The organism is Pseudomonas sp. BSw22131, from assembly GCF_026810445.1.
GTDB classification, from domain to species: Bacteria; Pseudomonadota; Gammaproteobacteria; order Pseudomonadales; family Pseudomonadaceae; genus Aquipseudomonas; species Aquipseudomonas huanghezhanensis.
The window spans coordinates 2639922-2696875 of the sequence record NZ_CP113949.1 but is presented as its reverse complement, the minus strand read 5'-3'; the positions used below and the strand labels follow the sequence as shown (position 1 = coordinate 2696875).

General features: G+C 59.3%; 52 protein-coding genes, 1 tRNA gene and 2 pseudogenes (1 of these 55 only partly in view). 18 read left to right on the top strand and 37 right to left on the bottom strand.

Annotated elements, in window-relative coordinates:
• Positions 1-49 precede the first annotated feature (49 nt).
• The 3 genes from OYW20_RS12035 to OYW20_RS12025 form a co-directional block, all read right to left on the bottom strand.
• Complete coding sequence (locus OYW20_RS12035; protein WP_268800896.1) at positions 50-1675, bottom strand: NADP-dependent glyceraldehyde-3-phosphate dehydrogenase; 1626 nt, start codon at positions 1673-1675, stop codon at positions 50-52.
• A 238-nt stretch (positions 1676-1913) separates the two neighbouring features.
• Complete coding sequence (gene mqo / locus OYW20_RS12030; protein WP_268800895.1) at positions 1914-3563, bottom strand: malate dehydrogenase (quinone); 1650 nt, start codon at positions 3561-3563, stop codon at positions 1914-1916.
• Positions 3564-4018: 455 nt separating this feature from the next.
• A complete protein-coding gene (locus OYW20_RS12025) occupies positions 4019-4243 on the bottom strand; it encodes a hypothetical protein (RefSeq protein ID WP_268800894.1) in 225 nt (74 codons plus the stop codon).
• A gap of 296 nt (positions 4244-4539) precedes the next feature.
• On the opposite strand from OYW20_RS12025, the gene OYW20_RS12020 reads away from it, so the two are divergent.
• Together OYW20_RS12020 and OYW20_RS12015 are read left to right on the top strand one after the other, a co-directional pair.
• Positions 4540-5466, top strand: coding sequence for an aldo/keto reductase (locus OYW20_RS12020; RefSeq protein ID WP_268800893.1), 927 nt, complete (start codon positions 4540-4542; stop codon positions 5464-5466).
• A 20-nt stretch (positions 5467-5486) separates the two neighbouring features.
• Positions 5487-6803 carry an NTP/NDP exchange transporter gene (locus OYW20_RS12015; protein WP_268800892.1) on the top strand — a complete coding sequence of 439 codons (1317 nt, stop codon included), beginning with the start codon at positions 5487-5489 and terminating at the stop codon, positions 6801-6803.
• A 25-nt stretch (positions 6804-6828) separates the two neighbouring features.
• Here OYW20_RS12015 and OYW20_RS12010 read toward each other — a convergent pair whose 3' ends face one another.
• Complete coding sequence (locus tag OYW20_RS12010; RefSeq protein ID WP_268800891.1) at positions 6829-7746, bottom strand: LysR family transcriptional regulator; 918 nt, start codon at positions 7744-7746, stop codon at positions 6829-6831.
• 125 nt (positions 7747-7871) lie between these two features.
• Between OYW20_RS12010 and OYW20_RS12005 the strand changes: the two genes are divergently transcribed.
• The 6 genes from OYW20_RS12005 (at position 7872) to OYW20_RS11980 (ending at position 12984) form a co-directional block, all read left to right on the top strand.
• Positions 7872-8630 carry a 5-oxoprolinase subunit PxpA gene (locus OYW20_RS12005; RefSeq protein ID WP_268800890.1) on the top strand — a complete coding sequence of 253 codons (759 nt, stop codon included), beginning with the start codon at positions 7872-7874 and terminating at the stop codon, positions 8628-8630.
• A 91-nt stretch (positions 8631-8721) separates the two neighbouring features.
• Positions 8722-8967 (top strand): acetyl-CoA carboxylase, encoded by a 246-nt coding sequence (locus OYW20_RS12000; RefSeq protein WP_268800888.1) that lies wholly within the window; start codon positions 8722-8724, stop codon positions 8965-8967.
• Between the two features lie 10 nt (positions 8968-8977).
• On the top strand, positions 8978-10351 hold the full coding sequence (locus OYW20_RS11995; protein ID WP_268800887.1) for an acetyl-CoA carboxylase biotin carboxylase subunit: 1374 nt from the start codon (positions 8978-8980) through the stop codon (positions 10349-10351).
• Positions 10348-11220 carry a 5-oxoprolinase subunit B family protein gene (locus OYW20_RS11990; RefSeq protein ID WP_268800886.1) on the top strand — a complete coding sequence of 291 codons (873 nt, stop codon included), beginning with the start codon at positions 10348-10350 and terminating at the stop codon, positions 11218-11220. Before OYW20_RS11995 ends, OYW20_RS11990 begins: the two co-directional genes overlap by 4 nt.
• The gene (locus OYW20_RS11985; RefSeq protein WP_268800885.1) at positions 11217-12191 is read left to right on the top strand and encodes a 5-oxoprolinase subunit C family protein; all 975 of its coding nucleotides are present in this window, start codon (positions 11217-11219) and stop codon (positions 12189-12191) included. The genes OYW20_RS11990 and OYW20_RS11985 overlap by 4 nt, the downstream gene beginning before the upstream one ends.
• Positions 12192-12474: 283 nt before the next feature.
• Positions 12475-12984: a hypothetical protein gene (locus OYW20_RS11980; protein WP_268800884.1), complete on the top strand. Its 510-nt coding sequence runs from the start codon at positions 12475-12477 to the stop codon at positions 12982-12984.
• Between the two features lie 9 nt (positions 12985-12993).
• Here OYW20_RS11980 and OYW20_RS11975 read toward each other — a convergent pair.
• Together OYW20_RS11975 and OYW20_RS11970 are read right to left on the bottom strand one after the other, a co-directional pair.
• Positions 12994-13069: transfer RNA gene (locus OYW20_RS11975), tRNA-Asn, on the bottom strand.
• A gap of 65 nt (positions 13070-13134) precedes the next feature.
• Positions 13135-14316: a XylR family transcriptional regulator gene (locus OYW20_RS11970; protein WP_268800883.1), complete on the bottom strand. Its 1182-nt coding sequence runs from the start codon at positions 14314-14316 to the stop codon at positions 13135-13137.
• Positions 14317-14480: 164 nt separating this feature from the next.
• On the opposite strand from OYW20_RS11970, the gene xylA reads away from it, so the two are divergent.
• The 4 genes from xylA (at position 14481) to OYW20_RS11950 (ending at position 19928) form a co-directional block, all read left to right on the top strand.
• On the top strand, positions 14481-15797 hold the full coding sequence (xylA, locus tag OYW20_RS11965; RefSeq protein WP_268800882.1) for a xylose isomerase: 1317 nt from the start codon (positions 14481-14483) through the stop codon (positions 15795-15797).
• Positions 15798-16026: 229 nt separating this feature from the next.
• The gene (xylF, locus tag OYW20_RS11960) at positions 16027-17031 is read left to right on the top strand and encodes a D-xylose ABC transporter substrate-binding protein (protein WP_268800881.1); all 1005 of its coding nucleotides are present in this window, start codon (positions 16027-16029) and stop codon (positions 17029-17031) included.
• A 173-nt stretch (positions 17032-17204) separates the two neighbouring features.
• Entirely contained in the window at positions 17205-18791 is a 1587-nt protein-coding gene (gene xylG / locus OYW20_RS11955; protein ID WP_268800880.1) for a D-xylose ABC transporter ATP-binding protein, read from the top strand.
• Positions 18792-19928 carry a sugar ABC transporter permease gene (locus tag OYW20_RS11950; protein WP_268800879.1) on the top strand — a complete coding sequence of 379 codons (1137 nt, stop codon included), beginning with the start codon at positions 18792-18794 and terminating at the stop codon, positions 19926-19928. It begins immediately after the preceding gene.
• A gap of 13 nt (positions 19929-19941) precedes the next feature.
• On the opposite strand, the gene OYW20_RS11945 is transcribed toward OYW20_RS11950, so the two are convergent.
• The 13 genes and pseudogenes from OYW20_RS11945 to OYW20_RS11885 form a co-directional block, all read right to left on the bottom strand.
• Positions 19942-20664 carry a GNAT family N-acetyltransferase gene (locus OYW20_RS11945; RefSeq protein WP_268800878.1) on the bottom strand — a complete coding sequence of 241 codons (723 nt, stop codon included), beginning with the start codon at positions 20662-20664 and terminating at the stop codon, positions 19942-19944.
• Between the two features lie 111 nt (positions 20665-20775).
• Complete coding sequence (locus OYW20_RS11940) at positions 20776-21843, bottom strand: alpha/beta fold hydrolase (RefSeq protein ID WP_268800877.1); 1068 nt, start codon at positions 21841-21843, stop codon at positions 20776-20778.
• 26 nt (positions 21844-21869) lie between these two features.
• Complete coding sequence (locus tag OYW20_RS11935) at positions 21870-23006, bottom strand: hypothetical protein (RefSeq protein WP_268800875.1); 1137 nt, start codon at positions 23004-23006, stop codon at positions 21870-21872.
• Positions 23007-23015: 9 nt separating this feature from the next.
• Positions 23016-23270: a PAAR domain-containing protein gene (locus tag OYW20_RS11930; RefSeq protein WP_268800874.1), complete on the bottom strand. Its 255-nt coding sequence runs from the start codon at positions 23268-23270 to the stop codon at positions 23016-23018.
• Positions 23271-23502: 232 nt separating this feature from the next.
• Positions 23503-24237: a DUF7738 domain-containing protein gene (locus tag OYW20_RS11925; RefSeq protein WP_268800873.1), complete on the bottom strand. Its 735-nt coding sequence runs from the start codon at positions 24235-24237 to the stop codon at positions 23503-23505.
• 41 nt (positions 24238-24278) lie between these two features.
• A complete protein-coding gene (locus tag OYW20_RS11920) occupies positions 24279-25187 on the bottom strand; it encodes a DUF7738 domain-containing protein (protein ID WP_268800872.1) in 909 nt (302 codons plus the stop codon).
• Positions 25124-25321, bottom strand: a complete 198-nt coding sequence (locus tag OYW20_RS11915) for a hypothetical protein (RefSeq protein ID WP_268800871.1) — start codon at positions 25319-25321, stop codon at positions 25124-25126. Before OYW20_RS11915 ends, OYW20_RS11920 begins: the two co-directional genes overlap by 64 nt.
• Positions 25322-25408: 87 nt before the next feature.
• Complete coding sequence (locus OYW20_RS11910; protein WP_268800870.1) at positions 25409-25579, bottom strand: hypothetical protein; 171 nt, start codon at positions 25577-25579, stop codon at positions 25409-25411.
• A gap of 72 nt (positions 25580-25651) precedes the next feature.
• Positions 25652-26455 carry a DUF7738 domain-containing protein gene (locus OYW20_RS11905; protein ID WP_268800869.1) on the bottom strand — a complete coding sequence of 268 codons (804 nt, stop codon included), beginning with the start codon at positions 26453-26455 and terminating at the stop codon, positions 25652-25654.
• A 242-nt stretch (positions 26456-26697) separates the two neighbouring features.
• Positions 26698-27531, bottom strand: a complete 834-nt coding sequence (locus tag OYW20_RS11900; protein WP_268800868.1) for a DUF7738 domain-containing protein — start codon at positions 27529-27531, stop codon at positions 26698-26700.
• Positions 27471-28895 (bottom strand): annotated as a pseudogene (locus tag OYW20_RS26235) (HET-C-related protein); the annotation flags it as partial. The gene OYW20_RS11900 and the pseudogene OYW20_RS26235, both read right to left, overlap by 61 nt.
• A 729-nt stretch (positions 28896-29624) precedes the next feature.
• Positions 29625-32035: pseudogene (locus OYW20_RS26230) on the bottom strand (type VI secretion system Vgr family protein); the annotation flags it as partial.
• Between the two features lie 383 nt (positions 32036-32418).
• Positions 32419-33810, bottom strand: a complete 1392-nt coding sequence (locus tag OYW20_RS11885; protein ID WP_268800866.1) for an aldehyde dehydrogenase family protein — start codon at positions 33808-33810, stop codon at positions 32419-32421.
• A gap of 139 nt (positions 33811-33949) precedes the next feature.
• On the opposite strand from OYW20_RS11885, the gene ptrR reads away from it, so the two are divergent.
• Positions 33950-34825, top strand: a complete 876-nt coding sequence (gene ptrR / locus OYW20_RS11880) for a putrescine utilization regulator PtrR (RefSeq protein WP_268800865.1) — start codon at positions 33950-33952, stop codon at positions 34823-34825.
• Positions 34826-34886: 61 nt separating this feature from the next.
• Here ptrR and OYW20_RS11875 read toward each other — a convergent pair whose 3' ends face one another.
• From OYW20_RS11875 to hemB, 5 genes are all read right to left on the bottom strand, one after another.
• A complete protein-coding gene (locus OYW20_RS11875; protein WP_268800864.1) occupies positions 34887-35576 on the bottom strand; it encodes a RibD family protein in 690 nt (229 codons plus the stop codon).
• 94 nt (positions 35577-35670) lie between these two features.
• Positions 35671-36435, bottom strand: a complete 765-nt coding sequence (tam, locus tag OYW20_RS11870; protein ID WP_268800863.1) for a trans-aconitate 2-methyltransferase — start codon at positions 36433-36435, stop codon at positions 35671-35673.
• 86 nt (positions 36436-36521) lie between these two features.
• Complete coding sequence (locus OYW20_RS11865) at positions 36522-36929, bottom strand: SRPBCC family protein (RefSeq protein WP_268800862.1); 408 nt, start codon at positions 36927-36929, stop codon at positions 36522-36524.
• 114 nt (positions 36930-37043) lie between these two features.
• A complete protein-coding gene (locus OYW20_RS11860) occupies positions 37044-38057 on the bottom strand; it encodes an XdhC family protein (protein ID WP_268800861.1) in 1014 nt (337 codons plus the stop codon).
• A 178-nt stretch (positions 38058-38235) separates the two neighbouring features.
• Positions 38236-39210 (bottom strand): porphobilinogen synthase, encoded by a 975-nt coding sequence (gene hemB, locus OYW20_RS11855; protein ID WP_268800860.1) that lies wholly within the window; start codon positions 39208-39210, stop codon positions 38236-38238.
• Positions 39211-39455: 245 nt separating this feature from the next.
• On the opposite strand from hemB, the gene OYW20_RS11850 reads away from it, so the two are divergent.
• Entirely contained in the window at positions 39456-40709 is a 1254-nt protein-coding gene (locus tag OYW20_RS11850; protein ID WP_268800859.1) for an MFS transporter, read from the top strand.
• Positions 40710-40714: 5 nt separating this feature from the next.
• Here OYW20_RS11850 and OYW20_RS11845 read toward each other — a convergent pair whose 3' ends face one another.
• The gene (locus OYW20_RS11845) at positions 40715-41248 is read right to left on the bottom strand and encodes a GNAT family N-acetyltransferase (protein ID WP_268800858.1); all 534 of its coding nucleotides are present in this window, start codon (positions 41246-41248) and stop codon (positions 40715-40717) included.
• Positions 41249-41357: 109 nt separating this feature from the next.
• Between OYW20_RS11845 and OYW20_RS11840 the strand changes: the two genes are divergently transcribed.
• Entirely contained in the window at positions 41358-42296 is a 939-nt protein-coding gene (locus tag OYW20_RS11840; RefSeq protein ID WP_268800857.1) for a class I SAM-dependent methyltransferase, read from the top strand.
• Positions 42297-42317: 21 nt separating this feature from the next.
• Here OYW20_RS11840 and OYW20_RS11835 read toward each other — a convergent pair whose 3' ends face one another.
• Positions 42318-43937 carry a methyl-accepting chemotaxis protein gene (locus tag OYW20_RS11835; RefSeq protein WP_268800856.1) on the bottom strand — a complete coding sequence of 540 codons (1620 nt, stop codon included), beginning with the start codon at positions 43935-43937 and terminating at the stop codon, positions 42318-42320.
• A gap of 295 nt (positions 43938-44232) precedes the next feature.
• Between OYW20_RS11835 and OYW20_RS11830 the strand changes: the two genes are divergently transcribed.
• Complete coding sequence (locus OYW20_RS11830; RefSeq protein ID WP_268800855.1) at positions 44233-45579, top strand: cation:proton antiporter; 1347 nt, start codon at positions 44233-44235, stop codon at positions 45577-45579.
• A 25-nt stretch (positions 45580-45604) separates the two neighbouring features.
• Here OYW20_RS11830 and OYW20_RS11825 read toward each other — a convergent pair whose 3' ends face one another.
• A complete protein-coding gene (locus tag OYW20_RS11825; RefSeq protein ID WP_268800854.1) occupies positions 45605-47323 on the bottom strand; it encodes an ATP-binding protein in 1719 nt (572 codons plus the stop codon).
• Positions 47324-47695: 372 nt separating this feature from the next.
• Here OYW20_RS11825 and OYW20_RS11820 point away from each other — a divergent pair, with 372 nt between their 5' ends.
• Positions 47696-48523 (top strand): formate/nitrite transporter family protein, encoded by an 828-nt coding sequence (locus OYW20_RS11820; protein WP_268800853.1) that lies wholly within the window; start codon positions 47696-47698, stop codon positions 48521-48523.
• A 63-nt stretch (positions 48524-48586) separates the two neighbouring features.
• Positions 48587-49585: a GTP 3',8-cyclase MoaA gene (moaA, locus tag OYW20_RS11815; protein WP_268800852.1), complete on the top strand. Its 999-nt coding sequence runs from the start codon at positions 48587-48589 to the stop codon at positions 49583-49585.
• Positions 49586-49658: 73 nt separating this feature from the next.
• On the opposite strand, the gene OYW20_RS11810 is transcribed toward moaA, so the two are convergent.
• The 10 genes from OYW20_RS11810 to phnG form a co-directional block, all read right to left on the bottom strand.
• Positions 49659-49988 carry a thioredoxin family protein gene (locus OYW20_RS11810; protein ID WP_268800851.1) on the bottom strand — a complete coding sequence of 110 codons (330 nt, stop codon included), beginning with the start codon at positions 49986-49988 and terminating at the stop codon, positions 49659-49661.
• A 234-nt stretch (positions 49989-50222) separates the two neighbouring features.
• A complete protein-coding gene (gene phnP / locus OYW20_RS11805) occupies positions 50223-50972 on the bottom strand; it encodes a phosphonate metabolism protein PhnP (protein WP_268800850.1) in 750 nt (249 codons plus the stop codon).
• Positions 50963-51529, bottom strand: a complete 567-nt coding sequence (gene phnN / locus OYW20_RS11800) for a phosphonate metabolism protein/1,5-bisphosphokinase (PRPP-forming) PhnN (protein WP_268800849.1) — start codon at positions 51527-51529, stop codon at positions 50963-50965. The genes phnP and phnN overlap by 10 nt, the downstream gene beginning before the upstream one ends.
• A complete protein-coding gene (locus tag OYW20_RS11795; RefSeq protein WP_268800848.1) occupies positions 51529-52701 on the bottom strand; it encodes an alpha-D-ribose 1-methylphosphonate 5-triphosphate diphosphatase in 1173 nt (390 codons plus the stop codon). The genes phnN and OYW20_RS11795 overlap by 1 nt, the downstream gene beginning before the upstream one ends.
• A complete protein-coding gene (phnL, locus tag OYW20_RS11790; protein ID WP_268800847.1) occupies positions 52695-53411 on the bottom strand; it encodes a phosphonate C-P lyase system protein PhnL in 717 nt (238 codons plus the stop codon). Before phnL ends, OYW20_RS11795 begins: the two co-directional genes overlap by 7 nt.
• A 51-nt stretch (positions 53412-53462) precedes the next feature.
• Positions 53463-54305, bottom strand: coding sequence for a phosphonate C-P lyase system protein PhnK (phnK, locus tag OYW20_RS11785; protein WP_268800846.1), 843 nt, complete (start codon positions 54303-54305; stop codon positions 53463-53465).
• Positions 54302-55189: an alpha-D-ribose 1-methylphosphonate 5-phosphate C-P-lyase PhnJ gene (locus OYW20_RS11780; RefSeq protein WP_268800845.1), complete on the bottom strand. Its 888-nt coding sequence runs from the start codon at positions 55187-55189 to the stop codon at positions 54302-54304. Before OYW20_RS11780 ends, phnK begins: the two co-directional genes overlap by 4 nt.
• Positions 55186-56259, bottom strand: coding sequence for a carbon-phosphorus lyase complex subunit PhnI (locus OYW20_RS11775; protein WP_268800844.1), 1074 nt, complete (start codon positions 56257-56259; stop codon positions 55186-55188). The genes OYW20_RS11780 and OYW20_RS11775 overlap by 4 nt, the downstream gene beginning before the upstream one ends.
• Positions 56259-56861, bottom strand: a complete 603-nt coding sequence (gene phnH, locus OYW20_RS11770) for a phosphonate C-P lyase system protein PhnH (RefSeq protein WP_268800843.1) — start codon at positions 56859-56861, stop codon at positions 56259-56261. Before phnH ends, OYW20_RS11775 begins: the two co-directional genes overlap by 1 nt.
• Positions 56861-56954, bottom strand: the final stretch of a protein-coding gene (phnG, locus tag OYW20_RS11765; RefSeq protein WP_268800842.1) for a phosphonate C-P lyase system protein PhnG. It continues 386 nt past the right edge of the window; 94 of the gene's 480 nt are visible here — the last part of the coding sequence; its start codon lies beyond the right edge, outside the window — the gene reads right to left on this strand; the stop codon is at positions 56861-56863. Before phnG ends, phnH begins: the two co-directional genes overlap by 1 nt.

Sequence of the window (56954 nt, the reverse complement as noted above, 5' to 3'; positions counted from 1 at the left end):
CCCCGTCGGGTAGTCATGGTCGCCTGCTCAGGCTCGAAACAATCGCACGTCAGAAGATGTAATCGGTGGTCAAAAAACTCGACTCCCGGTCGTGGATGATGTCGCTGATCAACGCCTTGTTGCTCTCCTGGAATTTGGTGGCCACCAGCGTGCGAATCGAGAATACGCGCAACGCGTCGTCAACCGACAAAGTGCCTTCCGCTGAGTTTTTCCGGCCGTTGAACGGGAAACTGTCCGGCCCACGCTGGCACTGCGCATTGATGTTGATGCGCCCCACCTGATTGGCGAACGCGTCCACCAACCGGCCGACCTGTTTGGGATCGTTGCCGAAGATGCTCAGTTGCTGGCCGAAATCCGAGTCGAGGACGTACTCGATCACAGTGTCCAGATCGCGGTACGCCACCACCGGCACGACCGGCCCGAATTGCTCTTCGTTATACACACGCATGTCAGGCGTCACCGGGTACAGCACCGCCGGGTAGAAGAACTGATGATGAATCTCGCCACCGCCTTCGTTGACCACTTTAGCGCCTTTGCTCAGTGCATCCTCCACCAGCCCCTGCAGGTAATCGGGCTTGCCAGGTTCAGGTAACGGCGTCAGTGCGACACCCGGCTCCCAAGGCATGCCGGGTTTGAGGTCAGCGAGTTTCTGTTCGAATTTTTCGAGAAAACTGCCCACCACGTTTTCGTGCACAAAGAGGATTTTCAGGGCCGTGCAGCGTTGGCCGTTGAACGACAGCGCACCCGTGATGGCCTCGCTGACGGCGTTGTCCAGGTTGACATCAGCCAGCACGATCCCCGGATTCTTGGCGTCCAGGCCCAGCGCCGCACGCAAGCGATGGGGTTTGGGGTGCAGTTTCTTCAGGGCGCTGGCGGCCTTGTTGGTCCCGATGAAGGCGAACACGTCGATCTTGCCACTGGCCATCAGTGCGCTCACAGTCTCGCGGCCGCTGCCATAGATCACGTTGATGACGCCAGCCGGGAAGCTGTCACGGAATGCCTCAAGCAGCGGGCGAATCAGCAGCACGCCAAATTTGGCCGGTTTGAAGACCACCGGATTGCCCATGATCAGCGCCGGAATCAGGGTCGTGAAGGTTTCGTTCAGCGGATAGTTGTAAGGCCCCATGCACAGGGTCACGCCAAGCGGCACACGCCGGATCTGGCCGAGGGTGTCTTGCTCAAGCTCGAAACGGCTGGAGCGACGGTCGAGTTCTTTGAGCGCATTGATGGTGTCGACGATGTAATCGCAGGTGCGGTCGAACTCTTTCTGCGAATCCTTGAGGTTCTTGCCGATTTCCCACATCAGCAACTTGACCACGGCATCACGCTGCTCGCGCATGCCCTTGAGGAATTTCTCGACGTGGTGAATCCTGTCGGCAACCCGCATCGTAGGCCACGCGCCCTGCCCTCGGTCCCAGGCCTTCACAGCGGCGTCCAGCGCAGTCATTGCGGTGTCTGCATCCATCAGCGGCGTGCTGCCTAACACCACCGGCTCCAGACCTGCGGCGGTTTTCAGGGAAACCGGGCTGACGACTGGCGCCAGCGGGCCTTGCCACGTGTGCAACTGCCCGTTGACCAGGTACTCGCGCTGTTCGATAGGCGGACCTGCACGATATTGCTCGGGGATCTCATCGGCGCTTGGGAACAGGTTGTCCAGGCGGTTTTGCAGCGTCATCTCTTCACCTCTTTCAATCGCAGAATCGTGCGTAATATTCTGGAACACACTACGCCAGAGAGGGCGGCTTGGAAAAGGCTTGAGGCGTCGAGACCCGGGACAGGTCGATCAAACAGGATGGGGGCTGAATTGCGGGGGTTCAGAAACGACCGTCCGGCCGCAGCGCGAAGCTGGGGCCGGACAGGTGTCTTGCGGTGAATCACCCCCGAAGATTGCCTTCAGAAGGTCATGGCTGTTTTTACAGAGCCATGTCAGCCGCAGGATTGCTCTTGGCCTTTTCCTTGGCCGCAGCCGGGGAAGCAGGTGCTGGAGCGACGGTCTGATCAATGACCGGTGGCTTGTCCAGTTGCAGCACTTCGGCGGTGTAATTCCACTCCTGCTGAACAGCAGCAGGCGAATCGTTGAGCTTGGTGCCGTAGCTAGGAACGATCTGGCGGATTTTGGCCTGCCATTCCGGCGTTGCGACTTTGTCTTTGAAGACCTTTTCCATCACGTTCAGCATGATCGGCGCAGCGGTCGAAGCACCCGGGGACGCACCCAGCAAAGCTGCGATGCTGCCATCCTGGGAGGAAACAACTTCAGTGCCCAGCTTGAGCACGCCGCCCTTGTCCGCATCGCGCTTGATGATCTGCACGCGCTGACCGGCTTGCCACAGGCGCCAGTCTTCTTTCTTGGCGTGCGGGAAGTATTCCTGCAGCGCTTTGAAACGGTCATCGTCAGACAGCATCAGCTGACCGGCAAGGTACTCGACCAGCGGATACTGCTCGACGCCAACTTTGGTCATCGGCCAGAAGTTGTGCGTGGTCATGGTGCTGAACAGGTCCAGGTACGAACCTTCTTTCAGGAACTTGGTGGAGAACGTCGCAAATGGGCCAAACAGGATCACGCGCTTGCCATCCAGCACACGGGTGTCCAGGTGAGGAACCGACATCGGTGGCGCGCCAGTGGACGCGATACCGTAGGCCTTGGCCATGTGCTGCATGGCAATGGTCGGGTTCTCGGTGACCAGGAACGAACCGCCAACCGGGAAGCCCGCGTATTCGTTACCTTCTGGGACGCCGGATTTCTGCAGCAGTTTCAGCGCGCCGCCGCCAGCACCGATGAACAGGAACTTGGCGTCCGTTGCACTGGTGGTGCCGTCTTTCAGGTTCTTGTACTCAACGTGCCAGGAACCGTCTTTGTTGCGCGTGATGTCGTTGACTTCACTCGACAGCTTCAGGTCGAAGTTCGGGCGGGTCTGCAGAGCGGACACGTACTGACGGGTGACTTCACCCCAGTTGACGTCGGTGCCGATTGACGTCCAGGTGGTCGCCAGCTTCTGCGAAGGATCACGACCTTCCATCATCAGCGGAACCCACTTGGCGATCTGCGCCGGGTCTTCGGAATACTGCATAGGGCGGAACAACGGGCTGGCTTGCAGCGCTTCGTAACGCTTCTTCAGGAATTTGATGTTTTCATCGCCCCACACGAAGCTCATGTGCGGAGTGGAGTTGATGAACGAATGCGGGTTCTTCAGGACGCTGCTCTTGACCTGCCAGGCCAGGAACTGACGCGTGATCTGAAAGGCTTCGTTGATCTCGATGGCTTTGGAAATGTTGACCTTGCCGTCTTTGTCTTCTGGCGTGTAGTTCAACTCGGCAAGACCGGAGTGACCAGTACCGGCGTTGTTCCAGCCGTTGGAGCTTTCTTCGGCGACAGCGTCAAGGCGCTCGACCATTTCCATGGTCCAGCCTGGTTCAAGCTCGTTGAGCCATACGCCCAGGGTCGCGCTCATGATGCCGCCGCCAACCAGCAGCACATCTACTTTCTTTGCCTCGGCTGCGTGAGCGGGCATGAACCCAACCGACATGGCCAGACCCAAGAGCGCCGTGTTTACTTTTTTGAACATGCAGTAATACCTAGGATAGAACGCCGTCCGTTCACCGTCCCTGATCACGAAATGCCTTGGTTCACCGCACGCACTGCTGCATGCCGCAGGCTCCCGCACTCAGAAAATCAAGTGTGGACATACAAGGTCGAAATACAAACATCGACCTCACTTTTAGCCCCCTCCTGCGCTGACTTCTTGTTAGTCATTGGCTTCAGCTGCTTGGGTGACACTAAATTCGAATGGAGCATCGTTAATTTTCGAGCGGCGGATTATAGGGGACCGCGCGCCATACGCCTATCCCGCAGGCCGCTCTGTCGGAAAAACTTTGAACTATAAATTCGCGCCATCTGTCCGGAGCACCTCAAGAACGCAGTTTTACGGCGGTTTTTTTGCGCCTTCCGAGGTGGAATCGGAGGCGTCGCTCAGATCGGCTCGCCAACGAATTCGCGCCTACAGAATCCAGGGACACACCGTCAGGCCAATCCGCCGTTGATCAATTGCAGCACCGTCAATCCCCTGCGCGGCGAGGCAATCTGAGCCTGCATTGCCGATGCCTGATTTCCCATCACCTCCTCGCTCGCAAACGGCATCAGCTCATCCCACGTCGCGGCATCCAGTGCAGCCGTGTTCGATAACAGCGTTTCAGCGCGTGGCTCACGTTTAAGCAGGTTAGCGGCGATTTCTGCGAGGGTGCTCAAGGTCGACTCCATGACAAAAGCTCCACGTGGAGCCCGTCGTTGCGTGGGTATGGAAATCCATCAGCGTCAATAACCGGTCAAACGGTTCGCTGACCTGACGCAGTGCAATCTTCAGACCAAACCTCATCTCCCTCAGCACCGTCATGTAGCTGAGCCGCCCACACAGGGAAATGATTTGCAAAACATTTCCATTCCCCTCGTCACTGCGCGTCCGTGACCTGGCCGCAGATGTGCTTCTATCGATGACAACGCTGTTAGAACGCCTCGATACAACTCAGGACGAAAGGAGCTTCTTCATGCCTATTCACTCGTTCAGCCGTCGCGACTTCATGCAGGCCAGTGCCGCCCTCACCGCCATGGCAGCGCTGTCTCCCGTGCTGCCAGCCTTTGCCGCCAGCGGCCTGTTGACGCGCAAAATCCCGGCCACTGGCGAGGACTTGCCGGTGATCGGCCTGGGCACTTCGCGCACATTCGACATCAGCGTTGCGTCCGAAGAAATGAACAGCGCCCTTGAGGTCCTGAAAACGCTGCTGGCAGGAGGCGCCAGGCTGATCGACACCGCGCCCAGTTATGGCGAGTCGCAAGCGGTGACCGGTGAATTGCTGACCCGCGCCAACGCACACAAACAGGCGTTCCTCGCGACCAAGGTTTCAGCCACCGGGCGCGAGGCCGGGATGCGGCAGATCGAGCAGACATTCAAGCAACTGCAGACCGAGCGCATCGACCTGATTCAGGTGCATAACCTGCAAGACACCTCCACCCAACTGCAGACCCTGCGCGAACTCAAGCAACAAGGGCGCATTCGTTATGTCGGGCTGACCCACTACGTCGAGTCGGCCCACGATGACTTGCTGGCAGCGCTGCAAAAAGACAAAGTCGATTTTGTCCAGGTCAATTATTCGGTGGGCGCGCGCAACGCCGAGAAACGCCTGCTGCCTTGGTGCGCGGACCATGGCGTGGCGGTGTTGGCCAATCGCACCTTCGAAGCCGGACGGCTGTTTGCCAAGGTCAAGGGCAAGCCCCTGCCGGACTGGGCGTCGTCTGAGCTGGACGCCAGCTCGTGGGCGCAGTTGATGCTCAAGTTCGTGCTCGCCAATCGGGCCATCACTACGGTGATTCCGGCCACCAGCAATCCGCGTTATGCCGCCGACAACCTGTTGGCGGGCCAGGGCCGATTACCTGACGCAGACTTGCGCGAGCGAATCGTCCAACTGTTCGCTTGACCGTCGACAGGAGTCAGCCATTGTCTGCCCCCGATCACCCATTGCGGCACAGAGTTGCCCGCGCCATCAATGCCGAGCCGGATGAACTGTGTCCGGCGCTGGCCGGCTTTGGGTTGTTCTTCTGCCTGTTTTGCGGGTACTTCATGCTCCGGCCGATCCGCGAGGCGATGGGCATTCAGGGCGGAGTCGAAAACCTGCAATGGCTGTTCACCGCGACCTTCGTCGTCATGTTGATCGCGGTGCCATTGTTCGGCTGGCTCAATTCGGTGGTTGCCCGGGTGCAGTTCGTCGATTGGGTATACGGGTTCTTCGCCATCAATCTGCTGCTGTTCGCCGTGACGTTTGCCTTGCACGACGACAGCGTCTGGCTAGCGCGCACGTTCTATGTATGGATCTCGGTCTACAACCTGTATGTGGTATCGGTAGCGTGGAGCCTGATGGCTGACGCGTTTGACAGTGCGCAGGCTCGTCGCCTGTTTGCATTCATTGCGGCGGGCGCCAGCGTCGGCGGACTGATAGGTCCGCTGATCAGCGCTTTCTCTATCGATGTGCTCGGACAAGCCGGGCTTGCGCTGTTCAGCGCTGTGTTGCTGCTGGCAGCACTGGCACTCAAGCGCTATCTCATGGCGTGGCGTGAATACGGCGGCGCTGGCAGGCCGGACTCCCCCCCATCGGAAAGCCCCCGCAAGCCGGTCGCCGGCAACCCCTTCAGCGGCATCACCAAAGTGTTGCGCTCGCCGTATTTACTGGGGGTATGTCTGTTTGTGGTGCTGTTGGCCACGGCCAGCACCTTTCTTTACTTCGAGCAGGCGCGGCTGGTGGCCGAACTGTTCACTACGCGCGGGGAGCAGATTCGCGTGTTCGGCCTGATTGACTTCGCCGTGCAGGCCGGGGCGCTGGTTTCGCAGTTGTTCATCACCGGGCGCATCGCCCAGCGCTTTGGCGTCAGCTCACTGCTGTTCGCTGTGCCGGCGCTGGTGTGCGCTGGGTTTATCGGGCTGGCGCTCGCCCCAACGTTCGCGATGCTGGCAGGCCTGATGATTGTGCGGCGCATCGGCGAATATGCGTTTATCCGCCCTGGTCGCGAAATGCTGTTTGCGCCGCTGGACGCCGAGACCAAATACAAGGCCAAGAACTTCATAGACACCGTGGTTTACCGCGGCGGCGACGCGATCAGCGCATGGGCAAAAAGCCTGCTGGACATGCTGGGTCAGGGCACTGCGCTGGTGGCCGTAGTCGGTGCGGTGTGCGCAGCAATCTGGGCGGTAACCGGCTGGTACCTGGGCCGCAAGGCTGATGCGGGGAGTGAAATCGCGGGCAAAAAACAGGTCAGCTGAGTGCTGAGCTTTTTTGCAACGTCATTCAGCGTCGGGCGGAATGCTGTTGGGGGGCCAAAAATGCATCGTGGAAGTAATTTCGAAAGGCCTGCATCGCCGGACTGAATACACGTTCACGATGCCACGCCAGCCCTACGCTCATGGGCGTCACCTTGTCAGTGATGGTGAGGGTCTCAATCCGTTTACCCTCCAGCGACCAAGGGCGGTGGACCAAGTCCGAAAGGATCGCCACGCCGCTGCCATTGGCGACCATGCTACGCACCGCTTCTACTGAACTGGTGCGTACTCGCACGTTGGGTTGCTGGTGAGCGTGTTCCCAGTAACGCATGGCGCTCTGTTCGGCTTCATCGACGGTCAGCAGGATGTAGGGCTGCTTTGCCACGTCGGCGAGGCTGACCGCCGAACGCTCACACAGGGGATGGTGGCTGGGCAGCCACAGCCTGCGCTCCGAGTTGAAGAGAATTTCCGAGAAGATGTCCGGGTGAGTGAGGTTCGCCGTGAGCACCACGGCCATGTCGAAGCGCCCTTCCAGCAGGCCTTGTTCAATGGCCGTCCGTTCCTGTTCGTTGACCTGGATGGTCACGTCAGGATGCCAGTGTTCAAGCCGTTGCAAATGGTGCGGCAGGAAGTAGCCGATCACCGTGTAGCTCGCGGCCAAACGTAACAGGCCGCTGGCACGGATGTCTGGCAACGGACTGTTCAACGCGTCATCGACGCTGCGCAAAATCACATAGGCCCGGTTCAGAAAGTGCCGCCCGGCATTGGTCAGGCTCATGCCTTGGGCCGAGCGGTGGAACAGCAGCGTGCCGAGCATGCCTTCCAGTTCCTTGATCGCTGTGGTCACCGCCGACTGAGAAATATTCAAATGAATCGCTGCTTGGGAGATTTGCCCAATCTCGGCAGTGGCTACGAAATAGCGGACCTGGCGCAAGGTCATTGACATGGAAACTCCAGCTGACGAGGTATCTGTTTTTCAGAAGATACCCCATCTAATAATAGATCTTCCCAAGGGGCAAGGAGGAATCTAACTTGGCTTGCATGAAGTCACAAGCGTCAGGAGCGAGCGTTATGCAAGCAGTAGATTTCAACTCGGACATGGGTGAAGGCTTCGGCCCGTGGACCATCGGCGATGGCGTCGACACTGAACTGATGGGCTTCATCAGTTCAGCCAATATCGCCACCGGTTTTCATGCCGGCGACCCCGGCACGATGCGCCGCACGGTCGAGCAGGCCAAGCGCCTGGGCGTGGCCATCGGCGCGCACCCGGGGTTTCGCGACCTGGTTGGATTCGGTCGCCGGCACATCAACGCGCCCGCCCAAGAGCTGGTGGACGACATGCTTTACCAATTGGGTGCTCTGCGTGAACTCGCCCGGGTTCAAGGCGTGGCCTTGCAACACATCAAGCCCCATGGCGCGCTTTACATGCACTTGGCCCGGGACGAACAGGCCGCCCGTTTGCTGGTGGAAAATCTCCAGCACCTTGAGCCTGAGCTGCTGCTGTATTGCATGCCCGATTCCGTCATCTGGCGCATCGCCAATGAACTCGGGCAGCCAGTCATCCGTGAGTTCTACGCGGACCGCGAGTACGACATCAGCGGCTCCATCGTCTTCACCCGCAACGTCCGTGCCTACGATCCATCGCAGGTCGCCGCGCGAGTGCTGCGTGCCTGTCAGGAGGGCCTGGTGCGTACGGTCGAGGGGGAAGATCTGGCGATTGAATTTGATTCCATCTGTTTGCACAGCGACACCCCGGGCGCTCTGGCATTGGTGCAAGCCACGCGTTATGCACTCGATAGCGCCGGGATCGCGGTTCGCGCACCGCGCTAAATCAGGACAAACACCTGGCCCACAGAGGCCAGGGTTTGCACAGCCATCCATTTTTGCCTGCCTTTCTACAACTATTCCAAGAGGAACAGACATGGCCGAACACACTGTAATCACCCCGCTGCCCGGGACTTTCTATCGCAAAGCGACGCCCGAATCGGCGAACTTCGTCGAGGTGGGCGCGCAAATCAGTGCCGACACGGTGATTGGCTTGATCGAAGTGATGAAGCAGTTTTGCGAACTGACCGCCGGTACAGCCGGTCGCCTCAGCGCATTTCTGGTAGAAGACGGTGATCCGGTGGAGCCGGGTCAGGCCGTCGCAACACTCGACGACGAGTGAGGGCGCAATCATGACTCAGGGCATTCGTAAATTATTGATCGCCAACCGTGGTGAGATCGCGGTGCGGATTATCCGCGCCGCCAAAGCGCTGGGCATTCCCACCGTTGCGGCATGCAGCGAAGCCGACGCCGATTCCCAGGCCGCGCGCATGGCCGATGAAGTCCATATCCTCGGCCCGGCTCGCGCCGATAAAAGTTACCTGAACGTCGAGGCTTTGCTCGGGGCATTGAAAGCGACCGGCGCCAACGCGGTACACCCCGGTTATGGTTTTCTCTCAGAAAACGCCGATTTTGCCGAAGCGGTCCTTGCCGCCGGGGCGATTTTCGTCGGACCAAGCCCGGAGACGATACGACGCATGGGCGACAAGGCCCAAGCCCGACGCACCGCGAAAGAGGCCGGCGTGCCGGTGGTACCGGGTTCTCCAGGCGAATTGCTTGACGTTGAGTCGGCGCTAAAGGCTGCCGAATCAGTCGGGTTTCCCCTGTTGATCAAAGCCTCGGCCGGTGGTGGCGGGCGCGGTATTCGCCTGGCGGAAAATGCCCAACAACTGACAGAGGAATTTCCCCGCTCCCAGCGCGAAGCCCAGGCTGCGTTCGGCAACGGCGCGGTGTATCTGGAGCGGTTTATCAGCCAGGCCCGGCACATTGAAGTGCAGGTGTTGGGCGACGGTCAGCACGCAGTGCACCTGCTCGAACGTGAGTGCTCGTTGCAACGTCGCCGGCAGAAGATTTTTGAAGAAGCACCGTCGCCGGTTCTCAGCCAGCAGCAACGCGAAACGCTTTGTGCCAGTGCCGTGCGCCTGACCGAATCCCTTGGTTACAAGGGTGCCGGCACGCTGGAGTATTTATATGACGACGCCACCGGCGAGTTCTTTTTTATCGAAATGAACACGCGGATTCAGGTGGAACATCCTGTCAGCGAATTGATCACCGGCATCGATCTGGTGCAAGCCATGCTACGCATTGCCGGTGGTGAACCACTGGGCTTCACGCAAAGTGACATCCGGCTCAACGGCGCCGCTCTGCAAATGCGCTTGAACGCTGAAGACCCGGCGCGGGACTTCTTTCCCAGCCCGGGGCTGGTAGAAGAACTGATCTGGCCTGAAGGCGAAGGCATTCGCGTCGATACGCATCTTTATGAAGGCTACCGTGTGCCGCCGTACTATGACTCGTTGCTGGCCAAGCTGATCGTGCATGGCGCTGATCGCGCCCAGGCTTTGGCCCTTGCGCAGGTTGCAGTAAGGCAGACCACGCTCACCGGCATGGCCAATACCCTGGCGCTCCACGGCGAACTATTGCAACAAGCCTGGCTGCACAGCGCCGACTTCCACACCGGCACTCTTGAAACCTGGCTGGCCGAGCGCCGCAGTGGAGGTGAAGCATGAGTACTCCCATCCGCTATAGCTTTGGCGCCGATGAACACTTATTCGCCGAGGTCAGCGACAGCATGTCCCTTGAAGCTTTCTTCAAGGGACTGGCGGTCACCCGCGCCGTAGAGAGGCTGGCGCTGGATGGCGTGCTTGATGTCTGTCTGGCCAACGCATCATTTCAGATTCGTTTTGACCCCGACCGCATCGCGCCTCACGCCTTGCTCGAAGCCGTGAAGGACGCAGAGGCCAAGGCGGTCGCAGAACGCACATTGCAGACACGGATCATCGAAATTCCGGTGCTCTACAACGACCCCTGGACCCACGAAACCCTGATGCGCTTTCGTGACCGCCATCAGGACCCAAGCGCCACGGACCTTGAATACGCCGCGCGGATCAATGGCATGGCGGACGTCGATGCCTTCATCGCCGCCCACAGTGGTGCGCCGTGGTTCGTCTCGATGGTCGGCTTCGTTGCCGGGCTGCCGTTCATGTTCCAGATGGTCGAGCGCGAGCGTCAGTTGCAGGTGCCCAAGTACCTGCGCCCCCGCACCGACACGCCCAGATTGACCTTGGGTCATGGCGGTTGCTTTGGCTGCATCTACTCGGTACGCGGCGCCGGGGGGTATCAGATGTTTGGTGTCACGCCGGCGCCGATCTACGACCCGCAGCAGAAGCTGACTTACCTGAAAGAGCACATGGTGTTCTTCCGCCCAGGGGACATCGTGCAGTTCAAACCGATGGACCGTGAGGCCTATGACCACGCAGTGACCGAGGTCGAAGCCGGGCGCTTCGATCTGCTGATTCGGCCGGTGGAATTTTCACTGGACGCGTTTCTGGCCGACCCCGTTGGCTATCCCAAATCGCTGCAGGAGGCGTTGGCATGATCAAGGTACTCAAACCCGGTCTCGCCACCTCTGTGCAGGACCTGGGCCGCGAAGGTTATTACCACTTGGGCATCCCACCGTCCGGTGCGCTCGATCAATACGCCTTGAGTGCAGCCAATCAACTGGTCGGTAACCCGGCAGGTTTGGCAGCGCTGGAATGCACGCTGCTGGGGCCGGAGCTGGAGTTTCAGGAAGATGCTCTCGTGGCGGTCTGCGGCGCGCACATGACGCCACGTGTCGATGGCATCGAAATGCACCCTGACACAGCGTTCTCGGTGAAGGCCGGGCAAGTGCTGCGCTTTGACTTTCCCAAGGCCGGTGCCCGTACCTATCTGGCGGTGGCGGGAGGGATTGATGTGCCAATCGTTCTTGGCAGTCGTTCGACCTATGCCCTCGGCGCATTGGGCGGTTTTCAGGGGCGTCGTCTGATGGCGGGCGATGAGCTGCCGGTGGGCATCGCCAGTGGCAAGGGCCGCGCTGGGGCCAGTTTACCCATGGCGTTGCGCCAGTCTTTGGGCGGCGAAATGACGCTTCGCGTCGTGCCAGGTCTGTACTATCACCGCTTGACCGAATCCGCCGCACATAGCTTTTTCGCCGAGCCATGGACGGTCGGTTCAGAAGCCGACCGCATCGGCTATCGCTTCAAGGGCGGCAGCGCGCTGAGTTTTCAGCCCCGTGAGCAACCCTTCGGCGCCGGTTCCGATCCGTCGAACATCGTCGACAGTTGCTACCCGATCGGCTCGATCCAGGTGCCCGCCGGGCTCGAACCCATCGTGCTGCATCGTGACGCCGTGTCCGGTGGCGGCTACGCGATGATTGGCACGGTGATCAGCGCCGACCTCGACTTGATCGGCCAGATGCAACCCAACCAGAAGGCCCGGTTTGTTGCGGTGACCCTCGAAGAGGCGCTGGAAGCACGAAGCTCTTATAGGAAAAAACTCAGCTGCCTGACCAGGCTGTTCCCTTCCTGATCCTGCCCGCCTCATCGCGCGGGTAATGCCAAACGGTAAGCCAACGCCGCACTCCGGTGCGGTGTCGGCTGCCCGCGCTTGAACCTTTGACTGGATTTGGAGTTCACGCATATGGCTGCTTCAGCGCAACCGAGTCAGACCGGGCAAGACCCGGCCAATCAACCTGTTCCCTCCCAGTCGCGTACGGGGCGACTGTCCCTGACCATGGCTTGGTGGGCGGTGTGCAGTGCGATGTTTTACATCGTGGTCGGTGCGTCACTGGCATGGTTGGCGGGATTGCTTTGTGGCGTACATGGGTGTCTGGGTGTTGATGCTGTTCACGTTCGACTGCGCCCGTTTCGGCAAGCCTGAAGACGCCGAGTATCACGGTCGCTGGAACTTCGGTATGCCGTTCTACGCGGTGACGTTCCTGCTAAACGGTGCGGCAGGTATCTATTGGGTCAGCAGCATTCCCCACGAAGACGCGCTGACCGAAGTCTCGGTGGTGATGGTGATTGTGCAATTGATGGGCTTGTGGGGGTTGCTGTTTGTACGGGCCACTCAAACCCCGATCAACACGGCCAACTACTGCCTGACGACTCTTAACCTGCAGGCGTTCTTTGGCCGTTTTGGCCTGCGTGGTTCCTACCTGGTGTGGGGGGTGGCGGTCGGAGTGAAGCGGGTAATGGAAGCTCATTGCGAATTCGCTGAAGGGGTTTTCAGTGACTGCTGTCGGCCCGGGGCTGACAAACGAAAAAACCCGCCAAAAGGCGGGTTTTTCGGATGTTTCAAAGAGTTTAAAAGCCCTCTCTGAAACGTTGACTGGCTCCACGACCTGGACTCGAACCAGGGACCCAGTGATTAACAGTCACTTGCTCTACCAACTGAGCTATCGCGGAATGCGCGCTATCTTACTGATTGAAAAAGGGAAGTCAAGCGAGGGCAACAAAAAACAGCCCCTGGATCAGTCGCGCGGGCGTTCCTGTTGATACTCGCGTGGCGTGCAGCCGAACTCCCGTTTGAACACCGTGTGCAGGTACTGGGCGGATTTGAAACCGCAATTTTGCGCGATATCGGCAATACCGCAGGTGCTTTTTTCCAGATGCGCGGCAGCGGCGGTCAGCTTGAACCGCAGGATTTCGTCGTGAACGCTGCGTCCCAACTCGCTGCGAAAATGCGCCTCCAGCGATGAGCGCGATATCCCGACATACCCGGCGACCTGAGCGGTTTTTATCCCTTGGCACGCGTACTGGCGAATGAAATGCAGGGCCTGCATCACATACGGATGCCCCAGCGGTTGATGCAGGCTTGAGGTTTGAACGTTGATCGACTCGGGCGGCAGCAACACTTGCGTGCCCGTCGAAGGCATGCCGTGAAGCATCTGGTGCAACAGCCGCGCGGCGGTACGCCCCATTTGCTCGGTGCCCTGAACCACCGAACTGAGCGGCACGCGCGTGAGGGTGCGAGTCAGTGGATCGTTGTCGATACCGATCAGCGCCACTTGCTCGGGCACCGCGATCCCGGCGGTCAGGCATGCTTGCAGCAGTTGACGGGCGCGAGCGTCGCTGACCGCCACGACGCCGATCGGCTTGGGCAAACTTCGCAGCCAGGCAATCTGTTGTTCCACCGCGCTGTCCCAGGACGGCGCGCTGGTATTAAGCCCTCGATACACCTGCCCTTTCAGGCCGTCACGCGCCAGCAAGCGGTTGAACGCCTTTTCACGCTCCTGCGCCCAGCGATTGGTTTGTGCCTCCGGCAAACTGAAGCAGGCGAATTGCTTCAGCCCCGCATCGATCAAATGCCGATACGCCAACTCGATGAGTGCGAAGTTGTCGGTGGCGACGTAGGGAATGTTTCGGGGATACGCACTTATGTCTTCATAAGAGCCACCCACCGCCACCACCGGCACTTTGATCCCCGCGAGGGCCGGACCCATGGCCGGGTCGTCGAAGTCGGCAATGATCCCGTCGCCGTTCCAGCGTTCGATGCCCTTGAGCCGACACAGAAAGTCTTCTTCCAGAAACAGATCCCAGGAGGCGCGCGTACTGCTCAGGTAGTTGCCGATGCCGCTGATGATGCCGCGATCGTAGATTTTGCTGCCGTTGAACAGCAGCGCAATGCGGTGGACGGGCGGGACGGTTTTCATTGTTGTGCTCCGGGCCAGTCGTCACAGACTAGGCCGGTGGGCGCCTGGGCTCAATACTTAAAATCGCACTGCGCTCTGGTGATTTTCGCACTCGGCCGGCGCGGGCGCGTTGCTACTATCGAAAGCAGGTCATTGTCCTCGCCAACAACAATAAGGAATCCGCAATGCTCTACTTCCCGACTGTCGAGCCCATCCAGTACGAGGGCCGCGACAGCGACTCCCCCCTGGCTTTCCGGCACTACCAGGCCAACAAGATCATCCTCGGCAAACCCATGCGCGAACACCTGCGGATGGCCGCCTGCTACTGGCACACCTTCGTCTGGCCAGGCAGTGACATGTTCGGCGTCGGCACATTCAAACGCCCCTGGCAGCAACCCGGTAGCGCGATGGAACTTGCGCAGCACAAGGCCGGAGCGGCGTTCGAGTTCTTCTCCAAGCTGGGCATCGACTACTACAGCTTTCACGACACAGACGTGGCTCCGGAAGGCGTGAACCTTTCGGAGTACCGCGACAACTTCGCGCAGATGGTCGATGTGCTGGAAAGCCATCAGGAGCAGACCGGCATCAAGCTGCTCTGGGGCACCGCAAACTGCTTCAGCAACCCGCGCTTTGCAGCAGGGGCCGCCAGTAATCCCAACCCGGAAGTGTTTGCCTACGCCGCCGCACAAGTATTCAGTGCCATGAACGCAACGCACCGGCTCAAGGGTGCCAACTACGTGCTGTGGGGCGGCCGCGAAGGCTATGAGACGCTGCTCAATACCGACCTCGAGCGCGAGCGCGAGCAACTCGGGCGATTCATGCGGATGGTGGTCGAGCACAAATACAAGATCGGTTTCAGTGGCGATCTGTTGATCGAACCAAAACCGCAGGAGCCGACCAAGCACCAGTACGATTACGACAGCGCCACGGTGTTCGGCTTTCTGCATGAGTTCGGGCTTGAGAAAGAGATCAAGGTCAATATCGAGGCCAACCACGCAACCCTCGCCGGCCATAGCTTTCATCACGAGATTGCCACAGCGGCCTCGCTGGGGATTTTTGGCAGCATCGACGCCAACCGGGGCGACCCGCAAAACGGCTGGGACACCGATCAATTCCCCAACAGCGTCGAAGAGATGACGCTGGCCACCTACGAAATCCTCAAGGCGGGCGGCTTCAAACAGGGCGGATTCAACTTTGACTCCAAAGTGCGTCGCCAGAGCCTGGATGAAGTCGACCTGTTCTACGGCCACGTGGCGGGCATGGACGTCCTGGCCCTGGCCCTGGAGCGCGCAGCGGCAATGGTGGAGAACGATGTACTGGCGCAGTTCAAGACCCAACGCTATGCCGGATGGGACCAGCCACTGGGACGGGAAGTACTGGCCGGCGATTACACCCTGGAGTCACTGGCCGAGCACGCGTTCAAGCAGCAGTTGAACCCGCAACCGGTGAGCGGCCGTCAGGAGATGCTCGAAGGCGTGGTCAACCGCTTTATCTACCCCTGACTCTCTGTAGAAGCGAACTTGTTCGCGAAGGCGTCGTTACATCCGGCGTAGTTGCCAAAGCCTATCGCGGGCAAGCGCGCTCCTACAGATCAGGTCGCCGTCATCACGCCGGTTACATTCTCACGACAATTCCCTGCGCCGTGCACGCTGAGGATTACCTACAGTTCTACCCGCAACCCGCTCACGGTATTGATGTGCCTCCAAACAACAATAAAAGGACACAGCTACTATGAAACTCCTGCAAACCGCCCTCCTCGCCAGTGTGCTGGCCGTGCTCTGCAGCCCGGCTGCCATGGCCGACGCGAAAAACCCCAAGATTGGTTTCTCCATCGACGACCTGCGCCTTGAGCGCTGGGCGCGAGACCGCGACTACTTCACGGCGGCTGCCGAGAAACTGGGCGCCAAAGTCTACGTGCAGTCAGCCGATGCCAACGAGCAGCGGCAGATTTCCCAAATCGAAAACCTGATATCCCGCGGCGTCGATGTGATCGTGATCGTGCCGTTCAACGCCACCGTACTCAATAACGTCATCGCTGAAGCCAAGAAGGCCAAGGTAAAAGTGGTGTCCTACGACCGCTTGATTCTCAACGCCGATATCGACGCCTACATCTCGTTCGATAACGAGAAAGTCGGCGAGATGCAGGCCGAAGGCGTGCTCAAGGCCCAACCTAAAGGCAACTACTTCCTGCTGGGCGGCGCCCCCACCGACAACAACGCAAAGATCCTGCGTGAAGGCCAGATGAAAGTGCTGCAACCGGCCATCGACAAGGGCGACATCAAGATTGTCGGCCAGCAGTGGGTCAAGGAATGGAACCCCACCGAGGCCCTGAGCATCATCGAAAACGCCCTGACCGCCAACAGCAACAAGATCGATGGCATCGTCGCCTCCAACGACGCCACGGCTGGCGGCGCCATTCAGGCGCTCAACGCACAGAAGCTGGCAGGCAAAGTACCGGTATCGGGTCAGGACGCTGATCTGGCGGCCATCAAACGCGTGATTGCCGGCACTCAGACCATGACCGTTTACAAGCCGCTGAAACTGATCGCGTCGGAGGCGGCCAAGCTGTCGGTGCAATTGGTGCGCGACGAAAAACCTGCCTACAACTCCGAGTACGACAACGGCAGCAAAAAGGTCCAGACCATCTTGCTCAAGCCAACGCCGCTGACCAAAGACAACGTCAAACTGCTGGTGGAAGACGGGTTCTACACCCAGGCACAGATCGACGGGCAGTAACAGTCCCAGCTAGCCGCCACGCTCGGCGGGAGGGAGCTTGCATCGCGAATGCTTTGTTTCAGCCACATAGGCTCTTGTGGATGTACCGGCCTCTTCGCGAGCAAGCTCCCTTCCACAGATACCGGCGAGCTGTGTTCAACACCGTCTACCTATCGCCGTGTGAGTACCTCGTCATGTCCGACTATTTGCTGGAAATGCGCGGCATCGTCAAAACCTTCGACGGTGTCCGCGCGCTCAACGGTATCGACATCAAGGTCAGGCCAGGAGAGTGCGTCGGCCTGTGCGGCGAAAACGGCGCCGGCAAATCGACCCTGATGAAAGTGCTATCCGCCGTTTATCCCTACGGCACCTGGGAAGGCGAGATTCTCTGGGACGGCCAGCCCTTGAAGGCCTACTCGATTGCTGAAACCGAAGCCGCCGGGATTGTGATCATTCATCAGGAGCTGACGCTGGTGCCTGACCTGTCGGTTGCTGAAAACATTTTCATGGGCCATGAGCTGACATTGCCCGGTGGGCGGATGAACTACCCGGCGATGATCCACCGCGCCGAAGCGCTGATGCGCGAATTGAAAGTCCCGGACATGAACGTCGCGCTGCCGGTTTCGCAATACGGCGGCGGGTATCAGCAATTGGTGGAGATCGCCAAAGCGCTGAACAAACAGGCACGTCTGCTGATCCTGGATGAACCCTCTTCTGCCCTCACCCGCTCGGAAATCGACGTGCTGCTGGACATCATCCACGGGTTGAAAGCCAAGGGCGTAGCGTGCGTTTACATTTCCCACAAGCTGGATGAAGTGGCGGCGGTCTGCGACACCATTTCGGTGATTCGTGACGGCAAACACATCGCGACCACCGCCATGGCCGAAATGGACGTGGCGCGCATCATCACGCAAATGGTCGGCCGCGAGATGAGCAACCTCTACCCCACTGAACCGCACACCATCGGCGAGGTGCTGTTCGAGGCGCGGCACATCACCTGCTATGACGTGGACAACCCTGGCCGCAAGCGCGTGGACGATATCTCCTTCACGCTGCGCCGGGGCGAGATCCTGGGCATTGCCGGGCTGGTGGGCGCCGGTCGCACGGAGTTGGTGTCGGCGTTGTTTGGCTCTTACCCCGGTCGCTATCAGGGTGAGGTCTGGCTGGACGGCAAGCAGATCGACACCCGGACGCCCTTGAAGTCGATTCGCGCCGGCGTGTGCATGGTCCCCGAGGACCGCAAGCGCCAGGGCATCGTCCCGGACCTGGGCGTGGGGCAGAACATCACGCTTGCGGTGCTGGACAGTTTCTCGCGGCTGACGCGGATCGATGCCGAAGCGGAGCTGGGCAGCGTCGAACAACAAATCGCCCGCATGCACCTGAAAACCGCCACGTCATTTTTGCCGATCACCAGCCTGTCCGGCGGTAATCAGCAGAAGGCCGTGCTGGCAAAAATGCTGCTGACCAAACCGCGCGTGCTGATCCTCGACGAGCCCACCCGCGGCGTGGACGTGGGCGCCAAGTACGAGATCTACAAACTCATGGGCGCGCTGGCGGCCGAGGGCGTGTCGATCATCATGGTGTCGTCGGAGCTTGCCGAGGTGCTGGGCGTTTCTGATCGTGTGCTGGTGATCGGCGAAGGCCAGTTGCGCGGGAATTTCCCCAACGAAGGATTGACCCAGGAGCAGGTTCTGGCGGCCGCGCTGACTGCGCCCGACGCGCATGTCGCCGCTGCAAAAAGTCCTGACGACAACAACAATAACGGTCGGAAATCCGCCTGAATGAACTCTCTCAAACAGCTGTTCACGCGTTACAAAATGCTCGCCCTGCTGATTGCCGTGGTGCTGATCTGGCTGTTTTTCAGCTGGCAGACCGAGGGTGGTTTCCTGACGCCGCGCAACCTGTCGAACCTGTTGCGACAGATGTCGATCACCGGGATTCTCGCCTGCGGCATGGTGCTGGTGATCATCAGCGGCGAAATCGATCTGTCGGTGGGCTCGATGCTCGGCCTGCTCGGCGGTGTCGCCGCGATTCTCGACGTGGTCTATCACGTGCCACTGCCGCTGAATCTGGCCATCGTCGCCCTGTGCGGCTTGCTGATCGGGCTAAGCAACGGCTACATGACCGCCTACCTGCGCATCCCGTCATTCATCGTCGGTCTGGGCGGCATGTTGGCGTTCAGGGGCGTGTTGCTGGGCATTACCGGGGGCACGACCATTGCGCCGGTGTCACCGGGACTGGTCTACGTCGGTCAGGGATATTTACCCCCGCTGGTGGGCATAATTCTCGGACTGTCGCTGTTTGTACTGACCTTGATCCTGACGTGGCGCCAGCGCCGCAATCGGGCATTGCATGGCCTGGCTGCGCACTCCTGGGGTCGTGACGGAGTGCGGGTGGCGGTGATCGCCGGGGTGCTGGCGGGCTTCGTCTACACGCTCAATAGCTACGATGGCATTCCGGTGCCGGTGTTGTTGCTGCTCGTCCTGCTGGGCGTGTTCAGTTATGTCACCAGCCAGACGGTGTTCGGCCGGCGTATCTATTCGGTGGGCAGCAACATGGAGGCCACACGCCTGTCAGGCATCAACGTGCAGGCGGTCAAGCTGTGGATTTTCGGGATCATGGGCGTGATGTGCGCGCTGGCCGGTCTGGTCAACACCGCCCGCCTGGCAGCCGGCTCGCCTTCGGCCGGCAACATGGGCGAACTCGATGCAATTGCCGCGTGCTTCATCGGCGGCACCTCGATGCGCGGCGGCTCCGGCACGGTGTATGGCGCGTTGCTCGGCGCGCTGGTCATCAGCAGCCTGGACAACGGCATGTCGATGCTCGATGTGGACAGTTACTGGCAGATGATCGTCAAGGGCAGCATTCTGGTGCTCGCGGTCTGGGTGGACGTAAGCACACGCAGCGGCCGCCGTTAAGGCGGCTTACCGCTCAGATCAGGCGCGGGCCTTTACCAATGTAGGGGATCGCGTGACCGCCGAGCCGTTGCTCGACAAACGTTTTGGCGTGGCGGGTCATCTGGTCCAGTTGTCGGTCGCGTTGTTTCTCGGCGTCGAGCATGGCTTTTTTGCCGTGCTGGCCGAGCAGGTAGGTGTGGATCTGACGCACCTCCAGCGAGTTGTAAATGGACGCAACGTCAAGCACCGCCAAAGCGCCTTCCGTCCCGTGATCACGTGTATTCATCAACACCTGCGGCCCGCGCGCGCCAAGCACCTGGAAGCCCAGTGCTTCGAAGGTTGGCACCCTGGACACAAAACAGGCCAGTTCCGCGTGCGGGTAACGGGCAGTGATCTGCGCCAGCATCGTGCGTGCAACGCCTTGGCGTCGGTGCGTGGCCAGCACGCCCATGTAGGCGATGGTGCAAGCCTGCGGGTCGTCGGTGACGGGCAGATACAACACGAAGCCGATGACCTGCTCCGGGTTTTGCTCGTCGAACGCGACCATCAGTTCTACTGGAACACCCTTGTCGCCACTCATCGCGTCCAGATACAGGTGGACCTCGTAGCCGATGCCGTATTGATAAAGCTTGTACAGCGGGTTACTCGGTGCGATGGCAACCATGCTGATGTCGGTCACGTAATCCACCACCAGCTGCATGATCTGGCTGTTGATCGATTCGGGGGGTGTCGCCTCAAAACGGGTGATGCTGTACATCGTGTGTCGCACTCCATAAAAAGTCGCAATCGGGCTAAAAGCTGGCCCGATGCGCTGTGAACATAACGCTTGGCTAAATGGCCGTCCGATCGTCGGCTGCGAGCCCCCATATCAGCTCGCGCCTGTCGCGTATCCATCGACATCCACCACGGCGTCGACAAAATCCTGCGGGGCTTCCTGCGGCAGGTCATGGCCGACGCCTGCGATGATCCGATGAACCCGTTTGCCGCTGAACATGTTGGCGTGAACACGGCCATCGGTGGCCGGGCTTATGCCGTCCGCATCGCCGTCCAGCGTGATCGTGGGCACTGTGATCACCGGTGTCGAGGCTAGCCGCTGCTCAATCTCATCGTACTGCGCCTCGCCCGGCGCCAGGCTCAAACGCCAGCGATAGGTGTGAGTCACGATGGCCACGTAGTCAGGGTTTTCGAATGAGTCTGCCGTGCGGTCAAAGGTGGCTTTGCCGAAGCTCCATTTTGGCGAATGAGCCTTCCAGATCAGGTTCGCAAGTTCGCGGCGATTGGCGTCGAGCCCCGCCTGACCGCGCTCGGTCGCAAGATAAAACTGATACCAGCCTGCTTGCTCGGCCAGTGGCGACAACGGCATTTTGCTGCGTTCAGGGTTGCTGATCAGGTAGCCATTGACCGAGACCATGGCTTTGCAGCGTTCAGGCCAGAGTGCGGCGATGATGTTGGCCGTGCGCGCGCCCCAGTCAAAGCCGCCGAGAATCGCCTTGTCGATATTCAGCGCATCCATCAGCGCAACGATGTCCTGGGCGACGGCGGCCTGTTGGCCATTTCGCACAGTGGCGTCAGACAGGAATCGCGTCGAACCGTGCCCCCGCATGTGCGGCACGATGACCCGATAGCCTTTGGCGGCCAACATCGGCGCTACATCGACGAAGCTGTGTATGTCATACGGCCAGCCGTGCAACAGCACAACCGCCGTGCCCTGCGCTGGCCCCATCTCGGCGTAACCGATGTTGAGTAGCCCGGCATCGATCTGCTTGATGTCACCCAGGGTGGTGTGGCTGCCCGGCTTGATGGTTGGGGTCTCTGTGGACGCTGTGCTGGCGACTTTCGCGCTCGCTTCACCGGTCATCCCGAGTTCCAGTGCGGCCACGGCGATGGTTGCGGTGGCCAGAAAGCGACGACGATGCTGGTTAATGTATTCAGGCATGAGCCCACTCCAAAGGGTCGGGTTAATCAGCGTTTCACGAGCCACGCCGACGATCTGTCGTCCGCGTACCGATCCAGCACCAGGATTGCATCTGGCTGGCTGTTTACCGCAAGCAGGTGCGCAAGGCAAATCTGCGACAGCACCGTCCCTGAATGCCCGACCCGCCCAGCAAGGGCCGACGTACTCACGACGTGCTCAAGTAACTCCCACGCCTGAAAGGTAGTCCGTGACAGCGCGATCAGTTGCGTCAGCCGATTGCCTATAAACAAACCGTCCGAGACCATGCCTGCGCACTGTTCCAACTGCGTCTCTGACTGCTCGCACAGCTGCTGAATCAGCCGTTCCAGGTCGCCCGTGTGTTTTCGCGGCTGTCTGCTGCGCGGTGGGTGGTCAATCGTTGGCGCGAGGTAAAGCCGGCAGACGGGTTCACCCTCTTCTGCCGGGGCAAGGTCTGGTTGTACGGGCCTTGCGTCAGCCGCACGATTGGCGGGCTGCGCACTTTTGCAAACCCGTCGCAGACTCAAAGCGGCCACGCATTCGCCCAACACCTCTTCAGCATCGCTGGCCAGAGCCCCGGCCGATGTCACCGCACTGTCTACACTCAGGCACACCAGATATTCGGCGCCGCAAGCGTCTGCCAGTCGGTCTCGAAACCAGTTATCTATCGTGCCCGACGCGACCTCGTAACTCTGCGCCGCTGCATCCCCCGGCCATTCAGCCATGACCGCTTCGCGCCAGGTATCAGGGTCCACATCGGCAGGCGCGAACAGCACCACTTGGGTCTGCGACCACTGGCTGCGTGCCGTGAAGCCCTGCCCGTTCACGAACGCCTTGAGCAACTGAGTGGCGCGACCCAACGCAGTAAAATCAGCCACTTCTCCGGGTGCCGTGGCGATTCGGCAAAATCTGCGCCGCTGCCCTTCCGCACCCTTGAGCTGAGCGCTTTGTTGCATGGGCGCAGCGTGGGCCGCCAAGGCCTTCCAGGACAGGACGTTGCGATAAAAGCCGGACGGCAACCAGACCCAGGCGTCGATGATTTCCGCGTGCCCGACGACAAACTCGCTTCTGGGCGCACTCGCAGCTGCCAACATCTCGGCCGCAATACGGCGCTCACTGAGCCTGTCGTAGATGGATCGGCGGGGAGTTTCATAACGGTAGGGCATACCCAATTCCTAAAAAATGACACTGGCGAAGTGAGTCGCGATAAGTACTGAACCACACGCCGTCAGATCGCCCGCCCGAGCGACGGGCCTGTCTTCGTCCAGTGTTGTGGGATCGCCGGAAGCAATGACACACGGACCATGAATGCACACAACAGCGTCTCCGACACGAGCGACTGCGAGGTTCTCTATAAACGTGCAGCTGGAGCCTTGCACGACTTGCCCGCCTGCTGAAGTTGGGTCGCCGAGTAGGATGATTGAGCGCATGAACAGGTCCAATTTGATGGGTTTTGAGGGAAAAAGCAGATCCGATATGAAGGTCGGCATGTGGGCAGTGAAGTTAGATTTAATTTTTTCATGTGGATGTTGCTCGGGCCAAGGCGCAGGTCTGTCATGGCACAGCCTGAACTTCTTGGCTACGACCGGAAGACCTGACATCAACTAATGGCAAGTTTTCTTCGGAGATAATGCTAAGGCCGAACACCCAGTTGCTAGGTTTTTAATTTTTCTTTGTACTATCCCTCTCAACGTAATTGAATTTGAACACATCCTCAGGCGGAACTGCATCCGCAGCACCGGCTTTAACTGGGTAAAACTCGGCATGACTATCCCCCTCGAAAGACACTCCGTAAAAAATGCTTTCATAGCCTCTACTGTCTATATCCGGATCACTTACGAGATAACCATATTTACCCCAGACACTTGAACACAACCCAGTTCCGCACCCCCCGCCATATTGTGCCCGCCCCCTTATCAAACGATTGGCTTCAAGGACAGTTGATTGACTATCAATCGGGCCGCCCTCGTACTCAACATAACCAGTGAAGAAATTTTGGGGTTCGTTTGTATTGCCAAGCCCTCCATTTTCAGGACAGACCTTTACCGCGCCGCGTTCCTTGCATCGGAAGATAATCTTAATAAAAATCACTTTAGTATTGGTCCAGCCTATTCCCACTTTAAAGCCTAGGTCATCCCATACATATATACGTCGATCCAGCATAGCCCTTGGATTCCCTCCAATGACTTTTTTCCATGATTCAATATCATCGCCTATCTTCAGAATCTTCCCATTAAACGTGATCTTTCCATCGTTAACAATAATCTCCGGCTTCGCACCCTTTGGAATGCGGCGGATACCCTGCGACCAATCCTCGAAACGCTTAAGTTCCTGCTTGATTTTTTCCCGAGTGATGCCGTCGAACAAACTGTCGGCCGCGGCAGGGATTGAGATCATTATTAACATTAAAACCGTGAAAACCCATCTATGAGCGCACCTCATGGTTGGGCCTGACGAGTATCGGGCAAACATAAAAAATTTGAAATCCAGTTGCTAACAACGCCAACTGCTTGTTCGGCAGTTTTTTTTGTGAGCCCATCAAAACCAAGGGCGGTATCTCGCTCTACGCATGGAGGTATTTTATCTCTAGGCTTCTTCTCCGCCTTAACGCCAAAATCGTCAAAAGAAATTCCATAAATGGTACTTTCCAAGCTCCTTCCATCCGTATCAGCTCCGCTTAAAATATTTCGATGAGGACCATGCGACACTGAGCATAAACCAAGCCCGCAGCCTCTGCCGAAGTTTGCGCCCCCCTCGATCAGCCGATTAGCCTCCAGCACTGTAGACATGCTGTCAATTGGGCCTCCTTCATACTCGAGATAGCCGACAAAGAAATTTTTAGGTTCATTTTCATTTCCAGGGCCGCCATTTTCTGGACAGACAGGTGAACTGCCTCGCTCCTTGCAGTGAAAAATTACATTAATAAATACAACTTTTGTGCTCCCGCCCCATCCAACTCCCACCTTGATCCCTACCTCATCCCAAATATAAAGCCTGTGGCTCGGCATCTCCCTAGGAATACCACCAATTGTTTTTTTCCAGACGTTAATATCATCCCCGAACCTTAACACTTCACCATTGAACGTAATTTCTCCATCATTAACGATAATCTCTGGCTTTGCTCCCTTCGGAATGCGGCGGATACCCAGTGACCAGTCATCGAACCGCTTAAGTTCCTGCTTGGTTTTTTCCCAAGTGATGTCACCCAGCAAACCATTCGCGCTGGCGGTTTGTGAAACTATTGCTGATATGAAAACGAAGCATAAAAAAACAATAGCGCGCCTCATAACCGCGCCTGACTTTTTTCGCCAGTTAATGTTTCGTAATTTTGTTGTATGTAATTCCATGTCCCTTCTCCCTGTTCACCCATTTTCTTGACCCGTGCCAGCGCAACTTTTCCATGCTGTTCTTGAATATGATGCAACTCGGTCAGAGACGTACCGCGTTTGACTTCTTCTCGGTGTTCGCGCGCCCATTCCATAACTAGTGGGTCCTGCCAAGTGCTGTCTTGGGGATGGGTGAAAAAGCGCTCTATTACTAGAGCTGGATCTGCGGTTTCAGCGCCGCGTCATTTGTTGTTCATAGCTTGCCCCACCACGCGAACAGCTTCTTTAGCCAGTTTCACTGCCAGAGTGTGAAATGGATGCGCGTCCTGATCCTTGGTCAATTGAAAATGCGTCGGGTCAGCTGACCCGCTCCGGTTCGGGTCTTCTTCCAGCAATGTTTGGGAGTCGTCCACGCTGTTGCCCCGCAATTGCAATAACGACTGGCACTGGGTATGAATATCAAGCGTGCCGAGATTTTGATTTTTTCATGGCTGCGTCTGTTTTTTCGCTGGCAAACCTAGCAAAACGGATGCCCAATCAATGAAGTTGATCGCTGTTTGCTTCAGAGTATTCTTCGCAATTTCATCAAACTCTACAGACTTACGCTCCTGAGACGGCGTAGAGGTTTTTATTTTTAGCTCACGGCTAGCTTTAAAAACATCACCCTCAAAAGAGACGCCATAAATAGTACTCTCGATATTATTACCGTCCGTATCAGCCCCACTCAATATATAGCCGGGCCCGCTACGAACGATTGAGCAAAAACCTGGTCCACAGCCTCTACCAAAGTTGGCGCTACCGCGTATTAATCGATTAGCCTCAACTACAGTCGACTTGCTATCGATCGGACCTCCTTCAAATTCAAGATAGCCGGGGAAATACTGTTTTGGCCTATTTTCAACACTGTGGCTAGCAGAGCCTTTGCAGATATCCGGATCCTGGTATTTTCTGCAACTAAAGAAAACTTTAAAAAATAAGACTTCGCCACTCCCGTCCCATCGAAGCCCTACTTTTAAACCTAGCTCATCCCAGATAAATAGGTCTTGACTAGACATTTCCCGAGGATGACCGCCTAGTGCCTCTTTCCAGGTAGAAATGTCATCACCAAACCTTACGACCTTTCCATTAATTACTATTTCTCCACCATTCACTATTATCTCTGGAGCCGCTCCCTTCGAGATGCGACGAATGCCCAGCGACCAATCATTTAACTGGCTTAGTTTTTGCCTGCTTCTTTCCCAAGTTGTTTCACCAAATGAACTGCCGGCCTCGACAGGAAGAGCAGTCATCAACAGGATTAGAGTTAGATACGAATATACAACACGGCACCTCATGGCCATTGAACGTAATTTCTCCATCGTTAACGATAATCTCTGGCTTTGCTCCCTTCGGAATGCGGCGAATCACCACTGACTAATCATTTAAGCGACTGAGCTCCGCCTTGGTATTTTCCCAGTAATTATATCAATCGAACTGGACGCTTTGGCGCAGAGAGCAATCGCTGCAAATATTAAAACCAAGCCAGCGCGTATCACGGCTGCACCTGAGGCGCGCTAGGATGATCTTCGAGATGAGCCGGGGAAGATGTATTTTCTGAAACTTCAACCGGAGGCTCATAAAGACCTCGATTACCTCCAGTAAATGACACATTATAAATTACACTTTTAAATCTTCGACTATCTACATCAACGAAACTCAAAAAACGACCGTCATCCACAGCATATCCTAAGCACAATTCGGTCCCACAACCTCGACCATATCGACCTCTACCAGTTATTAAGTTATTAACATCATCTACAGTAGACTCGTTATCGATGGCACCACCGTCTACTTCCAGATACCCGGTAAAATAGTTTTTAGGATCATAATCATGTCCACGCCCCCCATCTCTGGCACAGTCAGAACCATGCATTCGTTCTTTGCAGCTAAAATCAACAATCAAGGTGCGTACCTTTGTTTCATCGCTAGGATAAAGTGCGACTTTGATCCCTATATCATCCCATATCAAAACCCTACCATGAAATGCGGGTCTCGTGTTTGAACCCAATACTCGCTTCCAGTCTTGCAAGGAATGGCCAATCTTTAAAACTTCCCCATTATATTTAATTTCTCCGTCACTCACGATGATCTCAGGCTTTGCTCCCTTCGGAATGCGGCGAATCCCCAATGACCAGTCATTTATGCGACTGAGCTCCGCCTTGGTGTTTTCCCAAGTGATGTCACCCAGCAAACCATCCGCCTCGGCAGTTTTCGAAACCATTGCGAATATGAAAACAAGGCATGAAAAAACAATGGAACTCCTCATTACCGCGCCTGACTTTTTTCGCCAGTCAATACTTCGTAATGTTGCTGTATGTAATTCCATGCTTCCTCTCCCTGTTCACCCATTTTCTTGACCCGCGCCAGCGCAGCTTTTCCATGCTGTTCGTGAATATGATGCAACTCGGTCAGAGACGCACCGCGCTTGACTTCTTCGCGGTGTTCGCGCGCCCATTCCATAACCAGTGGGTCCTGCCAAGTGCTGTCTTGGGGATGGGTGAAAAAGCGCTCTATTACCTGAGCTGGATCTTCGGTTTCACCGCCGCGCCATTTGTTGTTCATGGCTTGCCCCACCACCCGAACAGCCTCCTTAGCAAGCTTCACTGCCAGAGTATGAAATGGGTGCGTGTCGTGATCTTTAGCTAATTGCGAGTGCGTCGGATCAGTTGAGCCGCTCCGATTTGGGTCTTCGTCGAGCAATGTTTGGGCGTCGTCAACGCTGTTGCCCAGCAATTGCAGCAACGACTGGAAAACAGTGTTGTAACTGTTAGAGATAAGACGCATGGGCACCGCTGCCATCCATCCCATGCGTTCTATGTGTTGATGACCTGGCGTACTTGCCCATTTATCACGCAGCGCGAGGTAATTTTCGAGGGCGTGCAGCAGACGCTCGTCGTGATGCTCCCCCAGTAATATCAGCAGCATCTTCTCACTGTCTGATCGTATGCCCGGCTCACTGGCGACGAAGGTCCAGGGATCGACAGGGAACAGTGCCATTGCCAAGGGCTCAGCGAGGCTTGCGATCACATCAGTGGAACTGAACATGCCGGTCACCAGCGGCAGTTTCCACTTGCATGCAGCAGGTGAGGTCCAGGGCAACACGCTGGTGTAGCCCAACTTGATAAGGCTCAGCTCGACGTAATTGGAGTGCGCAAAGAAGTCCTCCAGTCCATGTAGTGCGGCACCGAACAAACGCATCCCCGACGGCGTTCGCTTGCACATCACTGCCCGCTTGATGTCCATCACCATGCTGTCTCTGGAGCGATGCAGGTAGCGCGCCATGGAACTGACAAAATCGATTTGCAGCAGAGGATCATCGGGCAAGACCCAGGGTTCAAATTCCGGGTCTCGGGTTTTCGGATCGGCGGGCTGCGGGTTGAAGTTTTTCGGGTTGTCTATGTGCTCGCTTGGACGGTAGACCCCGAGGTTGTGAGGGGTGACTTGGTACTCGTCGGGGCTGCTCTTACGAAGTTCGGGGAATTTTCTAGCTGCCAGCACGTCCACCATCTTCGTCAGTGCGGAACGGGATAGTATCGCTGGCAAGTTCTTGGGCATGTCCGCGGCACGAATGATTTTTGGGTCCAGTATTTGTGAGTAGTCTCGCAGCCAATTCCCGTAGTAAACGGCCTGTCGATCAGTAGCCTCAGCAAACCCAACTTCACCTAACGCATCCTCAATCGACTCATGCCCAAACGACCCATGCGGGCTCCGATCATGATGTTCACCCCGCCCCGCACCAAATCCCTCGCGCTGCCCACTCCCGGTTTCCATTCGCTGTGCATCAAGACCCTGCGTTTCCTTGATCGCCGCCTGGGCTTCGGGGTAGGCCACGTACAGCGCCGTTTCCGGGTGCCTGGCCGTGGTGAACGTGGCGAAGCGGGTGTAGGCGCTGTTTTCGAAATCCAGTAATGCGATTTGATAGGCGAATTTCGCGCCTTCTTCCTCAGGTGCATCTGCGGCCAGGGTCGAGGTGCCGTCGGGGTTTTTATCGGCCAGTTCGGTACGCAACAGGTTGTCGAGGTGGTGCCCGAACTCATGCAGCAACACGGCCAGAAATTGCGTAGCGCCATCGCGATGGCTGGAGGCGTTGATGAGAGCGGCTTCATGCACGCGAATCACACGCTCCTGGTTGTCGTAGTCAGCCGGGTACGCGCCAGCGGACATCACCCGATGCTCCGGGTTGGCAATGCTGCCTGCCCGCAGCCCGTCGTACAGTTTGATGTAGGTGTGCGCCGGGATGTCGAACCCGAAGATCGGCGCCAGCATCAGGACGAATTCCGCTGCGGTACTGCGAGTTGCCAGTTCGGTGATCTGCTCCAGGGCGAAGGTGGATTCCATGCTGGACGCTTGAAGGATGACCGGCACAGTCTGCGGCAACAGCGCAAATTGTGGCGTGGCGTCCATGTGTTTCATCCCGCCGGGCCCGCTGAATTTGCGGATCACGCCTTTTACATCCACCTCGCCGGGTGCGTGGATGCTGATGTTGCCGTCCTTGATTTCGATGTACGCCCCGCCGCTGGTGAGCAGGATGCCGTCCTGGGCGGAGAGCTGAATGCGCTGGCCGGTGGAGGTAATGAGGACGTCGTTTTGCGCCGTCAGCTCGATGTCATCGCTCTGCGCCTGAATCGCCACTTTGCCCTTGGCGGCGAACAGCTTGGCGCCCGCGTTTTTGGCGAACAGGCTGATGCCTTCGGCGACGCTGGCGAGCAGGGATTTGCCACTGGCGAGGGTGAGGTTTTCGCCGCTGGCCAGCGTGGTTTGCAGCGCGCTGTACAGGTGAGTGTTTCGCGCGGTGGTGCTGGCGATGTCATTGGGCGCCGAAAACATTATCAGCGGCTGTTCAAACCCGGCTGACTGACCATGGCCTGCGCTGCTGCCTTCGCCGTGGCGCAACGGGCTGTCGGTGTCGCGCTTGAGTGTCTGCAGGCTGTCGAGGGCGCTGGTTAAAGCGTCGGCGTTGTGCCCCGCAGCATCGTCCGACAACGTTTGCAACCGACACTCGCTGTCTTCGAGTTGCTGGCGCGCTTCTTCGGCGTCCATCTGCCCGCCTTGGGCTTTGCTGCGTTTCCAGGTGCTGACGTGCAAACCCTGCTGCGCACGAATCGCCCCGAACGCGTCGCTGCGCAGTTCAAAACCGCTGCCGCGAAGCCCGCCGCGCTGGTTGCCCTGCTGATCGATCAGATAACCCATGTTCAGTTGCGTGTGGGCGTGGCTGCTGTGCAGTTGGGTGCGCACCTGTTGCGGCGTGTCATCCATGACCCACTGATTGAAGCCACGGCCTTTAAGCTCTTTGCTTTTGTAGCCGCTCATCTGGCCGCTGCTGTGCCAGGCGGGTTTGTCGCCACCGTAGACCTGTCCAAGGATCAGCGGCCGATCAATGTCGTTGTCGAGAAATGTCACCACCACTTCCTCGCCACCCCGAGGCACCTGCACGCTGCCCCAATCGGGCCCGCTGCTGTTTTGCAGCATGCGTATCCAGCACGAACCCAGTTGCCCCTCTGGGGTGCGGCGATCCCAATGAAAACGCACGCACACGCGGTTCAACGCATCGGTGAACACTTCGTGATCGGGCGGCGTGACCACCACCGCCGTCTGCGGGCCGGGCATGTGCGGCTTGTGGTGTTCCGGCGCGCTGCGGTAAGGCACGCCGTACGGCTGGGCCTCGAAACGGTTCAGGTAAAAACCGTGAGCAGTTTGCTGACTTTTCTGATCGACAGCGCTGCTATTCAGCCGGCACGAGCGGATGTCATGAGCGCCGCGAGGCTGTCGGGGGCATCGCGTCGGCCTTGGGGAATGGGCAGGTTGCTCTCGGCGAAGAACTCCACCGCAATCAGCAGAAACTGCCGATCACGCTCCAGGCATTGGTCGTGACGTGGATGCTGCGTCAACTCGAACCAGCGACCGGCACACAGTTGCCTGACGCCGCCTTGCCCCTGGATGCGCCGCGCCTGGGACTCCAGTTGTTCGATGCGCACACGCGCCAGCCAGTCGCCACGGTCAACGTTTTCCCAGGCGTATTGGCCCTGATAACGGTACTGCTCCAGTTGCTGCGGCGCGGCTGGATCTGCGAGTGCGCGCATGAAGCTTTCGTTGCGCTGCGCATGGGCGCGATAGTCATTGCTGCGCCAATGCAAACGCCCGCTGTGGACCTGCACGCCGGTGTTCCAGTGAGTGATGCTGTCCTGGGTTTCGGTTGCCGACTGGGTATGAAAGCGCAGGCGCAGCGGGTTCAGTTGCTCCAACGTGTCGACGCTGTCGGTAAACACGATGCAGTGCTGGTCAAGCTGATGTTCGACGTACCAGAAAATCCCCTCTTGCTCGCACCAGCGCTGAATGAAACACGCGTCCGTTTCGTTGAACTGGGTGACGTAGGACAGGGCGCGATACTCGCGTCGAAACTCGAACCGGTAATGCCCCTGTGCCCATTCATAGCCGGCGAAGACGTCGTGAAAGATCGCCGGCAAATCGACGTCCTGCCAGATGCGGCAATCGGTGCGGTGTTCCAGCCAGTGAAACCAGGGCGCGAACACCAGTTGCCAGTCGTCCAGCCCGGCATCGCTGCCCAGATAACGCACCTGCTCGACCCAGCCATGGCGTAGGGCAAAACCGCCGTCATCCTGCAAAACACGCAGGCACACTGCTTCACCGATCAGCGCTTCGGGGTCGTGCTCAAGATCCTGAACGACGACATCCACGACAACACGCGGGATACGGCCCAGCCGCTCGACCGAATGCGCACGCAAGGCAAGCACCGCATCTGCGCCCAAGGGCGTGTCGAGCTGCAACAGCCGCCCGGTCTGGGTCAGCCGGGTGTGGAAAAGCGAGTTCATAAAGCGTGCGTCCTTTCGGGTTATCGGCTTGACGTTCCTGTCGGGCAAAAGAAATCTGTGCCGAGGCAACGACTTCACTAAAAAGACGTGGTGCGGGCGGTCTTGATAGCGCGATTGCGTTATGTGCAAAGCATCTGAACGACACTGGCAAACAACCAGAGAGAAATACTATGAATCAGGAAAGCGCGATTGGAACTCAGACGCAGACGACGCTCTGTGAATGCCTCTTCCGATAACAACGAAGGTTATGACCTACACGACAATAAACATTTAAAACTTCTATTCTTTTTCACGACTTAAGTGGCAACTTAATCCGCAACTTAATACTCATAAAAAAACCCCGCACGGTACGCCCGGCGGGGTTTTCTATAGTCTGATCGGCCTTAGCGACGATCAATCCACACCGTCTGCGCGTTGCAGAACTCCCGGATGCCGAAGTGCGACAGCTCGCGCCCGAAACCACTTTTCTTCACCCCGCCAATTGGCACACGGGCGTCGGAAGCGGTGTAACCGTTGATGAACACGCCGCCTGTTTCCAGGCGTGACGCGATGTCCCGAGCGAGGGCTTCGTCGGCGGTCCAGACGCTGCCCGCCAGACCGAATTCGCTGTCGTTTGCCAGCTCCACTGCATGCTCGGCATCACGGGCGGCGATCAGTGAGGCGACCGGGCCAAACAGCTCTTCTTTGAACGAGGTCATGCCCGGGCGCACATCGGCCAGAATGGTCGGCGCGTAATAGTTACCGTCACCCGCAATGGCTTCGCCGCCGAGCAGCAACGACGCGCCTTCGGACAATGTGGCCAGGACCTGACCGTGGAGCTCGTCGCGCAGATCGTAACGGGCCATTGGCCCGATGTAAGTCGACTCCAGCTGCGGGTCGCCGACCTTGAGCGCGGTGACCGCCGCGACGAACTTGTCGGTGAACGCCTGCAACACACTCTCTTGCACGATGATGCGCTTGGCGGCCACGCAGATCTGTCCGCTGTTCTGATAGCGACCGACCATCGCGGCCTTGACCGCTTCGTCCAGGTTGGCATCGGCCAGCACAATGAACGGATCGGAACCGCCGAGTTCCAGCACGCATTTTTTCAGCGCAGCGCCTGCCTGGCTCGCAATTGCCGAGCCTGCCCGAACGCTCCCGGTCACGGCAACGGCAGCGATGCGCGGATCAGCGATGGCCTTGGACACGCCCTCGTTAGTGGCGTTGATCACCTCGAAAACGCCTTCGGTGAGGCCCGCTTCACGCCAGACGTCGCGCAGCAAAAAGGCGCAGCCCATGACGTTCGGCGCATGTTTGAGCACGTAGCCGTTGCCCGCCAGAATCATCGGGATGGCGCCGCGCAAGACTTGCCAGACCGGGAAGTTCCACGGCATGACCGCCAGCACCGGACCCAGCGGCCGATACGCGATGTAGGCCTTGTCGTTTTCGACTGAGGTCTTTTCGGGTTCCAGCATCGCCGGACCATGCTGTGCATACCATTCGCAGGTGACGGCGCATTTCTCGATCTCAGCGCGGGCCTGAGCGATCGGCTTGCCCATTTCCGCCGTGATCATTTGCGCCATCGCTTCGGTTTTTTCGCGCAGCACCCGCGCCAGGTTTACCAAAACCTGCGCTCGACCGCTGACAGGCTGTTCTCGCCAGACCTTGAACCCTGCCGCAGCGCGTTCCAGCGACTGTTCGAGTTGCTCGACACTCTCAAACGGATACTCCGCAAAAACCTGGCCGCTGGCGGGGTTCAGTGAAATAGCGTGCGTGGTGGATGCGTGCCTGGACATGATCAATATTCTCCCATCGTGACTGGATCGGCGGCGGCCGACTGCCGTCTATTGCTTGAATGTGATGCCAACGATAGGCTGCGACGCACAAATTTAATAATGAATAATAATCAACGATTCATTCTCTTTCGGAGAAGATATGGACCTGACCCAGCTCGAACTCTTCAAAGCCGTTGCCGAGGAAGGAAGCATTACCGGCGCGGCGCAGCGTTTGCACCGCGTGCCCTCCAACCTCACCACGCGGATCAAACAGCTGGAACAGGAACTGGGCGTCGACCTGTTCATCCGCGAGAAGCTGCGCTTGCGCCTGTCGGCCACCGGCTGGACGTTTTTGGGTTACACCCAGCGAATTCTGGAACTGGTCGAGGAAGCTCGACAAGCGACTTCCGGCAGCGAACCCCAAGGCATCTTCACGCTGGGATCGCTGGAAAGCACAGCGGCGGTGCGGATTCCCGGACTGCTGGCGGACTTTCACCAACGCTACCCGAAAGTCGAGCTGGCGCTTTCTACCGGGCCGTCCGGCGACATGATCGATGGGGTGGTTTCAGGGCGCCTGAACGCGGCTTTCGTCGACGGGCCGCTGCGCCACCCGGACCTGGAAGGCAGTGAGCTGTTTGAAGAGGAAATGGTGCTGATCACGCCGTCGAGTCACACCCCTGTCAGCCGCGCGCAGGACGTCAACGGCAAAACGGTCTATGCGTTCCGCCAGAACTGCTCCTACCGCAGACATTTCGAGTCGTGGTTCAAGGCAGACCTGGCGACACCCGGCAAAATCTTCGAGATGGAGTCCTACCACGGCATGCTCGCCTGCGTGACCGCCGGAGCCGGCGTGGCGATGGTGCCGCGCAGCATGCTAGACAGCATGCCGGGGGGGCGAAACGTGAACGTCTATCCATTGAGCGACGCGTTTCGTTACCTGAACATCTGGCTGGCATGGCGCCGGGGCCAGCGGTCACCGGCGCTGAATGCATTGATTGCCTTGCTGCAGCCGGTGAGTGTTGAAAGCGTGACGTGAGCGATTGATGAACCCGGTCCGCGGATTGTCGATTTGGAGCAGGTTATCGAATCAGAAACCCTCACTTCACCGTTTTATAACGCAACCACACTCCGCCGCCCTCTTGCACCTCGGCCGAGTCCAGCGTCAGGTGCGCGGGTTGTTTCCAGGTCTCAGGGGCGATTTCGAACGAAGCAGGATGGTCCCCTCGCCCGTCGACCAATGGCAGCAACAGAACGCTGACCTCGTCCACCAGGCCAGCCGCCACAAAGGAACCACTGACATTCGGGCCGCCTTCGACCACCAGACGTTTGATGCCCAATTCGCTCGCCAGTAACTCGACGACGACGTGCAGGTCTATTTCGGTTTTGCCCCCAAACACGTAAGACACACCAATCGATTGCAGATAGGCCAGGTAGTCGTCGGACACCGCTTGCGTCACCACCTCGACGATATGTGAATCCAGCGCCTGATTTTTCTTCCAGCCCACCTTGCCGTGGGGATCGATGGATATCGCGTATTTGGCTGCGTCGCGGTCGGCAAAATGGTGGGTGCGCGGGATAGGCGCAGTGGCGAGCCCGGAGGGATAGCCCTCGTCGTGGGCGATTTCCTGCATGGTCACGCGTCCGCATACCCACGCATCGAAGGCGAACGTTTCAGCGAGCTTTTCGTACAGCTCGCCCGCGGCTTTTTTGAAGGGACGGTCCCAACCGTCCGTCAACGCGTGGCCATCCAGGGACGACATCATGTGGCAGATCACATAGGGCTTCATCGCTAACTCCAGGCAGGTTAATCAGTCGGCATGTAAAACCGACCCGCCCGCGCCCGCGATAGTTCACCCCGAATTCAGCCCAGCCCCACCGGGATCAGCGGCGCGCGACCACGAACAATCGAGGAAACGGCAACAGTACGGTGCCATCGGCCAATGCTGGGTACGCTTCGCTGATGGCCTGCAGATAACGCGACAGATAAGCCGCTTTTTCATCCTCATCCAGCGGCGCCAGATAGGGCCTGAGGGCCGAACCCTTGAACCATTCGACGACCGCCTGATGCCCGCCTGCCAATGGATGGTGATAGGTGGTACGCCACACATCCACCGAGCTGCACAGAGGTTGCAGCAACTCGTAGTAAAACGTGGCGTTATGCCGTGGGGGATGGCGCACGTCAGCGATCTTGCTGGCCCACGGACCCTCGGCGGCCACCTCACGGGCAAGGCGATGGGAAGGCTCTTGCATATTGTCCGGCGTCTGCACCGCCAGACTGCCGCCCGCGTTAAGCCTGCTCACCAGCCGCGGACACAGTTCTGTGTGATCAGTGACCCATTGCAGCGATGCATTGGCCAGTATCACGTCGTAGGTCTGATCGGGATTCCAGGACGCGATATCGGCAAGCACAAAATCGAGCGTCGGTAGACGCTCCCGGGCACTTACCAGCATGTCGTCCGAGCTGTCGAGGCCGGCGACGGTCGCTTGCGGGAAGCGCTCAGCCAGCACTTGCGTGGAGTTGCCGGGACCGCAACCCAAATCGACTGCTGCTTGTACATCGGTGGTCGCGATAGCGGCGACCAGATCACGCACCGGGCGGGTCCTTTCCTGTTCAAACGTTGAATACTGCCTGGCAGACCAAGTCATGTTAACTCCTTGTTGGGGTGCTGTGCTGCAAGGCCCGGGCTCTATCAGCTGCGTTTACACGCGCCCATACAGGTCGTTACCGCGCCTCAGAAATTGCCTTTCAACGCTTCCAGACCTCCTTCGTAAACCCCTTGAAACAGCGCTGACGCCTCGGCATCGGACACGCCGTTCGGGGTGAAGCGTCCAGACCACGTAACAAGCGTCTGGTTGTCACCCGACACACTCACTTGCAGCGTTGCCAGGTAATCGGTCACCGGAAAGGGGCCTTCAGTGATCGAATAGCTGTAAGTGCGCGCCTGATTATCGTAAGTCTCGAGGCGCTCAGTGATCGACGCGCCATCCTGGGTGGTGAGCTTGCGCAAGCGGCCTCCCTCAGCCGGTTCGCTGCTGGCTATCAATGGCAGCCAGTCAGGCAGCGCGGAAAAACCGCCAACCAGTTGCCACACTTTGTCGGCCGGTACGGCCAGATGCAGGGATGCAGATGCTGTTGCCATGGGGATTCTCCAGAGGTGAACGTAGTTAGGAAAGCCTGCACTCGGCAGGCCGGGGTCAGCACTGTGATCACGCACAGTCAACGCAACAGCCCAAGCGCACGATACCGCCAACGCTTACATGACTGCCTCAACCTGAACGGCCGGCTGTGCCTGCACAAATGGCTTTTTCTGCACGGCCAGCACGCCGTTCTTGATGGACACGATCTCGGCCATCAGCGACAACGCGATTTCAGGCGGCGTGTGACTGCCAATGTGCAGACCGATCGGACCGTGCAGGCGGCTGATTTCGTCATCGGAGAGGCCCAGCAGCGCGAGGTTTTCCCGACGCTTCAACGTGTTGACCCGCGAGCCCAGCGCACCAATGTAGAACGCATCGGACTTGAGCGCCGTGAGCAACGCCATGTCGTCCAGCCTGGGATCGTGAGTGAGCGCCACGATGGCCGTGCGCGCATCCGGCACAATAGACTCGACGGCGTCGTCCGGCATTCCCGGCACAAACCGGGCGCCCTCTTCCTCCCAGCCAAACGCGAACTCCTCACGCGGGTCGCAGATCAGCACTTCGAAATCCAGCATGCGCGCCATGGATGCCACGTAACGCGACAACTGCCCTGCACCGATCAGAAACAAACGCCAGCGTGGGCCGTATATGGCCCGCAGCGTGTGACCGTCGAAATTCAGCACGTCGTCACGATTGGCGGTGCCCAGGGTCACCTGACCGCTGGCGAGCGCCACCTCACGGAAAACGATTTCATGGTTATTGCAACGCGCCAGCAAGTCATCGACCCATGCGTCCTCGACCACCTGCTCTTCGGTCAGGCGCAAGGTGCCGCCACACGGCAGGCCAAAACGCGCCGCTTCGTCCTTGGTCACCCCATAGGTGACCAGTTGCACGCGTTCGGATGTAGACATCTCTGCCGACTGCGCCTGCACGCGGCTGATGAGATCGTCCTCAATGCAACCGCCGGATACGGAACCGGTGACCACGCCATCGTCGCGCAGGGCGAGCATTGCGCCGGGCGGACGCGGTGCACTGCCCCACGTCTGGATCACGGTGTACAGCCATACGCGGTGGCCTTCAAGGCGCCATTGGCGAACGCTTTTCAGCACGTTCAGATCGACACTGTCCAATGGGACCTCCTGCTGATAAGGGATGCACGGCCAGAAGACAGCGGATGCCCGGCCGGACTTTGGTAGGAGCGCACGGGGCAGCGATAAGTTCGCTCAGAAAGCCCGCGTTGTTGAGGCCGTCTCGCCGGCTCGATCATCCACACGCACGCCCACGCGCTCAGCCCTTGCAAGCGCTCGATCAAATCCCGCTCAACGCCAGATCCATCGCGAAGTAAGTGAAGATCAAATCTGCGCCTGCACGCTTGATCGCGCCGAGGGATTCGCGGACAACGCGCTGCTCGTCGATGGCACCAGCCTGCGCACCGAACTTGATCATCGCGTACTCGCCGCTGACCTGATACGCAGCCAGTGGCAGGTGCGAGGCTTCACGGATGTCGCGGATGATGTCCAGGTAGGCGCCGGCAGGCTTGACCATCAGCGCATCGGCGCCTTCGGCTTCGTCCATCAGAGACTCACGCAGCGCCTCACGACGGTTCATCGGGTTCATCTGATAAGTCTTGCGGTCGCCTTTCAATGCGCTGCCACCGGCCTCGCGGAACGGGCCATACAGCGCCGAGGCGAACTTGGTGGAATACGCCATGATCGGCGTCTGGGTGAAGCCAGCTGCGTCCAGGGCCGCGCGAATCGCTTTGACCTGCCCGTCCATCGCAGCCGACGGTGCAATCACATCGGCACCCGCGCGCGCAGCCATGACCGCCTGTTTGCCGAGGTTTTCGATGGTGGCGTCGTTGTCGACGTGACCTTCATGCATCACGCCGCAATGGCCGTGATCGGTGTACTCGCAAAAACACGTGTCGGACATCACGATCATCTCCGGCACGGCCGACTTGATCGTGCGGGAAATACGTGACACCAGGCCATTCTCGTTCCAGGTATCGCTGCCGGTGGCGTCCAGATGGTGCGACACGCCAAAGGTCATTACCGACTTGATACCGGCCTTGGCGTAGCGCTCGATCTCCTGTGCCAGCTTCGATTCCGGAATACGGTGCACACCGGGCATGCTGTTGATTGGCACAAAATCGTCGATTTCTTCTTCAACGAAAATCGGCAGGACCAGATCGTTCAGGGTGAATTCGGACTCTTGGAACAGCGAGCGTAACTGCTCGTTACTGCGCAAGCGACGTGGACGGGCAGCTGGAAACAGACTGGACATGGGAGTTCCTGGAAAATAATTTGCCGGGACATTGGCTCGGATAAAGCGTCAGGCCAACACGAATGGCGCGAAGCTTATGCCGGTGGCGGCAACGATTCAAATATCGGAGCGATAAAGACAATTGTCGGAGCTGCAACAGTGATCGCGAAAATTTCATCTACCGCTGCGCAACTAAAAGTTTGCAGGGCATGTCATTGCTATCGGACGGCGCGCATATCGCAGCGCCCTTTCAGGCGAGACCGGCCTTGAACACACACGCAGATCGACGCAATAACTTTTCCCTGGACGGTCTCAATTTCTTTCTTGCCGACGTGCGCGATGGACTGGGGCCTTATCTGTCGATTTACCTGCTGGCCGTTCACAAGTGGGACCCGGCGAGCATCGGTCTGGTGATGACCCTGGCCGGCATTGCCGCGCTGGTCACCCAAACCCCGGCCGGCGCGCTGATCGACCGTTCCAAAAGCAAGCGGCTTATCGTGGCCCTCGCCGCCTTTCTGGTGACGGCAGGTTGCCTGGTGCTGCCGTTCATTCATTCGTTCACCTGGGTCGCCATTACCCAGTCCATCAGCGCCATCGCAGGCTCGGTGTTCGCGCCAGCCATCGCTGCGATTTCGCTGGGGATCACCGGCCCCAAGGCGTTCACGCGCCGGACCGGGCGCAACGAGACCTGGAACCACGCGGGCAACGCCTGTGCGGCGCTGTTGGCAGGACTTTTTTCGTGGGTGTTCGGGCCAGTCGCGGTGTTCTACCTGATGGCGTTCATGGCGGTGGCGAGCGTGTTCGCGGTCAGCTTTGTGTCGGCCGATGCCATCGACCATGACGTGGCGCGCGGTTTCGATCCGGCGCATTCGAAATCGGGAGAGCACCCGTCAGGCCTGGCGGCGCTGCTGACCAATCGGCCTTTGCTGGTCTTCGCAGTGTGCTGCGGCCTGTTTCACCTGGCTAACGCAGCGATGCTGACAATGGTCAGTCAGAAGCTGTCACAGATCGACATCAGCCTTGCCACGCCATTGACCTCTGCCTGCATCGTGGCGGCGCAGATAGTGATGGCACCGGTGGCCTGGCTGGTCGGGACAAAGGCTGACGATTGGGGCCGCAAGCCGCTGTTGCTGGCAGGCTTTATGATTCTGCCGTTGCGGGGCGTGCTGTATGTGCTGTCGGACAACCCGTGGTGGCTGGTGTCAGTGCAATTGCTCGACGGCATCGGCGCCGGTGCGTTTGGCGCGCTGCTGCCTCTGGTGGTCAAGGATCTGACCGCGGGCACGGGACGCTTCAACGTCAGCCTTGGGGCGATCACCACCGTATTCGGGCTGGGCGCAGCCTTGAGCAACGGCCTGGCCGGTCTGGTCATTCAACAGGCGGGTTATAGCGCGGCGTTTCTGACCCTGGCTGCGATTGCCGCCGTGGCCTTCGTCATGCTGTTGGTGGCCGTGCCCGAGACGCTCAATCGGTCCAGTGCTGCCGATGACACATCGGTGCCTGCCGCGGTCCCCGGCTGATTCGCTCAACCCGTCGGTACGCTTGCAGCGCCCTCGCCCAGTGGGCGCTGCATCAGCACTGTGTCCAGCCAGCGGCCGTGCTTGAAACCCACCGACTCAAACACCCCGACCTGGCGAAATCCCATGCGCTCATGCAAGCGGATCGATGCAGTGTTTTCGCTGTTGCCGATGATCGCGATCATCTGCCGACGTCCGCCTGCGGTGCAGCGCTCGATGATCAGTTGCAACAGCGCCTGACCGATACCCAGGCCGCCTAGCCCATCGCGCACGTACACCGAATCCTCGACGGTGAAACGGTAGGCCGGCCGCGGACGGTACAAGGTCGCGTAACCGTAACCGACCACCTCGCCCGCCCGCTCGGCCACCACATAGGGCAATTCGTGGCTCAGGATGTCCGCCCGACGGCGCAGCATTTCCGCCAGTAACGGGGCTTCCAGCTCAAAGCTCGCGGTGCCATGAATCACGTGTTGGGCGTAGATCGCTTGAACAGCGGGCATGTCGTCGTCGCGGGCATCGCGCAGAATGAGGTCGTGGTTCATGCAGGTCTTCTTCAGTGTTCGAGAGGGACGAGGCGCGATGATGAACCGACGACGCGGGGGCCGTAAATACGTTTAAACTGCCGGCCATTTCTCGCCGTCTATACTCTCAATGAACCCCGAAGCGCTCGTTACCCTGCAACGTCATCTGTTGTCCTGCCTGGAAAACCCGCCCACTGAAACCCGACGTCTGTTCCACGGCCGTGGCCGCTGCTGGCCGGGACTGGAACAACTGACTGTCGACTGGATGCAAGGCGTGGTGCTGGTGTCGCTGTTCAAAGCGCCCGCCGAGGAGGAGTTGCAAGGGCTCAAGGCGCTGCTGCAGCAGATTCTCGACGCAGCGGCCTGGACAACATCGGGTGCTCACACGCTATTGCTGCAACACCGCTATTTGCCCGAGAGCACAATTGAGTGGCTCGCGGGGGAACACCTCGACGAATGGAAGCTGACTGAAGGCGGCCTGCACTATCTCGTCGATTTCGGCAAAAAACAGAACAGCGGCCTGTTTCTCGACATGCGCTACGGCCGCGACTGGGTGCGGGCCAACGCACGAGGCATGCGGGTCTTGAACCTGTTCGCCTACACCTGCGGGTTTTCTGTGGCAGCGATTGCGGGCGGCGCTGATTCGGTGGTCAACCTGGACATGTCTCGCGCAGCCCTGAACCGCGGCCGGGATAATCACCGACTCAATGGCCATGATCTGAGCAAAGTCAGTTTTCTGGGCCACGAGCTGTTCAAGTCATGGGGCAAAGTCAAAAGCGCCGGTCCGTATGACCTGGTGATCATCGACCCGCCCTCATTCCAGAAAGGCAGTTTCTTGCTCACCAAAGACTATCAGCGCGTGCTGCGCAAGCTGCCGGAGTTGCTTACCGACCGCGGCACGGTGCTGGCCTGCATGAATGACCCGTCCATGGGCGCAGACTTCCTCATTGAAGGCGTCACCCGGGAAGCCCCGGGCTTGAAATACGTACAGCGCCTGGACAACCCGCCAGAGTTTGCCGAGGCCGAACCCGGCGATGGCCTCAAGGCGCTGGTCTTCACGCAGCGGTGAACGGCAAGCGCCTGGCTGACGTCAGGCGCCCAATCGCGAAATGACGTCATTCAAGCCTGCGGACAGGCCATGCAGGTCGTCACTGGCCATTTGCGTGCGTTTGACGTTGTCCTGATTGGTGGTCGCAATGGAGGTGATTTCGGTCAGGTTGCGCGAGATGTCCTCGGCGACTGACGTTTGCTCTTCGGCGGCAGTCGCGATCTGGCGGTTCATGTCGCGTATCGACTCCACGGCTGCAGTGATGCGCTGTAATGAAGTGCCCGCAAGCGCTACCTGATCGACGCTTTCCTGGCTGCGTGCCTGGCCGCTCTCTATCGCCAGCGCCGCATCGGTTGCACCGGTCTGCACCGAATGAATGATTTGATTGATTTCAGCGGTCGAGGCTGCCGTGCGCTGGGCCAAAGTACGGACTTCATCCGCCACGACGGCGAAACCACGACCGGCGTCCCCGGCCCGCGCGGCCTCGATGGCTGCGTTCAACGCCAGCAGATTGGTCTGTTCGGCGATTCCGCGGATGACTTCCAATACCTTGCCAATGCGCCCGCTGTCGGTTTCCAGGCGGCGGATCACTTGCGCTGTATTGCTGATTTCGGTGCGCACATGGTTGATGGCTGTGATAGTTGCGCCCATCACTTTGTCCCCTTCACGGGAATACCGATCCGCTTCCTCGGCAGCATGGGAGGCGTCTGCCGCATGCCGTGCGACCTCCTGGGCGGTGGCCGACATTTCATTCATCGCGGTCGCCACCTGATCGGTACGCTCAAACTGCTCAAGCGTACCTTGGGCCATCAAAGTGGCGATTGCCTTCAGCTCGCCGCCAGCGGTGTCCAGATCAGTGGTGCTGCGTTTGAGACGGGTGAACGTGTCCGCCAAAAAGTCTCGCAGGGTGTTGGCTGCGACGGCCAGACGCCCCAGTTCATCCTGACGCTCGATACTGACGCGTTCACTGAATTTGCCCTCACTCAACTGCGCGACGTAGTCGATCAGCATACGGATCGGGCCGACGATGTTGCGGTTGACCACCCACAGCGTCAGGACACCCACCAGCAGTGCGGACGCGAGCATGATCAAGGTGCCCAGCAGGATCGTCTGATCGGCAGAGGCGCTGATCGCAATGGATTGTTGATCGCTCTGCTTGCGCAGTTCGGTCACCAGGCCGGTCATTTGTTCGCTGGCAGCACGATCCACACCCTTGACCGCCTGATCACCCGCTACCGGATCGCCATTGGCCGCAATAAACGCATCGCGACCTTTGCGATAGGCGGCACCGAGGGTGCGGTGCTCCTCTTTGAGTACGTCGATGCGTGACTTGAGTGCAGCATCAATGCCTGGCACGTCGCTCAAGCGCGCAAGCGATGCCTGAACCTGACGCTCCTGATCTTCAAACTGCCCCCAGAACTTCTCGCGATCGGCGGGCTGTTTTCCGCGCAGCAGCACGTTCTTCCATTCCTGTACCTGCACTTTGAACTGCAGGTTCGTCTGATCAATCAGCTGCGACCCCTGCAACGGGCCGTTGAGCAGTCCGCGATAGGCTTGCACGTCGCTGGAGAGGAAATGAAAGCAGGCGAGCGCGATCAGTAGAACAAGCACCAGGCTTGCGCTGAGCAACGCAAGGATCTGGAGTCGGAGGGATTTGGTCATACGGGAAACTCTCGCAGAAAGGGACCGCAAACTCCGGGCAAACCGAAGGTATGGACATCAACACCTCCGTTTGCCCCTCGCTTGCAAAGCGTTGTGCAACAGAGGGTTATTCCATCGACCTCGTTACCCGCTTCTTTAGCACGACCTGCACCCTCCCGGACCGCCGGTACATCGTTAACCGGCGGACGCGATCGTGATCGGCACAACGGCGCCGAAGTCTTGAAACAGATTGTTTCAACTATCCGATCATCCGACAGTCACACAGAACGACGTTCCCCAGACAAATCGAGGCAGGATGAGTTTTATTCTTTGTATGACGGTGCTCGGCATCCTGCTGATGTTGCTCGCGCTGACCTCCTCCTACCTGCGATGGCTGCCCGTGACCACTTCGGCGGTGTGTCTGGCGTTCGGCGTCGGCATTGGCCCGCTGGGGCTGGACCTGATGCAACTCGATCTGCGCACCGCCTACGAATGGCTTGAGCGGCTGACCGAAGTTGCGGTGCTGTTCTCGCTGTTCAACACCGGAATCAAGCTGCGACTACGGCTTAACGGCAAGGAATGGAGCGCGGCGTATTTGCTGGCGGGGCCGGTGATGCTGCTGACCATTCTTGGCACCTGCCTGGCGGCGCATTACCTGCTGGGGATCTCCTGGGGCATCTCTCTGCTGCTGGGCGCCATGCTCTCGCCTACCGATCCGGTGCTGGCCGGCCTGGTGCAGGTCAACAACGCACAGGATTTCGACCGGGTCAGGTTTGGGCTGTCGGGCGAAGCCGGCATGAACGACGGCACGGCCTTTCCGTTCGTGATTTTCGCGCTGGCATTTTTGGGCATGCACGACAGTAATTTCGACTGGGTGCAAGGCTGGCTCTTGAGAACCATCGTCTGGGGCGTACCCGTCGGCGTGTTGATTGGGTACGGTCTGGGCCGTGGTGTCGGGCACCTGATGATTTACCTGCGCATCAAGAATTCCGACAGCACCTGTTCGCCCAATGACTTTCTGGCGTTGGCGCTGATTGCGATGGCGTACGTCATCGCTGAAGGACTGGGTGCGTTCGGGTTTCTGTCGGTGTTTGCCGCAGGGCTGGGCTTGCGTCAGGCCGAAGCCCAGGTCACACAGTCCGAGTTGCCCTCGGAGCATGTGGCCAAGCCGGTGCTGGGGCATCTGGACAGCGACCCGGCCCACGCAACGGCTGGCACCGAAACGCTCAGCGATACCCAGCTCGCCGCTGGCGTGATGATGGGCGACATGCTGGCCTTTGGCGGCATCGTAGAGCGTTCAATGGAGGTTCTGCTGATCACCTTGCTTGGTGCCGCGCTGTCGCTGTATTGGGATTGGCGTGCGGTGGGTCTGGGGCTGGTGCTGTTCTGTGTCATTCGCCCGCTGAGCGTCTGGCTGTTGATCAGCCGCCGCGTACTCAACGTGCCGCAGAAAGCTTTGGTCAGCTGGTTCGGTATTCGTGGCATCGGCACGTTGTATTACCTGTGCTACGCACTGGCCCATGGTTTGCCCGAGGCGAGCATCGACACGACCATTGGCTTGACGCTGTCCGTGGTGGCCCTGAGCATTTTGTTGCACGGGGTGAGCATCCAGCCGCTGCTTGAGCGTTACGAGCGCAGCAACGCGATCAAGCGTGAAGACTGAGTCGCCCGTCTGACCACAGCCCAGGTTACGCTCGGCACGCCACGTTCATGTGCTGCGGCAGTTGCTCATGAATCTTGCTCAGCAGGTTATCCAGGCTGACCGGCTTCTGCACCAGCAGCTCGTCGCGCACGGTGTCGCAGATCAGCGCGCTGCGGTCTGCCGCCCCGGACATGAACAGCACAGGCAGCTCCGGGCGGATCTGCTTGATGACCTTGGCCAGGACTGCGCCGCCGAGGTCGCGCATCAGGCAATCGGTAATCAGGATGTCCGGGTTGGCGTATTCCAGTGCTTGAACAGCGGCAAATCCGGTGCCGACAGCATGCACTTCATAGCCCACGTCCATGAGCAACTGCGCGAGGGCCTCACGCAACGTTTCATCGTCGTCAACCAGCAGCACTTTAGTGTTGTGGGTGATGGTTTGATTCTGCGTAATGGATTGAGGGCTGATGCAAGGTTCCTCGTCGTGACCGCTGACCTTGAGCAGTAAACGCACCGTAGTCCCCGACTGCTCGCCGCAGGACACCGACGCCGCGCCCCCGGTCTGTACTGCAAAGCCATAGACCTGAGACAAACCCAGCCCGGTGCCCTCACCCAGTTTCTTGGTGGTAAAAAACGGCTGAAACACCTGCTGGCGCACAGACTCGGGTATGCCGGGGCCGCTATCAGTGACCATCAGCTCGATGTATTGACCGACGCCCAGGGTTTCGTTGACTTGGATCAAGCGCGTGCTTACGCGGATCTTGCCCTGTCCCTGCATCGCATCGCGGGCATTGATCAGCAGGTTGAAAAGTGCAGACTCCAGTTGAGTCGCGTCGCACCGCACCCTGACCGGTGCCCGAGCCAGGTCGAACTGCAGCCCGACTTCGGGCCCCAGCACGCGGCCGAGCATCAGCTCGATACTGCTCAATTGCTCGCAGATGTTGAGCATTTGCAGGGTCGGCTCGGAATCCCTTGAAAACGCCAACAAGCGGCTGATCAGCGCAGCGCCTTTGTCGACCGCCTGCAACCCGACCTGTGTCCAGCGCCTCACGACGTCGGGCTGCTGGGCTTTGCGGTCGATGAACTGAAAACTGGAGCTGATGGCTTGCAGCAGATTGTTGAAGTCGTGGGCAATGCCGCTGGTGAGCTGGCCGATGGAGGCCACACGCTGATTCTGCCGCAGCCGGGCGTGGGCGGCGTTGTCGTCGGCGAGCGCTGCAATTACCTGACGACTGAGGTGGCGCGCCTGCTCGTCGCTTTGCACGCTGAGCGCACGCAGTTGAAGTAGCGCAGCCGTTTGTCGCGCCAGCGCCTGCAGCGCCAATTGCTGCCCGGCGCTGAGGGTGCGAGGCACTGTGTCGATCACACAGACGGTGCCTAGTGCATGGCCGTCGTCCGTGACGATCGGTGCACCGGCGTAAAAACGAATGAAAGGCTCGCCCGTTACCAGCGGGTTACCGCTGAAGCGCGGATCCTTTGTTGCATCCTCGACCATCAGTAACGCGTCGGGTTGAAGAATCGCATGGGCGCAAAATGCCTCGTTGCGGTGTGTCTGCGTGACGGACAGCCCCACGCACGCCTTGAACCACTGCCGCTGCTCGTCCACCAGCGAGACCAGCGCTATTGGCGCATGACAGATGTGCGTCGCCAGCTCGACGATGTCGTCGAACGCCTTTTCAGGCAGGGTGTCGAGAATGGCGTAGCGCTCCAGCGCCCGTATACGACGGGCTTCATCAATGGGCAATGGGGCGTGATGGTCGGTCATGGGACAGGGGTTCGCGGTGAGGTACGACGACGCGTCCCACTACAGAGCAGGTTTCCCATCAGAAAGTTCGCTTACCGACCACAATCAGTGTGTCAGAGGCGTTTTAAGCCCGATAGACGTCGTCGATCAGTTGATCAGAACAAGCGATTGGACGCTCCGACCCAAGATCGGTAGCTTGCTTAGCAATTGATTCTGCGGGGCGGTCAATAGCCTTGCCTTGCAAGGCCTCCTCTTCGTATCGAACCACTTCCAGGAACATGCCGTCGTGTATCCGTACACGGTCGCGCACCGAGACCGGACGCTTGAGAACCCTTAATTGCCAGGCGTCCGGCCTTGAGTCGTGATGCCTTCCATCGTGCGCGAGTCCAGACCATGTCCATCAATACCCCGCAGCAGATTGCAGACATCACCATCGAAGCTGGCGTCAAGAAGTCCCATTTGCCCACGTTGTCTGTGATGGTGCTCGGGTTTCTGGCGGGTGCTTTCATTGCCTTGGGCTTTCTGCTGGACATTCACGTCAGCACCATGATCCCGACGCCGTGGGCCTCTCTGGGTAATTTGCTGGGCGCGGCGGTCTTCCCGATCGGGCTGATTCTGGTGATTCTCGCTGGTGGTGAGTTGCTGACCGGCAACATGATGAGCCTGCCCACCGCGATGTTCGCCAAACGCATCACTTTAGGTGCGGTGGCCCGCAACTGGTTGCTGGTCACATTTGCCAACCTGTTGGGCGCGCTATTCGTAGCCTGGTTTTTCGGCCATGTGCTGGGTCTGACCGAGGGCGTCTTCCTCAAGAAAACACTCGCTATCGCCACCGCCAAGGTCAATGCGGACTTCAGTCAGGCCTTCATTTCGGGGATTGGCTGCAATTGGCTGGTCTGTCTGGCGGTGTGGCTGTCTTATGCCAGCAAAGACGTCGCCGGCAAGATTCTGGCGATGTGGTTTCCGATCATGGCGTTTGTCGCCATTGGCTTTCAGCACGTGGTCGCCAACATGTTTATCATCCCGGCGGCCATATTTGCCGACGCGTTGAGCTGGACACAGTTCATCGAAAACTTCGCTGCAGTTTTCCTGGGGAATGCGGTGGGCGGTGCAATTTTTGTCGGTTTGGCGTATTACGTATCTTATTCGAACGTCCTGCAGTCTTCGCTTTCCAACGTTAGCGTGACTGCGGCCGCGTCCAGCGAAACTCAAAAAATGTAACCCCCTCGCGCAGCGGTGCCAACGTGCACGGCTTTGCTGGCGATGCGGGCCTGAGATGATTAAATGTCTGAACGAGTGTTGATAGACGGGTTTTCACGCAAAGTCGATTACGTACGGATTTCCGTGACGGATCGCTGCGACTTCCGTTGCGTTTATTGCATGGCCGAAGACATGACGTTTCTGCCGCGCCAGCAGATTCTTTCGCTTGAGGAGATCGAGCAGGTGGCCGAGCGCTTTGTTGCGCTGGGCACCAAGAAGATTCGCCTCACCGGCGGCGAGCCACTGGTACGCGCCGGTATTGTCGGGTTGTGCAAACGCATCGCCGCCCTGCCCGGCCTTCGCGAACTGTGCATGACCACCAACGGCTCGCAGCTTGAAAAGCTCGCCCAACCCCTGTTCGACGCAGGCCTCAATCGCCTCAACATCAGCCTCGACAGCCTGGACCCGGCGAGCTTCAAGGAACTCACCCGCACCGGTGATCTGGCGAAAGTCATCGCTGGCATCGATGCTGCCAACGCGGCAGGTTTCGTCCACACCAAGCTTAATTGCGTGGTGATGCAGGGTCGTAACGATCACGAGATCAATGACCTTGTGGCGTTTGCCATTGAGCGCAAGCTCGATATCACCTTCATCGAAGAGATGCCGCTGGGCACCATCAGCGAACACAGCCGTGCGGAGTCGTTTTTCTCCAGCGATCAGGTTCGCGAACGGATTGCCGAGCGTTACACGCTGATCAACTCGACCGAGTCCACTCAGGGTCCGTCGCGCTACTGGCGCGTCGCCGAGGCGCCGGACATCCGCATCGGTTTTATTTCGCCGCACAGTCACAACTTTTGCGCCACGTGCAACCGCGTGCGCGTCACGGTCGAAGGCCGTTTGCTGCTGTGCCTGGGCAACGAGCACTCCATGGACCTCAAAGCCGTGCTGCGCGCCAATCCCGGCCATCCCGAAAAGCTCGAAAAAGCCATTATTGAGGCCATGAAACTGAAGCCGTACCAGCACAACTTCGAAATCAACGACGACGTGCAGGTGGTGCGGTTCATGAATATGACGGGGGGTTGAAGCTGTGATGCATGGCATGCATCACATTACCCGCTGACTCAATTTCGGCGGGCCTGGTGCCTTGGCCGACGTCTTATCCCTCTTGCACCAGCGCCTCAAACGCCTCCTCGATCAGGCTCAGCTGAGTCGGCCGCACCAGCCTCGACACTTCCACCCCGTCGCGAAAGAAAATCAATGTTGGCCAGAGCTTGACGCGAAACGAGCGTCCGAGCGGGCGTGCGCTGCCGTCTTCAATTTTCAGGTGGCGCACTTCAGGGTAATCGGCGGCGACCTCGGCGATCAGCGGCTGCGCCGCTTTGCAGTGGCCGCACCAGTCAGTGCCGAATTCGATGACGCTGACACCCGGTAGCGCATTGATTTCATCTCGGCCGGGCGCACTGCTGGCGTATGGAAGAGTGGTCATGGACGTGCTCCGGAAGGTCTCGGCAATTGGGCTGGCTACTTTACCTTCGCATTCTCGCCATCGCGAGGCGCCGTCCGGGTTGAACCAGTTCCGACGCCACGCGAATGAATTCGCGTCTACAGATGTTGAGTCGTGCGCAGATGAATGTGGGAGGGAGCTTGCTCGCGATGAGGCCGCTGACTAATCAGCGCGGGCAAGCCTCCAACGGCCTGGCGCGACCGGTTGTAGCAGCGGTCACAGCACCATGCCGTCTCGGGCGATGGTGACATTGGCCGGTAACTGTCCAGGCGCGTGCATCAGCCAAGCGTCCAGCGTGTGGCCGACGTGGGTTAGTACCGTTTGATGCGGTTGCAGCGCGTCGACGATCAATAGCGCAAGCGTAATATCGTTGTGGTTACGCGGCGTCTGCGGTTGCGGGGGCATTGAGCAGTCGAGAATCAACACGTCCAGTGGCAACTGCTGCAAATGCTCGGTCGTCGCCTCCGGCAAGCCGACCGTGTCGGTCAGGTACGCAATACGTCGCCCGCCGCCTTCCAGCAAATACCCCAACGTCGGCTTGGAATGCACCAGCGGCAGTGCAGTCACCGCAAGGTCACCCAGCAACCGACGTTCAAACGCTGCAAAGGGCTGACTGAAATCCAGGATTCCGGGATGTTTGTATACGTCCGCCAGCCCTTCCGGGTCGTCCGGGCCGTGCACCGGTATCACCAGGCCCTGCCCCCACCGCAGGTGCAACAAGCCCTGCGCGTGATCGGCGTGGTAGTGGGTCTGCAGAATGCCGCTCAAGCTGCGCGGCGGGAATCGTTCACACAGGTCCATCAGGCCGCTGTCGATCAACCAGCGCTGATCGCCGCACTCCACCAGCGCGCAACACGGCAGCCGTCGCAGCGCCGGGTCTTGGCGCGCCGCCCCACATGCCGGGCACTCGCAGCCATAGACCGGCACCTGACGCGCATCACCAGTGCCCAGCAAACTCAGGCGCATGCGCGCTCGCGGTCGATGCGCTGGAGCAGACGCGCCACGGTACTGCTCAATACGCCGGAGTTATCCAGCACAAACAGCGATGAATCCGTGGCGGTGAGCTCCGAAGCAAATTGCGCATTGCGCGCCAGACGTGCGTCGATGTCCTCCACCGACTCGCGTCCGCGTGCAAGCAAACGCTCACGCAGCACCGGCTGATCCACTGTCAGCACCACAGCCAGCAGATCGGGATAGCGCTCGCGTGCCTGGACGAGATGGCCGCGAGAGCCGTTGATCAACACGTCATGCCCGTCAGCCAGCCACTCATCGATCTGTTTGGGGATGCCGTAGTGCAAGCCATTGGCGAACCAGTTGAGGGCAAACTCACCTGCGGCCTGCATCTGCTCGAAGCGCTGGGTGCTGACCGCTTGCGCGGCCTCACCCTTGGCTTCTGCCGAGCGGGTAATGACCCGACGCACAATCCGGCAGCCCCGTTCGGCCATGGGTGCGCGTGCGGCGTCCAGCAGGCTGTCCTTGCCCGAACCGGACGGACCGATGAGATAGATCAACCTGCCAGCCATCAAAACACCCTCTTCGCTTGTCGCCAGACTTGTTGGATCACCGGCAGCGTGACGCCGTCGGGTTGAGCATGACCGCGTGCGTGAATCAGATCGGCACGCAGGCCGACGCGGATTTCGCCACGATCAGTCAGGCCGGCGGCCCTGGCGGGTGCGCCACTGACCGTCGCCATCGCCCTGGCCAGACCGGTGCCCTGCTCGTTGTCTTCCAGTTGCGCGGCCAACACAAACGCCGCCTGCAAAAGACTGGCCGGGTAATAGTCGCTCGACAGAATATCCAGTAGCCCTTCTTTCGCCAGCGCCGCCGCCGCGATGTTGCCCGAATGCGAACCGCCGCGAACGATATTAGGGGCGCCCATCAACACACTCATGCCCAGACGCCTGCAGCCCTGGGCCGCGTCAAGCGTGGTGGGAAACTCGGCGATGGTCATGCCGTAGGCCGCCGACTCCTCGACGTGTGCGAGGGTCGCATCGTCATGGCTGGCCACCGACAGCCCACGCACCAGACAAATATCGACAATGGCCCGGCGATAACGGTCGCTGTAGGTTTTCGAGTTGGCGACCTGCTCGACGACGAACTCATCCATCTGCGCGTCGCTCAGGTGGTACTTGCCCATGTAGTACTCGCGGTACTTGGACTCCAGCGCAAACTGGCGCTGACCAGGCGAGTGGTCCATCACCGACACTAGTTGCACCAACGGCTGCTCCACCAGATCACGGAACACGCTGAGGGTGTCCGGGTGGCAGACTTCGCAGCGCAGGTGCAGGCGGTGTTCGGCGCGGGTCATCTTGGCGGCGCTGGCCTGGGCGATGGCCTCGATCATCCCCGGCAGTTGCTGCATGCGCTTGCCTTTGGGGTTGACGTCGCCGATGGACAGCGCGTCGAACACCGTGGTGATGCCGGCAGCGATGATCTGCGCGTCATGGCTCATCACGGCCGACGCTTGCGGCCAGTCAACGCCGGGCCGTGGACTCAGGTGTTTTTCGAGGTTGTCGGTGTGCAACTCGACAAGCCCTGGCAACAGGTAATCGCCATTGAGGTTCTGCGCGTGAGGCAAGCGACTGAGGCCGGTTTCGACCTCGCTGATCAGCCCGTTTCGCAGCACCACCGTGCCGTTGAACACCTGTTCAGCGGTGACGATGCGCGCATGAGTGAGGATCTGTTCGTTCAGCATTCGAGCAACTCCCTGGCGGTGAGTTGGGCCGCGCTCATGTCCAGATTCCGGTCGGAAACGGCTTCACGGGCCACACGGTCATGGAAAATACCGATCACGGCGGCCCCGGCCTGTTTCGCTTCGTTGATCAGCTCCAGCACCACCTGGCGGTTGGTGTCGTCCAGCGAGGCGGTCGGTTCGTCAAGCAGCAGCACCGGCCACGGCACCATGAAGCCCCGTGCGATGTTGACCCGCTGTTGCTCGCCACCGGAGAAAGTCCCCGGCGCCAACTGCCACAAGCGCTGCGGGATGTTCAGCCGTGCCAGCAACGATTCTGCCCGGGCTTTGGCGTCCGGGCGGTGCCAGCCGCGGGCCAATGCCGGCTCCATGACCACATCCAGCGTCGCCACACGCGGGATCACGCGCAAGAACTGGCTCACATAGCCCAGGGTTTGCTGACGCACCGCCAGCACCTCTCGCGGTTCGGCGCCTGCCAGTTCCAGCCACTGGCCTTGATGCTGTACGCGAATGCTGCCGCCAGCGGGCAGATAGTTGCCGTACAGCGTGCGCAGCAGCGTGCTTTTGCCGGCACCGGACTGGCCGTGCAAGACCAGGCATTCGCCGCCGCACACCGAGAAGTTCAGCCCGCGCAGCACGTTCAGTACCACGCCGTTTTGCTGGTGCAGGGTGAAGGTTTTCGAGAGGTCACGGACCTCGATCAGCGTATTCATCATGCCGCTCCCAAAAAAAACGTGCAGAAAAAAACCGCCCAGACCCGCGCATCAGGGTTGCAGGACCGAAGACACCAGCAATTGCGAATAAGGATGTTGCGGGTCGTCGAGGATCTGGTCCGTCAAGCCGGTTTCAACCACCCGCGAGCGGCGCATGACCATCAGCCGGTCGGCCAGCAGCCGTGCCACCGCCAGGTCATGGGTGACGATCACCACCGCCAGATCCAGTTCGCGCACCAGCCCGCGCATCAGGTCCAGCAAGCGCGCCTGCACCGACACATCGAGGCCACCGGTGGGCTCATCCATGAACACCAGTCGCGGGCCGGAAACCAGATTGCGCGCGATCTGCAAGCGCTGTTGCATACCGCCGGAAAAGGTCCGCGGCAGGTCGTCAATGCGTTGCGGGTCGATTTCTACCTGACTCAGCCAGTCCAGACCTGCCGCCCGCAGCGCCTGGTAATTGCGCACGCCCTGAGCCATCAGGCGCTCGCCGATGTTGGCGCCGGCCGAAACCGCCATGCGCAAACCGTCACGCGGGTTCTGCTCGACAAAACCCCACTCGGTGCGCAGCAAGGTCCGGCGTTCGGCCTCGCTGGCGCTGTACAGATCAATCCACGGGCTTTCGCCTCTGGACGACTCGGCGCGGCGGTAGTCAATACGCCCGGCGTCAGGCGGGCAGCGCCCGCTGAGCAGCGACAACAAGGTTGACTTGCCTGAACCCGATTCCCCGACTATGCCCAGTACTTCGCCCGGATACAGCTCGAAACTGACGCCCTGACAGCCTTTTTCCGGGCCGTACAACTTGCCCAGATCACGCACTTTAAGCAGCGGCTGTGCGCGATCATTGAAGCGATCAGTGCGTGCGGCATCGGGTATTACGTGAGCGGCGATCATTGATCAGCCCTCCCCTGTTTGACGTTTTGCGCGCAGTAATCGGTGTCCGAACAGACAAAACTCTGGGTGCCCTGATCGTCCAGAATCAGCTCGTCGAGGAACGACTCGTGACTGCCGCAGATGGCGCAGTGCTGCTCCCATCGCTGCGGCGTGAACGGGTGATCTTCGAAATCCAGGCTGCTGACCCGGGTGTAAGGCGGCACCGCGTACAGGCGCTTTTCACGCCCGGCACCAAACAGCATCAGCGCCGGGCTCATGTCGAGTTTGGGGTTATCGAATTTGGGGATCGGCGACGGGTCCATCACGTAGCGCTCGTCCACCATCACCGGATACGCGTAGGCCGTCGCGATGTGGCCAAACGTGGCGATGTCTTCGTAGAGTTTGACGTGCATCACCCCGTAATCGTTGAGCGCGTGCATGGTCCGGGTTTCCACCTCCGAGGGCTCGATGAAACGCAACGGCTCGGGCTGGGGCACTTGATACACCATGATCTGATCGGCGGTCAGGGGTGTTTCCGGGATCCGGTGCCGGGTCTGGATGATCGTGGCGTCGGGCGTGCGTTCGGTGGTCGCAACGCCTGCGGTGCGGGCAAAAAACCGTCTGATCGACACCGCGTTGGTGGTGTCGTCTGCGCCCTGATCGATGACTTTAAGCACGTCATCGGCCCCCAGAATTGCGGCCGTCAGCTGCATGCCGCCAGTGCCCCACCCGTAGGGCAGCGGCATTTCACGGCCGCCGAATGGCACCTGATACCCGGGAATCGCGACGGCCTTGAGCAAGCCTCGACGGATCATGCGTTTGGTTTGCTCGTCCAGATACGCGAAGTTGTAGGCTTCGTCGCGCGGCCGTCCGGGTGGCGTGCGAGGTTCGATGGCAGCGTTCATTGGGCCTGCTCCTTGTGGGGCTTGCGCAGGGTGCGGATCAGTTCAAGCTCGGCTTGAAAGTCGACGTAATGTGGCAACTTGAGGTGCGAAACGAAGCCGGCGGCCTCGACGTTGTCGCAGTGCGCCAGCACGAATTCCTCCTGCTGCGCCGGGGACTGGATTTCTTCGTTGTATTCGTCGGCGCGCAATGCCCGGTCCACCAGCGCCATGCCCATGGCCTTGCGCTCGGCGTGACCGAAGGCCAGGCCATAACCCCGTGTGAATTGCGCGGGTTCAGCGCCGGAGCCGACGAACTGATTGACCATCTCGCATTCGGTGATTTCGAGGCTGCCGATGGCAATCGCAAACCCCAGCTCTTCGGGTTCGATCCAGACCTGCACTTCACCGATACGGATTTCCCCGGCGAACGGGTGGTTGCGTCCGTAGCCACGTTGCGTCGAGTAACCCAGCGCCAACAGAAAACCTTCATCGCCTCGGGCCAGAGCCTGCAAGCGTTGCGCTCGGCTGGCCGGGTATTCAAGCGGCTCGCGGGTGATGTCGGCAATCGCCTCGCCGGTGTCGATTTCAGTCTTGATCAGGCCCTCTTTAGCGAGCAAGCCAAGCACCCGCGGGCAAGGCTCCAGCGTGGCGTTTTCCTGCACCGGCGGCCCCGGAAACTCACCCTCCGCCAGCAAGCTGAAATCCAGCAAGCGGTGGGTGTAGTCGAAGGTCGGACCGAGCAACTGACCACCCGGAACGTCCTTGAACGTGGCCGACAGACGACGGCTGAGCAGCATGTCCGAGGTGTCGATGGGCAGGCTCGCACTGAAGCGCGGCAGCGTGGTGCGGTAAGCGCGCAACAGAAAGATCGCCTCGACCAGATCCCCTGCCGCCTGCTTGATCGCCAGCGCGGCCAGTTGTTCGTCGTACAGCGAGCCTTCGGTCATGACCCTGGCAACCGCCATCGGCAATTGCTGACGGATCTGTTCTACATCCAGCTCGGCAATCGAGGTGTCGCCACGGCGTTTTTTTGCCAGCACCTGATGTGCGTTATCGATGGCTTGCTCGCCACCTTTGACAGCCACGTACATCAGGCACCTCCCTGAGCGGCAACCCGAGTGCTGCGCGGCAGGCCCATGAGTTCGCTGCCCGCCAGGAAAAACACGTCGATGCCGCGTGGGAAGTCGTTACGCGAGTCGCGCTCGTTCCAGAAGCTTTCGGTCAATGGCAGCGCCACCTCATGGGTGCTCTGGATGCCGGGGCCGTGCCACGCCAGCGCGCGTCCACCTTCCAGGCTGGGTAGCTGGACCAACAGCGTGCAGGACTGATCCGGGTAACGGTCATTGCCCAGGTCGAACCCGCTGAGGTCGTGCAACTGGCTGTCGTCGAGCAGCGCAAAGCGTGCGTTTTGCCGGTCGCTGACGATGGGGCAGCCGCAATGAAAGGTCAGGTTGGCGCGGATGGCCTGCGTGTCGAACCTCGGCGCAAGCCACAGCGGCGTATCGATGTCCAGCAGCGCAAGACACAAGGCGTGGCTGGCAGCCGCCAGGCCTTCAAGGTGCGGCGGCACTTGCTCAGGCAACAGGTGTTGCGGCACACCAGGGCCTGCGAGGGCTTTGAGCGCGGCGCGGAAACTGCGTTGGGCGTCGAGCACGGGATCGGCGAATGCGGGTTGCAACAGCGTGGCAGTCATCAGTTTTCTCCTCTGACCAGCGTGAAAAACTCCACTTTGGTCGCTGCGGTTTCAGCTTCTTGCCGGGCCTGGCGCGCGGCCTGTGCCTGCGCC

Bases quoted from the DNA above. Each gene is read 5' to 3' on its own strand.
- OYW20_RS12035 (WP_268800896.1), bottom strand. From the start codon at position 1,675: ATGACGCTGCAAAACCGCCTGGACAACCTGTTCCCAAGCGCCGATGAG.
- mqo (WP_268800895.1), bottom strand. From the start codon at position 3,563: ATGTTCAAAAAAGTAAACACGGCGCTCTTGGGTCTGGCCATGTCGGTT.
- OYW20_RS12020 (WP_268800893.1), top strand. From the start codon at position 4,540: ATGCCTATTCACTCGTTCAGCCGTCGCGACTTCATGCAGGCCAGTGCC.
- OYW20_RS12010 (WP_268800891.1), bottom strand. From the start codon at position 7,746: ATGTCAATGACCTTGCGCCAGGTCCGCTATTTCGTAGCCACTGCCGAG.
- OYW20_RS12005 (WP_268800890.1), top strand. From the start codon at position 7,872: ATGCAAGCAGTAGATTTCAACTCGGACATGGGTGAAGGCTTCGGCCCG.
- OYW20_RS12000 (WP_268800888.1), top strand. From the start codon at position 8,722: ATGGCCGAACACACTGTAATCACCCCGCTGCCCGGGACTTTCTATCGC.
- OYW20_RS11995 (WP_268800887.1), top strand. From the start codon at position 8,978: ATGACTCAGGGCATTCGTAAATTATTGATCGCCAACCGTGGTGAGATC.
- OYW20_RS11990 (WP_268800886.1), top strand. From the start codon at position 10,348: ATGAGTACTCCCATCCGCTATAGCTTTGGCGCCGATGAACACTTATTC.
- OYW20_RS11985 (WP_268800885.1), top strand. From the start codon at position 11,217: ATGATCAAGGTACTCAAACCCGGTCTCGCCACCTCTGTGCAGGACCTG.
- OYW20_RS11970 (WP_268800883.1), bottom strand. From the start codon at position 14,316: ATGAAAACCGTCCCGCCCGTCCACCGCATTGCGCTGCTGTTCAACGGC.
- xylA (WP_268800882.1), top strand. From the start codon at position 14,481: ATGCTCTACTTCCCGACTGTCGAGCCCATCCAGTACGAGGGCCGCGAC.
- xylF (WP_268800881.1), top strand. From the start codon at position 16,027: ATGAAACTCCTGCAAACCGCCCTCCTCGCCAGTGTGCTGGCCGTGCTC.
- xylG (WP_268800880.1), top strand. From the start codon at position 17,205: ATGTCCGACTATTTGCTGGAAATGCGCGGCATCGTCAAAACCTTCGAC.
- OYW20_RS11950 (WP_268800879.1), top strand. From the start codon at position 18,792: ATGAACTCTCTCAAACAGCTGTTCACGCGTTACAAAATGCTCGCCCTG.
- OYW20_RS11945 (WP_268800878.1), bottom strand. From the start codon at position 20,664: ATGTACAGCATCACCCGTTTTGAGGCGACACCCCCCGAATCGATCAAC.
- OYW20_RS11940 (WP_268800877.1), bottom strand. From the start codon at position 21,843: ATGCCTGAATACATTAACCAGCATCGTCGTCGCTTTCTGGCCACCGCA.
- OYW20_RS11935 (WP_268800875.1), bottom strand. From the start codon at position 23,006: ATGCCCTACCGTTATGAAACTCCCCGCCGATCCATCTACGACAGGCTC.
- OYW20_RS11930 (WP_268800874.1), bottom strand. From the start codon at position 23,270: ATGCGCTCAATCATCCTACTCGGCGACCCAACTTCAGCAGGCGGGCAA.
- OYW20_RS11925 (WP_268800873.1), bottom strand. From the start codon at position 24,237: ATGATCTCAATCCCTGCCGCGGCCGACAGTTTGTTCGACGGCATCACT.
- OYW20_RS11920 (WP_268800872.1), bottom strand. From the start codon at position 25,187: ATGGAATTACATACAACAAAATTACGAAACATTAACTGGCGAAAAAAG.
- OYW20_RS11915 (WP_268800871.1), bottom strand. From the start codon at position 25,321: ATGGAATGGGCGCGCGAACACCGAGAAGAAGTCAAACGCGGTACGTCT.
- OYW20_RS11905 (WP_268800869.1), bottom strand. From the start codon at position 26,455: ATGACTGCTCTTCCTGTCGAGGCCGGCAGTTCATTTGGTGAAACAACT.
- OYW20_RS11900 (WP_268800868.1), bottom strand. From the start codon at position 27,531: ATGGAATTACATACAGCAACATTACGAAGTATTGACTGGCGAAAAAAG.
- OYW20_RS11885 (WP_268800866.1), bottom strand. From the start codon at position 33,810: ATGTCCAGGCACGCATCCACCACGCACGCTATTTCACTGAACCCCGCC.
- ptrR (WP_268800865.1), top strand. From the start codon at position 33,950: ATGGACCTGACCCAGCTCGAACTCTTCAAAGCCGTTGCCGAGGAAGGA.
- OYW20_RS11875 (WP_268800864.1), bottom strand. From the start codon at position 35,576: ATGAAGCCCTATGTGATCTGCCACATGATGTCGTCCCTGGATGGCCAC.
- tam (WP_268800863.1), bottom strand. From the start codon at position 36,435: ATGACTTGGTCTGCCAGGCAGTATTCAACGTTTGAACAGGAAAGGACC.
- OYW20_RS11865 (WP_268800862.1), bottom strand. From the start codon at position 36,929: ATGGCAACAGCATCTGCATCCCTGCATCTGGCCGTACCGGCCGACAAA.
- hemB (WP_268800860.1), bottom strand. From the start codon at position 39,210: ATGTCCAGTCTGTTTCCAGCTGCCCGTCCACGTCGCTTGCGCAGTAAC.
- OYW20_RS11845 (WP_268800858.1), bottom strand. From the start codon at position 41,248: ATGAACCACGACCTCATTCTGCGCGATGCCCGCGACGACGACATGCCC.
- OYW20_RS11840 (WP_268800857.1), top strand. From the start codon at position 41,358: ATGAACCCCGAAGCGCTCGTTACCCTGCAACGTCATCTGTTGTCCTGC.
- OYW20_RS11835 (WP_268800856.1), bottom strand. From the start codon at position 43,937: ATGACCAAATCCCTCCGACTCCAGATCCTTGCGTTGCTCAGCGCAAGC.
- OYW20_RS11830 (WP_268800855.1), top strand. From the start codon at position 44,233: ATGAGTTTTATTCTTTGTATGACGGTGCTCGGCATCCTGCTGATGTTG.
- OYW20_RS11825 (WP_268800854.1), bottom strand. From the start codon at position 47,323: ATGACCGACCATCACGCCCCATTGCCCATTGATGAAGCCCGTCGTATA.
- OYW20_RS11820 (WP_268800853.1), top strand. From the start codon at position 47,696: ATGTCCATCAATACCCCGCAGCAGATTGCAGACATCACCATCGAAGCT.
- moaA (WP_268800852.1), top strand. From the start codon at position 48,587: ATGTCTGAACGAGTGTTGATAGACGGGTTTTCACGCAAAGTCGATTAC.
- OYW20_RS11810 (WP_268800851.1), bottom strand. From the start codon at position 49,988: ATGACCACTCTTCCATACGCCAGCAGTGCGCCCGGCCGAGATGAAATC.
- phnP (WP_268800850.1), bottom strand. From the start codon at position 50,972: ATGCGCCTGAGTTTGCTGGGCACTGGTGATGCGCGTCAGGTGCCGGTC.
- phnN (WP_268800849.1), bottom strand. From the start codon at position 51,529: ATGGCTGGCAGGTTGATCTATCTCATCGGTCCGTCCGGTTCGGGCAAG.
- OYW20_RS11795 (WP_268800848.1), bottom strand. From the start codon at position 52,701: ATGCTGAACGAACAGATCCTCACTCATGCGCGCATCGTCACCGCTGAA.
- phnL (WP_268800847.1), bottom strand. From the start codon at position 53,411: ATGAATACGCTGATCGAGGTCCGTGACCTCTCGAAAACCTTCACCCTG.
- phnK (WP_268800846.1), bottom strand. From the start codon at position 54,305: ATGATCGCCGCTCACGTAATACCCGATGCCGCACGCACTGATCGCTTC.
- OYW20_RS11780 (WP_268800845.1), bottom strand. From the start codon at position 55,189: ATGAACGCTGCCATCGAACCTCGCACGCCACCCGGACGGCCGCGCGAC.
- OYW20_RS11775 (WP_268800844.1), bottom strand. From the start codon at position 56,259: ATGTACGTGGCTGTCAAAGGTGGCGAGCAAGCCATCGATAACGCACAT.
- phnH (WP_268800843.1), bottom strand. From the start codon at position 56,861: ATGACTGCCACGCTGTTGCAACCCGCATTCGCCGATCCCGTGCTCGAC.